Source organism: Sporosarcina sp. Y1004 (assembly GCF_057669665.1).
This window is the reverse complement of record NZ_JBYHFQ010000013.1, coordinates 43,286-100,412: the sequence shown is the minus strand read 5'-3', so window position 1 is coordinate 100,412 and position 57,127 is coordinate 43,286. Positions and strand designations below refer to the sequence as shown.

Sequence of the window (57,127 nt, the reverse complement as noted above, 5' to 3'; positions counted from 1 at the left end):
TGTGAGAGGTCGGCTAATCAACTAATGATTAGCCTCCTACTCGATCGGTAATCGTATGGTGGGTGTTCATCCGTCGCTCTCCAAAAACACAAGTACAAGAAGTGCTGAAGCTTTTCGGGACGAAAGAATTGCCTGCTTCTCACCTGGAGAGAAGCGGTCAAAGATACAATTTTGACCGCTGAATCCTTCTTCTATAGTATCTCTATTTATATTATAAAGAAGTGTCAATATCTTATAAAGCATCACATAATATTTTCTGAAGGTTAGCAACGAATACAATGTACAACGTGCAAGAGTGCCCGAAATTGTATCTTCGGGCACTTATAATCTTTATAGAAGCTTATCTATTCTTTTCTTTCAAAGCCACAGTATTTCTCACTTGAATATTGTAGGAGCGCGGTAGGCTAATATTCACAATAGGATTAGCGAAAAGAGGATGTCTAGAAGTGACGGAGTCACTTCTGGACATCCTTGCCCCTCGGTAAAAGTATCGTGATTAATTCGCCGAAAGCGGACCGGAAATAGTCCAGTAAAAATAGCGGTTTTAAAGCACTTCTCTCCAACACTTTATAAAAAATGGTTAATCACAGACGTTACTTTACATAACAAAAAATCTGTCTGATCGATTTAACGATCAGACAGATTGGGCATTGCAGGGTAATAAAATTAATCTTCGTCACAGTCGATAAATACGTCCTTAACACACTGAATACCACAGAAACATTTTAAGTCCACAGTTATACATGAACCTGTTGCTTCAAAACGATCCACGTCACACAACGCATCCAAATCGATTTTTCCGTTCTTGATAAGGTTTACACCATGTCTACCTTTACGAGGTTCTAGTACTTCTAATGTAGCACAGCAATTGTCAAATACGTTTTGCACTCTGAAAAAGACCGACCAACAGCCATCGTGATCCTTATCTTTATCTGATGAATTTGCACCTACTGAATCTCTCCGTCTTCTGTTTTCCTTATTAAACATTGCTTTGAATGGATCGCCATCTTTAGTTAATAGCATAAATACACGTGTATTTGCACGTTGACGTGATGGGCTGACAAGAGCTCCAAGTGGAGTCAAGAAACAGTCGGTACTGCAATCGTCACAGTCCCGATCATCCCTAAGGTCTTGCACCCGCTTAATTGCACGGACGACTTCACAAATACAATTATCGTCGCGACGTTTATCATTACAATCATCATTTCTTCCACATCCCATTACTTACACCTCCTTTTTTCAATTCTTTATACTTTATGCGACAAAGTTCAGAGTGTAAGGGCGCACCAGTATTATGAATAAAGATTAGAGCGAAAAGGCATACTGTAAGGAAATGGAGGGGACGCATATCCGTAGATTTGGTCAATTGCTACTCGCAGCAGTTTTACTATCAGGTTGTTCAGAAAACGGGTTTCGTATTGACAATCATTCTGACGAAGATGCTGCAAAAGCAGAAGAGGTCTTTAAAAGTGACGAACGACTCACTTCAGCGGTTACTGTTTTTCATGAAAATGATGTCATTGCCGGAGTTACACTTAAAACATTTTCGAGATTCAAAAAAGAAAAAATTGAAAAGGAACTTAAAGGGAAGCTGGAAAAGTTATACCCTGATTTGGATGTAACAGTATCTGCAGACAGCAAAATATGGATGGAAACAAAAAAACTCATGAAATTGGAAAGTGAAAAGAAAAAAGCTGGAAAAATCAAAGAGTTAAAATCACTCATAAAGGAAGAGACATGATGGATGAAAAAAAGTATGCGAAATTAGAAAAAGAAATTTCACCTAAAACCCCTTTTTTGCGAAATATGATTTTTGCGTTCTTGACTGGAGGAACTATTTGTTTGGTGGGTCAATTTGTTTCATTATTTTATATGACGTATTTTGATTTTACGGAACGAACGTCCAGTAATCCAACTGTGGCTACAATGATATTCTTTGCGATGCTCCTAACGGGTTTTGGATTATATAAAAAAATTGCACAGTTCGGAGGGGCTGGAAGTGCAGTTCCGATAACTGGTTTCGGTAATGCAGTCATTTCCGCTTCTATCGAGCATAAGTCCGAAGGTTATGTCCTTGGGGTGGGCGGAAATATGTTTAAACTTGCGGGGTCCGTCATATTATTCGGTGTTTTTTCGGCGTTTGTGGTTGCTCTTATTAAAACGATTCTGGTTAAGTTTGGTGTCGTGTCATGGTAGGGCGCGGTCTGTTGACTTTCAAAACGACACCTTCCATTGCTGCGACAGGTGTAACAGTGGGACCTTTGGAAAGAAAAAGCCCTTTTGCGGATAAGTTCGATAAAATGTACGACGATGAACGTTGCGGTTTGAAGACGAATGAACATGCAAATGCAAAAATGATAGAAGACGCATGCATGATTGCTTTAAGTAAAGTTGAATCCATTCCTAGTGATGCTGACTTTCTGTTAATTGGTGATCTGGTCAATCAACTGACGCCTTCAAATTTTGCAGCTGGTACATTAGGAATTCCATACATCGGTTTATTTTCAGCTTGTTCGACATCTGTATCCTCACTTTTACTCGCAGCATTGTTGACTGAGTCGGGGATGTCTACAATGGCCATTGCGGGAGCGTCTAGTCAACATAATGCGGTTGAACGCCAATTTCGCTACCCAGTTGAATACGGTGCGCAAAAACCCGAGACTGCTCAGTGGACTGTCACTGCCGCGGGGGTAGCGACTATCACGCCATATAAAAAAGGAGTACCTTCTATAGAGTGCGGGACAATGGGATGTGTAATAGACCTCGGAATGACTGATCCATTGAATATGGGTGCTGCGATGGCACCCGCGGCGGCGGATACGCTATCACGCCATTTAAAAGGCCATGGGAAAGATGTAAGTGACTACGATGTCATAATGACTGGGGATCTTGGGAAAGTCGGATTTGAGTTATACAAAACGCTCGCAGGTAATCAGGGGATTGATGTATTTGAAAACTTTCGGGACGCAGGTAAAGAATTCTACGGTGATGACACATCCTTTTTAGCAGGGGCAAGTGGAGCCGGTTGTTCGGCAGCTATTTTTTTTACGGAAATAATCGATAAAATGGTGGCAGGTAAATATAAGCGTGTCCTTCTCATTGCGACTGGTGCGCTCTTATCTCCGTTATCATTCCAACAAGGAGATACGATTCCGTGTATCGCGCACGCAATCGAATTAACGATGAAATGAGTGTGGCTAATGGTTTCGATTTTTATTACCGCCTTTATTGTAGGGGGTCTTATCTGCGTTGTTGGACAGCTTTTATTCGACGTCGCAAAACTGACGCCCGCGCATACATTATGTATTTTGGTTGTGGCAGGTTCAGTATTAGACGGTTTTGGATTGTATGAGCCTTTTATCGATTTTGCCGGGGCAGGTGCAACTATACCGATTACATCGTTTGGCAACTCGTTGACACATGGAGCGATGGCGGAGGCTGAAAAACATGGTCTCATTGGTGTAATGACAGGAATGTTTGAAGTGACAAGTTCAGGAATTAGTTCTGCTATTCTGTTCGGTTTCATTGCTGCTATCATTTTTAAAGCAAAAGGAAAGGTTTAATAGTCATTTAGCCCTCTACCTTCTAGTTGTGTCCGCATAGGATATATAGAAAGGAAGGGGGTATATTTATGTTCGGATGCAATTCGCATGTAGGTGGTTATGGCGGCGGTGGTTGCGGCGGTTATGAAAGCGATAAAGGCGATAATTATGGTGGTTCGACATTTGTCCTCATCGTAGTTCTCTTCATCTTGCTCATTATTGTGGGCCGCAGTTTTTATGTTTAAGAAAGGGGATATTAGATGAATGATTCATTTTTCCGGAAAATCGAATCAAAGACAGGCGTCCCGATGGAAGAAGTGTTTGCACTTGCAAATGCAATCCAGTATGCGGATTTCAGCGATGAACGGCAAGTAAGGAAGATCATACGAAAAGTGGGTAAACTCGCTAAAAAAGATGTTCCTCAAGCTACTGAAGATGAGCTTGTCAACTCTATCTTAAAGAATGGTAAAGCCGTAAATATTAAAGATATTCAAGATATGCTTGGGCGGCAATAAAATAAAAATACAGAAAAGCAGAATAATAGGTTTAACGGTAGCACTCTAAGGATATACTAATAGAAAATGTGGAAATGGGGTGTTAACAATGGGGTATATATTACCGATTCAGCCAATACAATCTCAAATTTACGCAAACCGATTGAATATGGATCTCCACGATTTTGCATTTATCGAAAAGGTCGGCAGGGTTAAGCTTGATTCGGATTTTTCGGATGAATTGAATGGATCCTTTTCTCAGGAACAAGAAAAGGATAAGGGAGATGTAGAAGGTAAGCCTATTGTTAAAATACCTCCATCCTATCAAGGATTTGTCTATCCAAATCCTGTTAATCTGTCACCAATCATTGCTCAAGTTGTAGGAAAAGGTATATCAGTAAATGCATATATCTAATGAATGATTAGAAAAAGGTTCGCATTGCTATCTAGCAATGCGAACCTTTTATGATTCAATAATAATTTTCTCCATTGCACGGTGCGGAATGTCGGCATCCATAAACTCTGGTGAAGTAATAATATATCCTAATTTCTCATAGAAAGGAACAGCGTATGCTTGAGCATTCAAAGTTACTTTCTTCATATCTACGTTTATTGCATGCTCTTCAAGTGCATTCATTACGAGATTACCCAGATGTTTACCGCGGTAGTCTTTTAAAACACAAACCCTTTCGACCTTCCCGATTCCGTCACTGATTTCTCTGATTCGACCTGCTCCGATTGGTGTTTCGGCCGAATAGACGACGAAATGCACTGCAGTCTTGTCAAGAGGATCTAGTTCAAGATTGAGGGGTACTCCTTGTTCTTCCACGAATACTTTTCTTCTGACAAAAAATGCGTCTTCTCTTTCAAGGTCAGAAGTTGCGATTTTTACTTCGAACAACGTTCAGTTATCCTCATCGAGGCGGAATGTTTCGTAGACCGTCCAAGAGCCGTCTTCAAGCTGGTAAGTTAGGTGAAGTCGATCAATCGTTTCAGTATGATCGACACCAATCATTTTCAATTGACCTATGATATCATCGTGCTCGCCGGAAGATAACTTTTGTGCAATCGTCACGTGGGGAACGAATGCATATTCAGGATCTTTACCGAAAAAGTTGAAATTCAAATCTTTATGCAATGCAGCCAATTCATCGTTTAGAGTGGCCTTGAAGTAAATCGTATTCGTAATAGGGGCAAAAGTACCCACTTTCGAAACATTTAATTCGAACGGACCGTGTTTTTTAGTTATTTCTTTGATGGCTTTAGAAACTTCATCAATTTCCTGGTCGTTCGCTTCGAAAACACCTTTAACCGTCAAATGTGGAGTAATTAGTGCGTAATGCGGGTCGTATCTTTTCCGATAGCCGTTCGCTAAATCTTGAAGTTTCTTAGATGGAAATGCAACAACGCCATAATTCAATATGAAAACCTCCTAGGTAAAGTTATTGTTAAATGCTTCATACAATCAATTATAACAGAATATCCTGCAAATTGTCCGTTTAGACTGACTTAATGGCCAAATACCATTTTTATAGCGCGGGGGATATCGGGTTGCCAATACTTCCAAGTATGATTTCCGTCGAATTCTTCATAATAGTATGGAAACCCTTTTCGTACAATCAACTCGTTTAATGTCCGGTTGGGTGTAAGAAAGTCCTGGACACCGTCAACCTGTGTGGACACTTCATTCTCTCCAGTTCCGATCACATGATAAATCGAGAAACAAGAAGAATCTTTTGCAGCTTCCACTTTTTCCAGTACCAAATCATCGACATAAGGGGAATGGAGAAGTACTCTTCCGAATATATTAGGGTATTTCAAAGCAGTTAATAGTGAGATCGTAGCCGCAAGTGAATCTCCTATGAGTGCTCTGCCTGTGCCTATTTGATAAGTCGGGTAATTATCATCGATAAAAGGGACAAGCTCGTGGGCCAAAAATCGGATGTATGCTTCTCGTCGATCACCTTCAGGATGATACATGCGCCTTCGTTCCTGGACGCTCTTGTAAGGGACGCCAACGACAATCACGTTCTCTATTTCTTCTTTTTCAAGCAACCCATCGATGACTCGTCCAATTCGTCCATACTGAAAATAGTCTTTTCCATCGGATGCGATTAGAACTGAGTACTTATATAGTGGGGAATAATTGTGTGGTAAATGAATAAGTAACTGCATTTCCTCATCAAGTTCTTTACTATAGATTGTTATGTCCTCTATTTTACCGTTCTTCAAGATGAAACCTCCTAAAAATGCGTATATAGTGAAATTGTATCATATCGGCAAGGTCAGGTATAATGGTTGTGTTAAGTTTATATATTACTTACAAAAGGGGTTGAACAGTAATGCATGACGACAAAAAGGTAGTTCATTCAAAAGTTGTAACTGATGCAACGAAAGCAGCTTTGAACCGACGCGGTGTAACGCTTGAATCGGTTGCAGAAATTGTCTACGAAATGCAATATCCTTACAATAAAGGCCTCACAATGGATCACTGTATTGAATCTGTTGAAGGTGTACTCCGAAAACGTGAACTCCAACATGCAATCTTAGTGGGAATCGAGCTGGATGAACTTGCTGAACAAGGTAAGTTGTCCGCACCCTTACAACAAATTGTTGAATCGGATGAAGGACTCTTCGGAGTCGATGAAACAATCGCACTTGGTGCCGTATTTACATATGGATCCATTGCAGTAACGACATTCGGTCATCTTGACAAAAATAAAATAGGAATTATTAATGAACTGGATACAGTAAAAGGAAAAGCAATCCATACGTTCCTTGACGATCTCGTTGCCAGTATTGCTGCTTGTGCATCGTCAAGAATTGCACACAGAACGCGTGATTTACAAGAAGCCGGCGAAACCTTCGAAGATATCAGACCTGATGAAACAATGCCTGAAACGAAAGTGAAAGGTGCACAAACATAACGAAACGTATATGAAAGCCTGAAAGGTTTAAACCAACCTTTCGGGCTTTTTTGTATTAAGGAGGTTCATTCAATAGAATAAGATATAACTTTGAAAGTGTACTAATCGTGATGTAATTATATCAAATGTAACCGTTTTCAAAAAATCAAGTTGACAACTAAATTGTGAATAGATAGAATGGCATACATGCATGACAATTTAGAAATTGGAAATGATTCGATGAACTCAGTTCTTTTTGAGTTCGAAGTTGTTAGAAAGGGGTAAGGCATGATTTCATTTGAACAAGTCAATAAATATTATGGAGATTTTCAAGTTCTTAAAGATATTAATCTCACTATGAAAGATGGAGAAGTAGTTGTCATCATCGGTCCATCGGGCTCTGGGAAAAGTACGTTACTTAGATGCATAAATAGGCTTGAGACAATTACCGAAGGAACGCTTACCGTGAATGATACCGTAGTCAATGACAAGAAAACGGATATTAACAAATTGAGACGAAACATTGGAATGGTTTTCCAACACTTTAATTTGTATCCACACAAAACTGTTCTTCAAAATATTACACTAGCTCCAATGAATGTCTTGAAGCAATCAGCAGAAGAGGCAAAAAAGACTGCGATGTATTACTTAGAAAAGGTAGGAATTCCTGACAAAGCATCTTCCTATCCATCGCAATTATCTGGGGGACAACAACAACGCGTCGCAATTGCGAGAGAACTTGCTATGAAACCGGACATCATGCTTTTTGATGAACCTACATCTGCTCTTGACCCGGAAATGGTCGGTGAAGTATTGGATGTCATGAAAACGCTTGCAAAAGAAGGTATGACGATGGTGGTTGTCACACATGAAATGGGATTTGCCAAAGAAGTTGGAGATCGAATTGTCTTCATAGACCAAGGCAGAATTTTAGAAGAGGCACTTCCGGTTGAGTTTTTCGAAAACCCGCAAGAAGAAAGGGCTCAAGTCTTTCTCAGCCGTATATTAAATCATTAAAAACAAAAGGGGAGATGTTGATATGTTTAAAACAAAAAAGATTCTTTTATTAACGATTACTGCAATTATGTCAGTTATGCTTTTGGCAGCTTGTAATTCGGAGGACGACAATGCAGCGAGTGATGCAACAGAAGGGAAAAATGTACTAGATACAATTAAAGAACGCGATAAAATTGTGTTCGGTGTAAAATACGACACGAAATTATTTGGTTTAAAAGATCCAGCTACAGGAGAAGTTGAAGGTTTTGATATCGATGTTGCTAAGCAATTAGCAAAAGAAATCCTAGGCGATGAAACGAAAGTTGAATTTGTAGAAGTAACATCTAAAACAAGAATTCCATTATTGAATAAAGGCGATATCGATGCAATTATCGCGACAATGACAATTTCAGAAGAACGTGCAAAAGAAGTTGATTTCTCAGACGTATATTTCAATGCAGGTCAATCTCTTCTTGTGAAAAAAGGAAGTCCTATTCAAAGTACTGACGACCTTACAAAAGATACAACTGTAATTGCTGTAAAAGGGTCTACTTCTACTGATAATATACGTGAAGCAGCTCCAGATGCACCCGTCTTAGAATTTGAAAACTATGCAGAAGCTTTCACTGCACTTAAAGCTGGAAAAGGTGAAGTATTAACAACAGATGACTCAATCCTTGCAGGAATGGCTTCTGAAGATGATTCATTTGAATTAGTTGGTGAACAATTTACAGAAGAGCCTTATGGGATTGCTGTGAAAAAAGGTGAAAAAGAACTTTTAGATGCGCTTAACACTTCGCTTGAATCACTAAAATCGAACGGTGAATTCGATACTGTTTATAACAGTTGGTTTGAAGGTTTGTTGAAGTAAAAGGGTGTTTCTATATTGGCAATGTATAGTTTCACAAAATAGTTTGATCAATCAGGATGGGCATCTATTGCCCATCCTGATTGAATTAAGTGAGGTGGAAAGATTGTGGATTTCTCAATTCTAATAAATTATTTCGATATGTATTGGGATGGGTTTAAAGTTACGTTATTAATTAGTCTTATCGCATTAATTGGAAGCTTTTTGATTGGTGCTATCGTCGCGGTAATGAGAATTATTCCGTTTGCACCGCTTCGTTGGATAGCCACAGCTTATGTAGAGTTTTTCCGGAATATTCCACTACTCGTTATTGTGTTTTTCTTTTATTTTGGGACTCCGTCCTTGGGACTACAGCTCTCAGGATTTACTGCAGGAACAATTGGATTGACTATTTATACGTCTGCTTTTATCGCAGAAGCGATTCGCTCAGGTATTTTGTCTGTTCCCAAAGGGCAAATGGAAGCTGCAAGGTCGTCAGGTTTAGGCTATGCTCAAACAATGAGAATAATCATCCTACCTCAAGCTATTAAAATTGTAGTACCTCCTATTGGTAACCAATTTATTAATTTAGTGAAAAACTCATCTATTTTGGCGCTCATAGCCGGTACGGAACTGATGTATCAAGCAGACCTAATTTCGGCCAAAACTTATGTAGTCTTTGATGTGTACATATTTGTCGCTTTATTTTATTTAATCATAACCATTCCATTAAGCTTAGGCGTATCTTATCTTGAAAAACGTCTTGCTAATAGCCATTAAGGAGGTGTCATAATGGATTTTTCAGGTGCATTTAGTCCAGATAATCTTAAATTTTTAATGGAAGGTTTTTATGTTACGTTAAAAGTTGCTTTTATTTCAATTTTTTTCAGTTTTATAATAGGTGGAGCAATCGGAACTTTACGATTTGCTAAAATACCTATCCTTTCAAAATTACTAGCGGTTGTTGTGGAAACAATCCGGAACTTGCCACTACTTCTGATCATATTATTTACTTATTTTGCACTGCCAGAGATGGGTATTAATCTCAGCATAACTGTTTCCGCTATTGTGGCATTGACTGTTTTTGAATCAGCGATGTTAGCTGAAATTGTTCGTGGTGGATTGAATTCTATTGAAAAAGGGCAAATGGAAGCAGCACGTTCATCAGGACTTACATATGTTCAAGCGTTGAGAACTGTTATTTTGCCGCAAGCACTTCGAAGAATGGTACCAAACCTTGTTAGTCAGTTTATATCACTTCTAAAGGATACATCGCTTGCAGTTGTTATAGCGCTTCCGGAGTTGCTTCATAATGCAAAAATCATTCAAGCACACTTTCCAAACGAAGTAATTCCAATCTTTATATTAATATCCCTTATGTACTTCGTTGTGAATTACGCTTTGTCTCTACTTGCACAAAGACTAGAATTGAAAACCACATAAATGTTTTTTTATTGGAAATCCCTTCGCTAATAGTCGAAGGGATTTTTTGCGTTCGGAATCCATTTTTTCATTGGGGGAAAGTTCCTTGTATTTTTTGAAGATATTACCCTCTGCATTCAATCGATCTAATGCAGTGTTGTAGATATATTTCGGAATAGGAAAAGAATCGGGGGTGGAGCGGAAATGAATGAAATTATAGTGAATACGATAGTAATACAGGCCATATCTAACTTTCGTGTTTGTGGGTCTTAGAATTATAGGATAAAGGAGGTATTATAATGAATGCAGAAAAACTAAAGCAGCTTGTCGCGTTATTCGGGGGATGGCTGTCAGCGTTACTCTTATATTTGGGTACTCTAAACGTCAAATTCGAATGGTTTGACCAGGAATCGATAACAGCACTTGAAACATTTCTAATGGCATCAATTCCATTTGCCATCGCATTATACGGTGTATACAAAAATAGCTACCGTTTAAGTAAAAAAGCGAAGATGCAAGAGGAGACCTTAAAGAAAAATGGATTGAAGTGATATAGTATAGAACTTTTTCAGTTCCCCAGAGGCATCCCTAAAGCGCTAAGCGATCTAAAATGTACACTCTGAATTAACAGCTCTATCATTAATGGAAACTCTAGCGAAGGCGCGGCAAAGGGGTAGCTGAAGCCCTGAGACTGGATGCGAAGCGCATATCCAGGATCATGGCGAGAGGCATCCCCAAAGCGCCAAGCGATCTGCGAATTCACACTTCGAATTTTTCAATTCTCTCGATATCGAACTCCCCAGCGCGGGAAGCGGTCTACACTCCATACTCCGAACCCGCCCCTATACATAAGGAAGAATTTAAATATTATTATCAAACAAAAAAACACCATCCAATGAAGGATGATGCTTTTAGAAAAACCTTTGTTCCTAAAGGCTTTTTTCGGGTTTAACACCCAATGGTCCCGACTGGGCTCGAACCAGCGACCCCTACCTTGTCGAGGTAGTGCTCTCCCAGCTGAGCTACGGAACCGGGAATTTAAGTAGTGCTTCTGCTTACTGCACAAGTTCTATTATAACCAATCTGTAGAGGAAGTCAATACTTTTTGGGAAACTATTTTACTAGCGTATAATAAACGATAGAATCATGAAGAAAGAGGTGTTTTTAATCGACGTTCAATTCTCATTGCCGTTCGTTTACGATTTTGATCGAGCAATTGCGCGACTTGCAAGAGACCCTGTAAATACGGTGGATTTGCATAGTTGTTCAGTTCGCATTCCCATGAAGGAAGGGAATATTGTCCACTTACAAAGTACAGGCACAAAACAATTCCCTTCATTTAACATAGAAGAAGCGATTGATGAAAATCAAGTTAAAACGGTTAAGTCAATTTTTCACTTTGATAAACCGCTGGATGCCATCGGGAATCATTTTGCAAATACGGACCTTGGAGCACTTTTCCTCGAATATGAAGGAACGCCGCTTATAAAAAGTTTTTCTTTGTACGAAACTTTAATGAAAAGTATTATTCATCAGCAACTAAACCTTTCCTTTGCGCATACATTGACCAAGCGTTTCGTGGAAACGTTTGGTAGTGAGTTGGATGGTGTCTGGCGCTATCCCACCCCTGAACGTATTGCGTCCCTAGATGTCTCCACTCTGCGTGAATTGCAGTTTAGTTCACGTAAGGCTGAATATGTCATCGGACTGTCGCAAGCGATTGCAGAGGGGAAGCTGGACCTTGAGCGATTTACGCTAATGGATGATGAAGAAGTGACATCGGAATTGGTTGCATATCGTGGAGTGGGTCCATGGACGGCGCAAAGTTTTCTCATGTCAGGTCTTGGACGTCCGAATTTATTCCCATTGGCGGATATTGGTCTACAAAATGCATTGAAAAAGTTATGGGGAATGGACCGCAAGCCTACGATCGATGAAATGCTTGTTCATTTTCCTGATTGGACACCCTATTTAAGTTATGCTGCACTTTATCTATGGCACAGTATCGAGTAAACCATATTTAAAAACAGCTTTCCCGGTAAATTACTGGAAAAGCTGTCGTATGGTCCATGTTAAATTAGTGTCATGAATTAGTATGTGGAATTCGTTATCAGTGTATGGGTTCTTCGATTTGTTGCACCTCATCAAAATAAAGGAAATTTTCTTCTTCAAGTTCAACCAGACGTTCTTTATTTATTCCCGATGAAAGATTACCTTCAAAGATTGTTTCCCACCAAGTATCAGTTGTTGTCATGTCCATTTCCTCCTTTAGATTCTTTGCTGTTTAAATTTTCTATTCCCTTCATTGCTGTCATTCAAAACGTGAAGGCGTGTAAAGGAATCCTAAGACCTATCTATATTTATTCAGCATTCATCTCTCACCTCCATAGGTTGGAGGTGAATGGGGTTTAATTCCTGTTCAGCGGGTGTCCAAACGCCCGCTGAATAAAGATTAAGCCTCCGGCGGATGTCACAGATTTTGAAAGGAGTCAATGAAGGCAACCTAAGATCGCCGCGTCCTGCGGCAACGGTTGCATGACCTACATCCTGTAGGCCTCAAGCTCGATTCAAAATCTGGACGCAATTACGCCGAGGCGTAATTGATATTAGCTTTGTAAAAACGAACTTTCAAAAAGGGGTTGTCTAGATGAATAAGACTACATTTGCAATCGTCGGCACAGGAATTGTCGGTGAACGGATTATTAATCAATTGCGTAACAATGATGCTGCACTCATTTTGGCGCTGTTTGATGAAAATGACAAACGTCTTCAAGAAATGGCGAATACATATGGGCTTTATGCGGCATCCTCATATGAAGAGGTGCTCGCATTGAAACCGAACTGGGTCTATATTGGAGCTCCGCCTGTATCGCATGCTGTTCTTAGTACGGAAGCGCTTGCACAAGGTTTGAATGTACTTTGTGAAAAACCGCTTGCACATAATGTTGCAGATGGATTGGTTATGTCTTCAGCCGCGGCGGACAAGTCGATTCAAACAGCAATGCATTTTCCATTGATCTACAGTCCATCAGTCAGGCATATGATGAAACTTGTTAATGAAGGTGAAATCGGTGAAGTTGTTCGAATTGAGTTGCAAACCTATTTTCCACATTGGCCACGCGTTTGGCAGCAAAATCCATGGATTGCTTCACGTGAACAAGGTGGCTTTACACGAGAAGTATTCCCGCATTATCTTCAGCTTATGTACAGGATGTTTGGTGAACTGGAAATCATCTCCCACCAGACCACTTATCCTATAGATGAAACGCTTGCGGAAACGAGCGTCATTGCATTTGGCGATACGGTAGGCGACATACCATTCCTCCTGAACGGCATTTCAGGAATCGGCCAACAAGAAGAACTGTCTTATACAGTATATGGAGATAAAGGTGTTCTGAAACTGCGCAATTGGTCGGAACTTAGCATGGCATTAAAAGACAGTCCTTTTGAGATATTGACTTCTTCTGATTCAGTGAAAACGCTTGTGGATGAATGTATTGCAGCCGTAAATGGGGAAGATGCGTTGCTTGTTTCATTCGAAGAAGGTCTTGAGATACAAAAAGTGATTGATATTCTTTTAGCATAATGATTGCAACCTCTACCTATTATATTTAAGATTATAAGAAATAGAATATGGAGGGATAACATGAATTTTACTGCACAAGACGTAGAATCGATGATATCTTCCCAGCGCTCATTTTATTTTACTGGGAAGACACGGAGCGCTGCATTCCGAAAAGAAATGCTCGGTAAGCTGAAGGAAGCGATTACCGCCAATGAAGTAGAAATCACGGAAGCCTTGCATAGAGATTTGCGTAAAAGCTCTTTTGAGTCCTATGTGACGGAAATTGGATTTGTCCTATCGAGTATTACTTATATGATTAAACATTTAGAAGACTGGATGGAAGAGGAATCAGTCAGAACGCCTGTCCACCTTCAACCTGCGAAAAGCTTCATCGTTCATGAACCTTATGGATCCGTCCTTATTATTGGACCTTTCAACTATCCATTTCAGCTCGTTATGGAGCCACTTATCGGAGCGATTGCAGGTGGGAATTGCGCCATCGTTAAACCTTCTGAGACATCTGTTCATACTGCGCATGTCGTTAATAAAATACTGACGGAAACTTTTGCGCCGGATTATATTCGAGTCGTAGAAGGAGAACAGGAAGAAACGTCAGCACTCATCCACGCTTCATTCGATTATATTTTCTTTACCGGAAGTGTGGCCGTTGGGAAAGTTATTATGAAAGCTGCGGCGGAAAGGTTAACGCCGATTACGCTTGAACTCGGCGGGAAAAGTCCGGCGCTTGTTGATCAGACAGCTGATTTACAAAAAGCGGCTGAGCGAATTGTTTGGGGTAAATTTTTGAATACTGGACAGACATGTGTTGCACCGGATTATCTTCTCGTCCATCATACTGTCAAAGAACAACTAATTAAAAATATTCAATCATCTATTCGTAAATTTTACGGAAAAGATATTTCGCAAAGTCCAGATTACGGAAGAATCGTCAGTGAAAAACACTTCAACCGACTCGCCGGAATTATTGATACGGACCGAACTCATGTAATAAGCGGAGGGAATTCTGACCGTTCTGACTTATTCATTGAACCGACACTTCTTGATAATATATCTTGGAATAGTGCTTCAATGGAGGATGAAATTTTTGGGCCGATTTTACCGATTTTGACATATGATAACCTTGACGATGCGCTTCAACGGATCCGTCAATTGCCGAAACCACTGGCCGCATATTTCTTTACTGAGAATAGTCGAGCTGCTGACTACTTCATTGAAAACCTTCCGTTCGGCGGTGGATGCATAAATGACACAATTGCGCATGTTGGAAACGTCAACTTACCATTTGGCGGAGTCGGTACTTCCGGAGTGAGTTCGTATCATGGAAAAGCTAGTTTTGATACATTTACGCATGCCAAGTCTATGATGAAAAAAAGTACAACCATTCCAATGTCACTTGCATTTCCACCATACGGCAATAAGCTGAAAATAGTAAAACCGCTCATCCGATAATGGATAGCGGTTTTCTATTCTTTAAGGTGTGAGAAACGGCAACAATCAAACGTTAGCTATTGACTATGAATGGTACTATGAATTGAAAAAAGTTAGAACAAAAGTATTCCATTAGGCACCTCGGTAAATCTACATTATACTTAAAATATATGATGTAAAACTTCGTAAAGCCGGCTACTTTTGAAGGGGAAGAAAGGGGACTTGAAAATGCAAACTGTATTTGATGAAAAACAGATTGTTACGCTACTTAAAAGACTTGTTGAAACACCTAGTCCATCGGGATATACACAAAAAGTGATGGAGCTAATTGAGCAAGAACTGAGCGATATCGGGGTATCCTTCAAGAAGACAAATAAAGGAGCTATCATCGCTACGATTGAAGGTTCTAATACTTCACGTCATCGCCTGCTCACAGCACATACGGACACACTTGGCGCAATGGTTAAAGAAATTAAAAGCGATGGTCGTTTGAAGCTGGATATGATTGGCGGTTTCAGATGGAATGCAGTGGAAGGGGAATATTGCCTCATCCATACAGCTTCAGGGAAAGAAGTACGGGGAACAATTCTTATGCACCAGACGTCTGTCCATGTTTATAAAAATGCCGGAACAGCTGAACGAAGCGCAGATAATATCGAAGTACGTATAGATGAAAAAGTGACGAAAGCAGATGGAACTCGTGGACTGGGTATCGAAGTTGGCGATTTTGTCTCATTTGATCCGCGTTTTGAAACGACAGAAAGTGGATTCATTAAATCACGTCATCTTGACGACAAAGCGAGTACAGCTCTCTTGCTTGGATTGATTCGTTCATTAAAAGAAGAAAAAGTACAACTTCCGCATACGACGCATTTTTATATTTCCAATAATGAAGAAATCGGCTATGGCGGAAACTCTAATATTCCAGATGAAACGGTTGAGTACATAGCGGTCGATATGGGCGCAATTGGAGACGGTCAAACTTCAGATGAATATACGGTTTCAATTTGTGCGAAAGATTCAAGCGGACCGTATCATTATGCATTGACGCAACACTTATCGAATTTGTGTAAAGTAGGGGATATTCCGTTCAAACTCGATATTTACCCGTATTACGGATCAGACGCGTCTGCTGCAATTCGTGCGGGATTCGACGTTAAGCATGCGTTATTCGGTCCAGGAATCGAATCATCTCATGCTTTAGAACGAACACATACCGATTCACTGAAAGCGTCTGCGCAGTTGCTACGAGCATACGTGACTTCAGCAATGATAGATTAAATGGAGGGTTTTTATGAATACAAAAAATTTACTATCAATCTTACCTATTAAACAAATAACAGGGACACTCCCACCAACTGTGACGGATATTGCGGTAGATTCACGTTCGGTAAGTGCGGGAGGGGTTTTCGTCTGTATCGAAGGGTTCACGGTGGATGGTCATAAGTTTGTGGATAAGGCCATTGAAAATGGAGCACGCGTTATCGTTGCTTCGAAACCCGTCAACGTCGATTTGACTAAAGTTGCTTGCGTCATGGTTGAAAATACATCCCGGGCTATCAGTTTGTTGGCACCACGGTTTTACGGCTATCCTTCAAAACGGCTGACGATGATTGGTGTAACAGGGACGAACGGAAAGACTAGCGTGAGCGGCATCATACAAGCAATACTCCAGCAAGCAGGTGAAGTATCAGCAGTTTCTGGAACAATCGGCTTTGAGTTGAATGGAACACTATATGAAACTGAAAATACAACAGCAGACGTACTGACGACACAAGGAATGATTGCCCGTGCAGTGGAAGAAGGCTGTACAACAATGACGATGGAAGTTTCCTCACACGGACTCGTAGAAGGTCGTTTAGCAGGAACGGAATTCGATATTGCTGTTTTCACAAACCTAACGCATGACCATCTCGATTTCCATGGCACGATGGATCACTACGGTTATGCAAAAGGTTTATTGTTTTCACAACTAGGACAAGACATGGAAAAACGAAAATTTGCAGTCATTAACGCGGATGACGAATGGTCCAATAAGCTACTGGAAATGACTTCTTACCCAGCCTTTACATATGGCATTCAAAATGAAGCAGTATTTCGTGGATCGGATATCGAGCTTGCAGCAAACGGAACGGTATTTAAGCTAACTTCACCTGATGGGGAGTTCCGGGTTGCTATGAATTTGATAGGCGAATTCAGCGTCTACAATGCATTGGCTGTAATTGCTGCTTTATACGCTAAAGGAATGGTTATAGAGGATATCCTAAATTACCTAGGGAAGATTTCAGCCGTCAAAGGTAGGATGGAACAAGTACCGACACAATTGCCGCTAACGATGTATGTTGACTACGCACATTCACCGGATGCGATTGAAAAAGCGATTGCTGCAGTCCTGCCATATAAAAAAGAAGGAAGCCGTCTTATCTTCGTCATAGGGACAGGTGGCAACCGCGATCGGATAAAACGTCCAATCATGGCGGAAAAAGCATCTGTTGCTGATTATGTTGTCTTAACGACAGACGATCCGAGAGACGAGCCGTACGAGTCAATCCTGTCTGAATTGGAAGCTGGCATGCTGCATAAGCGGTATGCGTGTATCGGTGATCGACCAAGTGCTGTGCGCCACGCAGTTTCAGTCGCAAATTCTGAAGACATCATCATATTTGCAGGAAAAGGGCATGAGGACTTTCAAATTATCGGCTCTATAAAACATCCGCATTCAGATGCAGAAATCGCGCTAGAAGAAGCGGAAAAGAAGTTTGGTACAGGATTATTTATTAATTAATTGAAAGTTAGCTTGGTCCTGACTATAGGAACTTTTTTTGCACTACCAACTCTTTGGAACGTCCATCCGGGCGTTTTTTTTGTTTATGCAATAAAAAAGTGATAGGCGGCTTTGAGAATATTTACAAAACATTTACGCTCCATTCAAAATGGCTTAATAAAGGCGTGTTAATCTTTAAATGTACCAATACTCTAGAAATAGGATGTGGTGATATGAAAATAATTAAAGATATGAAATTTAAAGTTGTCATCTCTTTTCTTGTGATTATGTTTCATACCCATTTGGCGTAGCGTATTGAACTATAAATAGTTATATCATTAAACGCTTCGGCGTTATTTTTTTCTAAAATTGAACGTTTCTTAATGGGCGTACACAGTGCATAAAGGTCGTTCATCTAAATAGTGATCGTAACTAAAAACATCTCTCACAAGATGCTTTTTATTTGCTTGTAAAACGAACATACATTCTGTATAATGGATGAAAAGGGGGAACGAATGTGCGTGGTCAATTATTGAAGTCACTGGAGTACAACGAGTCACTGGATATGATGTATATGGCTAAAGATGGTTCAATCAGTAAGCGAAGAATCAAAGTCCTACAGGTTGGTGAGGTATCCTTCCGAGCCTATTGTCATCTTCGAGGATCCAAACGTACTTTTATTATTGATAATGTACTGGCACTTGTTCCCATCATTCGTAAAGAGAGTAGGGTAATCTAATGGCGTTTATTCCATCAGATGCATTACCGCATTTTGAAAATATGATTTACTTACCAATGGTTATAACAATTTTAGAGAGAGACCAGGCTCATTTAAATTGAAAAAGCCTTATGTAGAAATTATTGAAAGTGCACTAAAAATAGTCCGAGCCGAATTAAAAGAAACGAATCTCTATGCCCGAAGTGAACATTTAAAGTTAATTAAACAAGGGAAAGACGGCACGTTTACTGAGTATGCCTTTTTCCATGGTGGCTATGAAGACAAAAGACGCTACATGAACATGCGGCTGCGCAACAGGACGGAAGAGCTAATATCTATTTACTTTGCGATGGTAGGAAATCAGAGCAGTAAAGGAGTGGCTGTAACGTGATAGATCAGAGCGCTGAGAAGCATGCTATGTCGCTGCTATTTCGAGAACATTTAGCAGAATTAAGCTGGTATAAAAAAGTCGATGAAAGTGACGGTAATACGGAAACGACCAAATTGAAACATAACAGACGCACTAGGCCCGATGCTAACCAAAACTGTTTATCTTGAAATTCGGCGAGAGGTTTTGTCAACGAAAATAAGTAACGAATATATAAAAGTCAATATTAACAATAGCATGAGTGTTAAATAGATTATCAAAGTGTTTTTAGGTTTGTTTGTTATTTAATCAAAAGGAAAATGACGAAGGAAGAAGCGCGGATAGTCAAACAAGACATTTATCTGTTTACCGAAAGAAGACTCTCACTTCACTCACGACAAGGGCGTAGCCCAGTGATAAGTGGGAGATGAATTTCGGTTGGAAAAAAGTCCAAAATATTCGCTTTAACGGAACGGTTATTCTGTTCTTGTCACATAACCCTTTTGAAGCGAGGTGAAAATACATGATAATCAACAAAGCCTATAAATTCCGTATCTATCCAGACATAGAACAACAAATCCTCATTGCTAAGACAATCGGGTGCAGTCGCTTTGTCTTTAATCACTTTTTGGCTAAGTGGGATAGTATCTACAAAGAGACGGGCAAAGGATTGTCTTATATCGCTTGTTCCGCCGAGTTAACGCAATTAAAAAAACAGGAAGATACAATTTGGTTAAAAGAAGTGGATAGCACTTCTCTTCAGTCGTCCTTAAAGAATTTGGCTGATTCATATGAACGATTTTTCAAGAAACAAAACAAAGCTCCGCGTTTTAAATCAAAGAGCAATAACGTGCAATCCTACACGTCAAAGCATACCAACGGAAATATAGCAGTAGTTGATAACATGGTTAAGCTACCTAAGTTGGGCTTGGTGAAGTTTTCTAAAAGTCGTGAAATTGATGGTAGAATTCTTAGCGCAACGATTCGACGTAACCCTTCGGGTAAATACTTTGTATCTATTCTTGTTGAAACAGAAGTTAAAGGGTTACCAAAAACTGGTTTATCTGCAGGTGTTGATGTTGGCCTGAAGGATTTTGCGATCTTATCTGACGGAACGATCTATAGAAATCATAAGTTCTTTTGTGCACTAGAGAAGAGGCTGATACAAGCACAGCGTATTCTTTCAAGACGACAAGAGGCCGCCTTAAAGCGGAAATGTAAATTAAGCGAAGCGAGAAACTATCAAAAACAAAAGATAAAGGTTGCTCGTATTCACGAGCAAATTAGCAACGCAAGAACGGATTACTTGCATAAAATCTCCTCCGAAATCATCAAAAACCACGATGTTATCGGAATAGAGGATTTGCAAGTATCCAATATGCTCAAAAACCAAATGTTTGCTAAATTAATTAGCGAAGTAAGTTGGTCGCAATTCAGAACGATGCTTGAATATAAGGCGAAATGGTATGGGAAACAAGTTATTGCTGTAGGTAAAACATTCCCATCAAGCCAACTTTGTTCATCTTGTGGATATAGAAACAAAGACGTTAAGAATCTTGCCTTGCGTGAATGGGATTGTCAAGGGTGTGGAGACCATCACGATAGAGATATTAACGCAAGTATAAATATAAAAAATGAAGCCGAAAGGCTTTTAACCGCAGGGATTGCGGGGTTAGCCTAATCAATAACTGACGGTTACGTCAGTGGTCTTAGGAATCTCCCACTTCTAAACGAAGTGAAAGTGGGGGTAATTCAAGATTGCGTGCTCATCGCGATGATGTTAAAATCAGAAGTAATAGTATTGTGGTGATGGAGGAATAAAACGACCAATCCAATTACGGAAAGGTCGTTTTATTTTGTGTATTTTCGGGATGCGGGCCTGATTAAACCTTTTATTCAGGAAACGGTATAATAAACTTTAATACACTGGTTTTTGTTGAATGCTTGTAGACCTGGATGCAACGGTATTTATTCAAATGATCTACTGCGGTTTACACTATGATAAACTTATGCTAAGAAAAGCAGAACAGAAGGAGATAATATATAATGGACAAACCTATAAATGAAGAAATTGCGTCTCGTCGTACCTTTGCAATCATTTCTCACCCGGATGCCGGGAAAACGACAATTACAGAAAAACTTCTCTATTTTGGCGGCGCAATTCGTGATGCTGGAACAGTAAAAGGGAAAAAGTCTGGTAAATTTGCAACGTCTGACTGGATGGAAATTGAAAAACAGCGTGGGATTTCGGTCACTTCATCAGTTATGCAATTCGATTATGATGGAAAACGCGTTAATATTTTGGATACACCCGGGCACGAGGATTTCAGTGAAGATACTTACCGTACGCTTATGGCAGTTGATGCAGCGGTTATGATGGTCGACTCGGCGAAAGGAATTGAGCCGCAGACGATTAAACTATTCAAAGTATGTCGTATGCGTGGAATTCCGATTTTTACATTTATCAACAAAATGGACCGCTTAGGGAAAGAACCGCTTGAATTAATGGAAGAGTTGGAAGAAGTTCTTGGCATACAGTCTTACGCCATGAACTGGCCAATTGGGATGGGCAAAGAGTTCCTAGGTATCTATGATCGTTTTAATCAGCGTATTGAACAGGTTCGTGTCAACGATGAAAACCGTTTCCTTGCTATAAATGACGAGGGTGGCCTCGTAGAACCGCATCCGATGATGGAAACTTCGTATTACAAGCAGGCAATCGAAGATGTCCTTCTTTTAAATGAAGCAGGAAATGATTTCGATGAAGAGAAAATTGCAATTGGCGAATTAACGCCAGTATTTTTTGGCAGCGCACTTACAAATTTCGGTGTACAAACATTTTTAGAAACATTTTTACAATTTTCACCGCCTCCACAACCGCGAATAACAAAAGATAAAACAGAAATCGATCCGTATTCGGAAGAGTTTTCAGGGTTTATCTTTAAGATTCAAGCGAATATGAACCCAATGCACCGAGACCGTATAGCATTCGTCCGTATTGTTTCAGGTAAATTCGAACGTGGAATGAACGTAACAGTTCCACGAATTTCAAGGACATTCAAACTGACACAGACAACACAGTTTCTTGCAGATGATCGTGAAACTGTGGATGAAGCAGTTGCCGGAGATATTATTGGGCTCCATGATACAGGTAACTACCAAATCGGTGATACAGTAATTGGCGGTAAATCTAACTTCATTTTTGATGCGCTTCCACAATTTACACCGGAACTTTTCGTACGGGTAACCGCGAAAAACGTCATGAAGTCCAAACATTTCCATAAAGGGATTCTCCAGCTTGTACAAGAAGGCGCAATTCAATATTACCGGACGCTCCACACCGAGGATGTACTTTTAGGGGCAGTTGGTCAGCTTCAATTCGAAGTATTCGAGCATCGGATGAAGAATGAGTATAATGTCGAGGTACGTATGGAGCACGTCGGTTCAAAAGTGGCACGTTGGATTGTTAATGAAAGTGATGTCAAAGAATCAATGGCGGGTCAACGTGCAATGCTCGTAAAAGACCGCCACGATAAATTAGTATTCCTGTTTGAAAACGACTTTGCGATGCGGTGGTTCCACGATAAGTATCCAGATATTGAGTTATATAGTCTATTATAATCCGCTAATCCGGCAGGACGGTCTTTCCGTTTTGTCGGTTTTTTTATGGATAGGAAACGATAAGTTTAAATTGATCGTTTCTAGTTTCAGACCTCAGGTTCTTTGAGGTTCGACCTTTTGATAAAAGAGCAGATGATAGTGGCTCATGTTTGAAGAAGTGTCAATCTTTAACTATGATTGAAATAAAGAATTATTTGGGGAGAGGGAAATGTAAATGAAAATCAGTGACTTTTCTATTAAAAGACCTGTATTTACAATTGTGACAATGTTTCTAATCATCATTCTCGGAGCTGTGTCATTTTTTCGCATTCCAGTAACATTAATTCCGGAATTGAACCCGCCAATTGCAGTCGTAGTTTCTAGTTATCCAGGCGTATCTCCGGCTGAAGTGAGCGAGAAATTAACTAAACCGCTTGAAGCAAGTCTTTCAACTTCACCTGGTTTGAAATCAATGCAGTCTACCTCCCAGGAAGGGGCAAATTTCATCCTACTCATGTTTGACTGGTCGACGAACATTGATGAAGTCCAACTCGATATCATGCAGCGGGTCGATCAAGTTCCGGTTCCTGACGGGGCAAATAAACCCAGATTCATGAAGTTTGACCCGGCCCAGTTTCCGGTAATTCAATTGTCGTTGCATTCTACTACGGAAGACATTGATGTCCGAAAGATTGCCGAACAGTTGGAAACAGAATTACGGAGAACAAAAGGAGTAGCGAGTGTTTCTGTTTCAGGTCAACTTATGGAAGAAGTCCAAATTATTCTAGATCAGAACAAAATTGTGGCAAATGGACTTGACCAAGCAGGTATCGTGCAAATGATCCAGGCGAATAATGTATCGATGCCGGGTGAACCAATCGAGACTAGAGACGGAATGTTATTGACAACACGTATTGTCAGCACGCTCACGTCCATTTCGGATATCCGTGGCGTCACAGTAGGAACAAATCCACTCAGTGGCAAAAAGATAAAAATAGCCGATGTAGCGGACGTTGCGCTTGTAGAGTCTGAGACCGGAACAGAAACCCGTGCAAATGATCAGCAGGCAGTTTTAATGTCCGTATTGCAAGAATCGGGTGCAAATACTGCGGAAGTATCTACAGCATTCAAAACAGCGCTTGACAAGCTTTTAGAGAAAGAAGAATTCAATGGAGTCGAGTCAAATATTTTGTTTGACCAAGGAGATTATGTGAAACTTGCCATCGGAAATATTGGCCAATCTCTAATACTAGGCGGTATTTTTGCGATGCTCGTTTTATTCTTTTTCCTTCGAGGCATCAAGAGCCCAATTATTATTGGAATTGCAATTCCATACTCGGTTATTGTCACTTTCGTCCTCATGTATTTTGCGAACTTCTCGCTAAATATTATGACATTGGGTGCACTTGCATTAGGTATCGGAATGCTCGTCGATAATGCGATTATCGTTATTGAAAACATTGAACGGCATCTCACTATGGGGAAAAAGCCAAAGCAAGCTGCATCTGAAGGGACGAAGGAAATTGGCGGTGCGATTATAGCGTCAACATTAACGACGCTAGCTGTATTTGTACCGGTTGTTTTCATCAGCGGTTTGATAGGACAGATATTTACTGAATTCGCTTTAACAATTTCCTTCAGCTTATTTGCATCGCTTATTGTTGCTTTAACAGTTGTACCAATGATGGCAAGTCGTTTACTCAATAAACCGAAGGCCGACATGGAAGCGAGAAGACGTCGATCTAAAAAATTGAACAACTTTGAACGCTCGGTAAAATGGTCGTTGAAATATCGTTCTGTTGTTCTGGTATTTACAGTAGTCGTTCTACTACTTAGCGTTTTAGCCTTGACCAAAGTCGGAACAGAATTCCTGCCTTCAACAGATGAAGGATTTGTAAGTGTTTCGGTGAAGCTGCCGAATGGTTCATCTGCAACTGCGACGGATGAAGTTGTGAAGCGAATCGAAACACAATTGAAAAAGGAAAGTGACGTAGAGGTATATGTCAGTCTGGTTGGCGGAACGCAACGGGATATAGCTCAAGGCACATCAAAAGCAGATCGTGCAGAAATATCTGTAAAACTGTTACCTCTCGCAGATCGTGAACGTTCTGTTTTCGAATTCGTCGATGATGTACAGCCTAAGGTATTGAAGGAAATCGGTGATGATGCGAAAGTTAGCTTTAACTTGCAGACCGCCGCGGGCTCAAGTCCGAATACATTGACGTTTTCATTGAAAGACACAAATGAAGAACGACTCAATGATGCAGTATTGAAGTTGAATCGGAAATTGGCCGACCTCGACTCGATAACTGAAGTAACAAATAATCTTCAAGATACCGTAGAAGAGATACAAATCGAAGTGAATCCAGATAAAGCATCTGAAAAAGGATTAGCACCTTATCAAATTGCACAAACGGTCAACGACGTTACGCGTGGTTCATTTGCGACCCAAATTATTGGGGAAAATGAAGAAGTTTACGGTGTCTATGTTAGATACGACAAGAAATTCCGTAATAGCATAGAACGGTTGAAAAATATAAAAATGCGAACGCCTGCTGGAACTTTTGTGTCGCTAGGTGAAGTTGCTAAAATTAATATTGCAGAAGGACCTGTTTCCATACAGCGAGTCGACCAGGCGCACTCTGTTACATTCAATGTGAAATATATATCGTCCCAGTCGCTTGGGGATATGACTGAAAAAGTAAATAATACGATTGATACCCTAAAGTTACCTGAAGAGATAGATGTTTCATTCGGCGGTGACAGGGAGTTATTTGAAGGTGCCATTGATGATATGATTATGGCAATCCTGCTAGCTGTTGTCCTCGTTTATATTGTAATGGCGGCACAATTTGAATCATTTAAGTATCCATTTGTGATTATGTTCTCCGTACCACTTATGATTATTGGCGTAGGACTTGGATTGTTTTTGACGAATACGCCAATTAGTGTAACAGCGGTTATTGGTATACTCGTTCTTGTCGGGATTGTCGTTAATAATGGGATTGTCCTTGTTGAGTATATTAATCAGCGAAAAGAAGCGGGGCTAAGCTCATATGATGCTATCGTTGTTTCTGTCAGGGATCGGGTTAGACCAATCCTGATGACTGCACTAACGACTATTCTTGGCCTGCTGCCACTGGCACTAGGTATAGGCGAAGGGACAGAAATGAACCAACCGATGGGAATTGTAGTGATTGGTGGTTTACTGAGCTCGACATTGCTAACGCTATATGTTGTACCCATCATCTACAGCCTGTTTGATCGACAAACGAGAAAACGAGCGGTTGAGAAGAAATAATGGAAATGCCTCCTTTTCAAAGGGGGTATTTTTTTGCGCACGAATGAAAAATAGAGTTGTAAGACATAAACTCAATTACAACTGTCAAATTATAATTACCTTAATGATGATATATGTTGAAATGGTGAATCCCATTGAATTTGTTGAGGTGTTCAATAAAGAGGGAGTTATTATTCGGAGTGTGGGTTGTAGATCGCTTGGCGCTATGGGGATGCCTCTGGCCCTAAGCCTGGATTAACGCTTGGCATCCAGTCTCAGGGCTTCGGCTACCCCTTTGCCGCACCTGCGCTGGGGTGTACATTATTGAAAGTGATTTTGAGATGTATGGACTGAGACTATAATGTGATTACTATTTGATATTAATTTCATTGAAGAAAGACGCACTCCATGCTAAATGCTTTTTCCCCGATAATGAAATGCGCTTTCCTACATAGAGACTATCCAGCGAAGGCGCGTCTTCGTGGTAGCCGGAGCGATAAGACTGAAAGTGGTTTCCTTTCTGGCTTATCGCGGGAGGCATCCACAAAGCGTCGAAGCGGTAATAGCAGGACTTCCTGGAGTCCATTCCATCTATCGAGAGCTCTATATAAGAAAAATAGCGAATATCAAATAAAAGTAGGAAGCCTTATCATTTACTTTTGGTCGAACTATGCTATAATAAATCAAAAGCACCCGAACTTAATAAACTTTTGACTTTATGTCAAAGGGGAGTAGCTATAGGGAAACCTATTTCATAGTCGTCAATACGTGGCTTGCGCCATCGGTTATGATAGCTGGATTTTTACAAGACTAAAATTCCGACTTAGCGAGACCTTTGCCTTTTATTAGGTGAGGGTCTTTTTTATTCGTGAAAAATTAGGAGGAATCGATTTGGACGCAATATTATTGGAATACGCATGGGTACTCGTTGTACTTATCGTATTAGAAGGATTACTAGCAGCAGATAACGCGGTTGTTATGGCAGTTATGGTTAAGCACTTACCGCGCGAACAACAAAAGAAAGCACTCTTCTACGGGTTATTTGGTGCATTTGTCTTCCGTTTTGCAGCATTGTTCATGATTACAATCCTTGTGAACTATTGGCAAATTCAAGCACTTGGAGCAGCATATCTTTTATTCATCTCGATTAAAAGCCTTATTGATCAGCGAAAAGATGAAGATCCACATCCCGATGCGAAAGTACGCAAAAAATCCGGTTTCTGGATGACGGTTGTGAAGGTAGAACTTGCCGATATCGCATTTGCACTGGATTCAATGCTCGCGGCTGTTGCACTTGCTGTAACGTTGCCTGAGCTTGGTAACTTCCATATTGGTGGTATTAATGGTGGACAGTTCACTGTCATGCTATTAGGTGGAATTATCGGTCTAGTCATCATGCGATTTGCAGCACGTCAATTCGTTACTCTGTTAGAAAAATTCCCTTCTTTAGAAACAGCAGCATTTCTTATCGTTGGATGGGTCGGTGTCAAATTACTTGTTCTTACACTGGCGCATCCAGGCGTGGGTATCCTTGCCGAAAGCTTCCCACATTCAACATTGTGGAAAACAACGTTCTGGATTGTCCTCGTTGGAATTGCAGTTTTTGGTTACTTAGCAGGAGTTCGACAAAATAAGAATAAAGCTTGATTTTAAGGACAGTCGTGCATTTGCACGGCTGTTTTTTTGTTTATATAAAGTTCGTTCTTTCTTTTTTCGTGCAACTTCTCTAAAATAGGTACGACACCTCTACAGTGGTGAAAGGAGCGGGGATAAGAGTGAAATTCAATCGCGAGAATTTACGCAGGTTCACACCTGCCCAAGTAATTGTGTTTTATTATTTTCTGGCCATTGCATTCTCATTATTACTTCTGAATCTTCCTGGTGTTTACTTGCCTGGTGTAAAGGTGAGTTTTATTGATAGTTTGTTTACCGCCGTCAGTGCAGTAAGCGTTACGGGTCTGACAACTATCAGTATTGCAGATACATACTCAGTTTTCGGGATTTGTATGTTGATGTTGGTTTTGCAAATTGGCGGAATAGGAATTATGTCGATAGGTACATTTTTTTGGCTGCTCGTCAAAAAAAAGATAGGTTTGCGTGAAAGACAGCTAATTATGGTCGAACATAATCAATACAACCTCGCCGGACTCGTTCATCTCATAAGAGAAATTGTGAAAATAATAATCTTAATTGAAATTATTGGCGGACTCATTTTTACAGTGTATATCATGCGTTATTATGATTCGTTCAGCGAAGCGTTTCTAAACGGTATGTTTATGTCTGTTTCAGCAACCACAAATGCTGGATTTGATCTAACAGGCACTTCGTTAACAGGGTATTTTAATGATTACTTCATTCAATCATTGACGATGATTTTGATAATACTAGGTGCAATCGGATTCCCTGTTCTCATCGAAGTCAAAAGCTTCTTCTCTAAAAAAGTTCCTCATTTCCGTTTTTCATTGTTTACCAAAATAACGACAATCACATTTGGTATTTTACTCGTTTTTGGTGCATTAATGATTTTCATATTGGAATCTGTAAACTCATTTAAAGGGATGGCGTGGCATGAGAAGATATTTACCGCGTTATTTCATTCAGTGTCATCGAGATCTGGGGGACTGACAACGTATGATATAACGAAATTCAGTGAAGCGACCGATATTTTCATAAGTTCGTTGATGTTCATCGGCGCATCGCCGAGTTCCGTAGGTGGTGGAATCCGTACAACGACATTTGCAGTTGCACTCCTATTCCTCATCAACTTTGCACGTGGAAATCAGGTTATTAATGTCTTTCATCGGCAAATTAAATTAATAGATATTTTCCGTTCATTTGCTGTAATTATTCTAGCATTGGCAATGGTTATGACAGCACTTCTAGTGTTGCTTATTACAGAACCAGGCGTCCCAGTTGTTGCTTTGTTGTTTGAAATAACCTCTGCATTTGGAACGTGTGGAATGTCGCTAGGGATTACGTCGGATCTCTCTGTAGTTGGGAAAGGGATTATTATGATTCTTATGTTCATCGGACGAGTAGGGCTTATATCGTTCCTCTACACATTAGGAGGAAAAACGAAAAGTTTGCATTATCAGTACCCGAAAGAACGGGTCATTATTGGATGAAAATAAAAGCGTTAAAAGCAAAAAAACATCAAATTAGCTTCCCACAGTGTAAGAAAAAAAGGCTGTCCCATATCAAGATGGGGCAGCCTTTATTCAATGGACCAGTGACTTTTCTAAAAACCTGAGTTGCGGTGTATCATCATGTCTGAAGACAGTTATGAGATATCCAGTAGCATTCTGGACAACACCAATTTCAACGTCTTCAGGTTGGACTGCTATAGGTGTGATGAAAGTTTGTTTTCGTATATTTCTTGCATTCAAGCCTAAAGAACTAAACGAATCTCCTAGTAAAGCAGGATTTTCTAGAAGGAGTTGTTCAATGGAAGACCGTTCCTCAATCGGCATATCATCTTGCCACCATATTTTTCGCGGTTGGAACTTATGATGAGCAAGGTAGTCCATTTTTAGAAGACTTCGTGCGATATCCATGTCTGCACTGCCATCTTCCATAAGGAAATCATGCAATCGAATGAATAAATCCTCCAATTGATGTCCAATTCTTGACCAGCCCCGATTTTCCCAATAGGATCCAAACTGTTGGAAGAAGTCGAATGGTGTTTCGAAGACTTCAGAGACAACATACTCGACTGTTCTTGGTAAACGATTGTCGTTCCAATACTTCTCAAGGACGTCTTCGGTTTGTTTAATACGTAAGATATCATCGAACGTCAATACGTTATTTGAAAAGATCTCATAGGGTGCTTCATCGATAAAGTCATATCCGAACTGTTCGGCTTGGATGCGCAATCCCGTTCCACGTAGCAGTTTTAGGAAGCCGAGTTGCAATTCCTCCGGGCGCATGGCGAAAACTTCATTGAAGGTATTGCGGAAAGATTGATAATCTTCCTCAGGCAGCCCAGCGATTAAGTCCAGATGCTGCTCGATTTTTCCACCCGCTTTCACCATATTGACTGTTCGTGAAAGTTTTTCGAAGTTTTGTCGCCGTTGTACTAACTCGTTTGTTAAATCATTAGTGGATTGAACGCCAATTTCGAATCTGAATAGTCCTGCGGGCGCGTTTTCATTGAGAAAATCAATAACTTCGGGACGCATGATGTCGCCCGTAATTTCAAACTGAAAGACGGTACCCGGTTTATGTTCATCAATCAAAAATTGAAATATATCCATTGCATAGCTTCTACTAATATTGAACGTGCGGTCGACAAACTTTATTGTTTTAGCGCCATGTTCCATCAAATAGCGTATGTCATCCTTAATCGACTCGCGGTTGAAATAGCGGACACCTACTTCAATGGATGATAGACAAAATTGACAAGAAAAAGGACATCCCCGGCTCGTTTCTATATAGGTCACTCTTTTACCAAGGTCAGATATGTCCTCGTTGAACTTGAAAGGTGAAGGGAGTTCGCGCAAGTCTAGTTTTGGACCGGGTGCTGTGATTTTTAGCTGCTCATTTTGTCTATAAGCAATACCCTGGACTGCGGTTATTTCGTCTTTTCCAGCAAAGACATCCAGTAGATGTTTAAACGTTCTTTCTCCTTCACCAATGGCGATGACATCAATTTCGGGAACACGCTCCAGCCAATAATCATAATCGTAGGTCACCTCAGGTCCGCCTGCGATAATTTTCACATCAGGTTTGACCTTTTTTAACATGCGTATCACTTTAATGGTTTCTTCCATGTTCCATATATAAAGGCTAAATCCAACAATGTCCGGATTTTTTTGATATAAATCTGATACAATATTCATTGTAGGATCTTTAATGGTATATTCTGCAATAATCGAATTGTACTCAGGCATTGCAAATGCCTTCAAGCAACGTATGGCCAGATTAGTATGGATATATTTTGCGTTTAACGTTGACAATATAATATTCATAATCAAACTCCTTCTTTCTATCTACTATAATATTTAGTTTTAAAAAATACAAATATAGGTATAAAGTTCTATTTCCATTGCACCCTGAATATGGAATAATCCAAGTAAGGTGATTATTGTAAAAATTTGATATTTCGGCATGAACCAATGCTATATTTCATATTGTTTTGAAACGGGAACAGGGGGCGTACGCTTGAGCTGTAAAAAGGGGAAAGTCAAGGAACACATAACATTCATGTTGGATAATGCCAACAGACCGGGTACAGTTTTTGATAATAAGGGTTTGCTTTTATATGCAAATTCATCATTCAGGGAAAACTTTGGCACTAGTAAAAAGAATAATATTCGTGATTATCTTGATGGTATGACTAATGAATTGTGGGACAATACAACAAATCTTATTACTGAGTTTAAGGATAAGACACTAAACGTAAACATTCAATTATTAGGAAGAATATGCGCTGTTAAAATAGATCTGATGTATCTTGAAGATGTCCAACAAACGATTGCACTATTCGATATCCCGCAGAGTTTTCCAGATATTGCAGAAAAAACATATATCAATGCTTTCCGCAGTTCTGACAATTTTTTGATTTTCACGGATATTCATGGAGCAATCTGTGACGTAAATGAGATGCACACTGAATTTTTTAATTTACCAAGAGACTACTTTGCAGGAAAGTCGGCTAAAGTGGTCTTAGAATTATTGAATATAGATAATGATATACTGATTGATTACGTTAAAACGTTAAAACTTTATAGCTACGCGGAAATGACAGTTGAGTATGAACGTTCACTTCGTGATCGTAGATACTATAATATTATTACTTCATTCGACAGTGAGACTCAAACGTATCTGATACGGATGAGAGATCATACAGAAAAGGTTGCTATGGAAAAACATTTGGTGCATTCAGAATCATTATCGACTATAGGTGGGCTAGCGGCTAGCATCGCTCACGAAATTAGGAACCCAATGACGACCATGAAGGGTTTTGTCCAATTACTTAAGATTTCAGCAACATCTGACACGATGAAATACTTAAATGTCATTGATGAAGAAGTTCTTAGGATGGAATCGATATTGACAGAAATGCTTATCCTTTCAAAGCCCAGCACGAACAAGAAGATGACCTTTTGCTTGGAACTCCTCGTTGCGGATATGATTGAGGTCATCCAACCGAAAGCTTTAATGGATGGAATCACTATTACGCAACAAATAGAGTCTATTACAGAGTCATTAATTTATGGTGAACCCGATAAAATTAAGCAAGTTCTCCTGAATCTGTTTAAAAATGCACTTGAAGCAATGACTCCTGGAGGCATACTTACAACTTCCTTGAATTTGGATAGCTCAGGGAAATTAATCTTAAAGGTTACCGACACCGGAAAAGGAATGGATACGATGCAATTGAAGCAGGTTTTCTTGTCGTTTTTCACTTCCAAATCGAATGGAACAGGACTTGGGCTGCCATTTGTTCTGAAAATAATCGAAGAACATGGTGGAGCGATTGCTGTCGAAAGTGAAGTTGGTAAGGGTACGACCTTTATACTAACATTTCCTCCAGCAATTGCACATGGAACTGATAAGGTTTTAAATGATAAGAGTGTATTGTTGACGCAATAAGCAAACGACTTTCATGCCTTTTGACATCAATGCGTTCTAACCGCTATAATGAAGGCAACAATGGAACGGGATATAGAAGGTGGCACTGAATAATGACAAAAGATACAGAACGGGCATTAAAACTATTTATCGTTTTATCTAGAGCAAGCAAAGTAATATTGGAAGAGGCACATAGGACAAGCGAAAAACATGGGCTTAACCCTACTGAATTTGCTGTTCTTGAACTACTGCATCATACTGGGAGACAGCCGATTCAAAAGATTGGACAAAAAATTTTACTGCGTAGTGGTTCAATGACATACGTGGTTGATAAACTTGAAAAAAGAGGTTTATTGGAACGCGTTAATTGTGAGGCGGATAAGCGTGTGACGTATATGGCCATTACAAATGCGGGTGAGGAACTCATGATATCCATATTTCCGGAACACGCAGCTAATATTAAATCGATTATGACATCACTTACAATCGAAGAACAAAATCAGGCAATTGAATTGTTACGGAAGCTAGGTCTATCCGTAAAAAATCTATCGTAAAATCCGCTTGTATGCTGATAGAATCAGTGCAGTCGAAGGAAGAAATAGAAAAACGCCAAATGGATATGTTCCATTTGGCGCTTTTGTTGTACTGCTATTTAGCAACAATTGTTTCGCTCATACGTAGAAAACTTTCAAAATGGTCTTCGTTTAGGGAATCATAAATTGTTAGGCGAACAATCATATCCCCGCGTTCGAAGAGAATACCTGTAACGGACGTGGTTTCAGCTTTGACAGAAAGAACTTTTGCGTTCTCGATGTTTTCCCCAACTGGAATTGACGTTTCGTCTGTAACTTCAACAGGTGTGCCGCCATCACTGGATGCTTCTAGCACAGCGCCCATATTTTCAAGTAAGTAATCATAAGTACCTTCTTCTATTGGCATGGTTTCAATACGCATGAACACAGATTCGTCTTCTGTTGCCATAAGAACGTCCTTGCCGGGCTCTTCGCTTGTTAATGTATACTTCGGAAGAACAGAAATAGAGTAATTTTGTTCATCGCTATCTGTCAATTCGCTATCTTTCATGAAATCTTCTTTGGCATCATTGCTTATCGTCTCGTCTGCTACTTCTGTTTCTTCTTGTACAACATCTTTTGATTCTTCATCGACAACTTCATCTGAACTTTCATCTTCAACGACTTTATCTGTCTCTACGACTACATCCGTTGAACCATTTGTTGTATCCTCGCCAGCATCGGGATTTGTACCGCATGCTGTCAGAAGTAAAGTGGTCGCGACTGCTACTAGCAGTAAATTCCATTTTAATTTCATCGTAAATCCCTCCTTATTTAATTTAGACGCATGAAACTCATAAATGTTGCATAACTCTTTATACTTTACTAGTTTGCCTTATTAAGAGTAGAACGTAAAGTGATATCTATCAGTTGCGTTTTTCCTTGTCGCTTTTCAAAGTTGATGGAATTTGATGGTAACTTATTTTCATTTTAGAAGAGTATTGCTGTATAATAATATTTTAACTATCTTTTATATTTGGAGGGATCATCTTGGAATGGAGTCTTGAAGAAAAAATTGAATTGATGCGTGAAGAGATGATTGAACGAGCGCTGAAAAAAGGACTGAATGCTGACGAAACGATAGTACTTAGCAATGAACTTGATTATCTCATGAATCAGTATGAAGAAGAAAAAAATAACTTTTGAGCAATGAAAAGATTTAGCATATATAACTTTATCTGTTACGGAAGAAGAAGGAATCACATTTTTAGATGACCTAGAAAAAATATTTTACAAACAATGTTTAATAACCTTGGAAAAGGGGGAAATTAAGGTAGAACACAGCAACATTCTCATTTCCCCCTTTTGAGGACGGAACCCTATTCACAGGGTCCGTCCTCCTTTTTTTGAAAATTTAAATGAATGATGGAAAAAATGATTTTCTTTGATACGATAAATAGTGCTACTACTAATTAGGGGGAATCGTATTGAAAATAGAAAAGGTGGCATTTATCGGGACAGGTGTAATGGGGGCCTGTGTTATTAAACACTTACTGAAGAACAATTATCGAGTGAACATGTACACACGTACAAAAGAAAAGGCGGAGCCACTCATTGAGGCAGGTGCAACCTGGTCGGATACGATCGGGGAAGCTGTGAAGGGTGTAGACCTGGTCTTCACGATGGTCGGCTATCCGACAGATGTAGAAGAAATCTATTTTGGTGAGAACGGGATTTTTAAAAATGGCAGGGCGGGACAGATCCTTATAGATATGACGACATCTAGTCCTGCGCTGGCGAAACGAATTGCAGAACAAGGGGGCAACCTGCAGATGTCGGTGATAGACGCACCTGTTTCAGGTGGGGACATCGGTGCAAGGAATGGAACGTTGTCGATTATGTGTGGTGGTGACGAAAAAACGTTTAAAGCAGTCCTTCCGATTCTATCAAACTTCGGAGAACAAATTGTTTATCAAGGAACGGCCGGTGCTGGACAGCACGCTAAAATGTGCAATCAGATTGCAATTGCTTCAAATATGATCGGTGTTTGTGAAGCACTAGCGTATGCTGAAAAAGCAGGGTTAAATACTGAAACAGTCCTGAAATCCATTTCAACTGGGGCAGCGGGTTCATGGTCACTGTCGAACTTGGCACCGCGTATGCTGAAAGGAGACTTTGAACCAGGTTTTTATGTTAAACATTTTTTGAAAGACATGAATATCGCTTTGACAGAAGCGGAAGAAATGAATTTAACGCTTCCGGGTTTACAGCTTGCGCGTGAAATGTACGAGCAGCTTGAACAGAAAGGCTTCGCGGAAAAAGGGACACAAGTTCTTTATAAAAGATATGAATAAACCTCAATAATAGCTAAAATAGACCGAAAATAGACCTAAGGGATGAATCTAATCAATAACGATCATCAATAGGTGGGAGATGGACATATGAACACGATAAAATCCGATGAAGTCACATATGAAGTTTTTGAATTTGTAGAGTTTCAAGTCGGACAAAGTAATTTTGGACTGAGTATTCAACATGTTCGTGAAATTATTCAACCTGTTCCAGTAACTGTCTTGCCACATTCCCATCCATTTATCGAAGGAATTATACAATTACGGGGCGAAGTGCTTCCGGTCATTGATTTAAGGAAGGTAACAGGAAATACAGATTTTAATGACACGGAGGAATCGAAGTACATCGTAGCGGAATTCGATGGCACAACAGTTGTTCTGGATGTGACGAGTGTCACACAGATTCAACGCATTAATTTCACTGATATTGAACCTGCTTCAGACATGTATATGGGTGATAAAGTACCCGTTTCAGGCGTTATCAAACGAGACAATGGCATGACGCTCCTCGTCGATTTTGAAAAAGTGATTGCGGAACAATTTAAATAAATAAACATGGAATAGTTCAGGTGAATTTGAATAAACTGACTGAATCCTAATGATCAAGATAGGATTCAGTCAGTTTCATTTTCCGTCTAAATAAGAGGAGCGAAAACTTTGACTGTTTTGCATCGTATGGATTGATTTTTTTGGTGGAACCTTTTTCTTCTCGCGTGTTTTCTGCTGAAGTGGTTCTACATAATTGGAAAGAATTTCACGAGCTGTTTTAAGGCTCATTCGTTCTTGTGGGTTACGAGATGTCGGATCTTGTTGTCCGAGGTGTGGAAGTGTGTTGAAGTCTTCTTTTTCCGGGAGTGTGTGAAAGAGGAATTCGTCACAACGAACGAGGACCGTGGAATGCTGCTTGCTAAATTTCGGATTATCGACAAAGTGCAATCCGATTTTTTCTGCGTTGCCTGAACGAATCAGTTTATCAATCGCCATTTTTTTAAATGCATAAAGTTGTTTATTATCAGGAGCAGTTTTAGCGTGTCGATTTACTGTATAGATGGCAATTGCCAATTGACGGATTGAATGTTTATGTTTCAAAATAGGCCTCCTTTATAAATGATTGTGTGATTGCATATGTTTCGATAATACCAAGAATGATAAGAGTTGTATACCTCCTTACACAAATAGTTGTGAAATCACGGAAAATTTAATTAGTACCCTTATGAATACATGGTCTTCTGTAAATGGTACAAACTATTCTTGAAGTACAAACAAAAGAATTGAATAGATTGTTGTTCGGTGAAACTTTAAGCATACACACTATAAATGGAGGTACTCATGAGAAAAACTGAAGCAGAAGACCAGATAGATAAAATAGTAGAATCCTCTATTTTTAATCATTCTTTCAAGATGTCCGTACTAATTAGGAAAAATGAAAAAGAGGGGTTTGATGTACTTTATGCGAATGCATTAGCTTTGCAATACTTTGCTAGAGAAGCCCCGTCATCAGCACAAGAATTTTTTGGTGATATGTGGGAATCGTTTATACAGATTATACATAAATATCATAATCATTTCGATTTTGCAACTGAAATTCAAATAATGCAAAACGGACTGAAGGTATTACTCGAATTGGATTTCCAATTCCACGCAAAAGAGTATGAAAGTGAGTATATCTATGTTGAATTACGTGAACGAATGGATATAGCCGCGGAAAGGGAATTACAAACAGAATTGCAAAACAAATATAATTCTGTTATTGACCACAATATAGATCCGATTATAACCATTAATCAAAGCATGAAAATTATCGATGCCAACCGTGCAGTTCATTTAGCATTCGGTTATCGTTTTAAAGAACTTTCCGGCCGTACATTCATTGATTTGCTAGGTGAGGATAAAATAGCTGAGTTTCAACAAATCCTGCACCGCGCACTATCTGGCGAATCAATGGAGATGGAAAGTTCGACCTTCTTCCACAAACGAGGCCACTTATTACCTACTTATATGAAGCTGATTCCTGTCCTCGTGGTTGAAGAAGTAAAAGAAATTCACCTGATATTAAGGGATACTTCTGTCAATCAAAGAAATAATGAAAAACTTCTTTATTTATCTTATCATGACCATATGACAGGACTATGGAATCGCCGTGCGATGAAGGAGCATTTCACTGAAGACGCCACCTATGCTTTGAAAAGTGATGAACGACTATCATTCATACACCTTGGCCTAGATCGTTTTAAGATGATTAATGAATCGCTTGGACATAATGGTGCAGATAAAATTTTGAAAATCGTTGCAGAACGCTTAAAAGTAATTTGTCCCCCATCGGGAAGAGTGTACCGTAATGGAGGAGATGAATTTATCGTCTCCTTGCAAAATCATTCTGTTTCAAAAACGGAGAAATTTGCGCAAAAATTATTAAATGATTTTGGAAAACCTTTTTACTTCAACCATCAAGAATATTTCATATCTGCGTCCATAGGTATTGCTGTGTATCCAGAGGATGGAAAAACGCTGGAAGCTTTGTTGCGGAAGTCAGAACATGCTCTTACCTTTGTGAAAGATCGAGGTCGTTCTCATTATCGTTTCTATCGTGAAGAGATGAATTCAACTTTCCCTGATGAAGCATTGATGGAATCGCATTTACGTAGGTCGATTGAACTGGAAGAATTGGCAATCCATTATCAGCCCCAAATCGATTTGAAAACGGGCCACATTAGCAGTTTCGAGGCACTTCTTAGGTGGAATAACCGTAAATTTGGATTTGTTTCACCCGCACTATTTATCCCGATTGCAGAAGAATCGGGTCTCATACATGGGATAGGCGATTGGGTATTGAATCAGGTATGCAGTCAGTTGAAAGAATGGCAGGAAAAAAGGTTCAAGGCGGCACGGATTGCTGTAAATATTTCACCAAAGCAGTTTAGAATGGAAGATTTTTCAGAGAAATTAAAAAGTAAAATTTTAAGTTACGGCATTGTACCTTCTTCCTTGGAAGTGGAAATTACAGAAAGTGCATTGACAGAAATGAATGAAACGCTTAAAACACTCAATGACCTAAAGGAGATTGGTGTAATAATTTCTGTCGATGATTTCGGCACAGGATATTCGTCACTTAGTTATTTGAATCAGTATCCAATCGACATCATTAAAATCGATCGTTCTTTTATCAAAGATATTGAAACAGATGTGAAAAATGAAGCAATTGCGAAGACAATTATTAATCTGGCTCATAACTTGGGAATGGAAGTTGTTGCTGAAGGGGTTGAAAGGGATTTGCAGGCTCAGATTCTCCTGGAGGCCAAGTGTCAGAAAGCACAAGGATTTTTATACAGCAAAGCGATACCTATAAAGGAAATAGTTGAAAAATATTTTGTATAGAAAAACATGCATGACAACTGGAAAAGTCCTAAAAGATGAGTGTGAATCAGAAATTCTGCTAATACCGCTTCTAAGCTTTGTGGATGCCTCCCGCGATAAGCCGGAAAGGAAACCGCTTTCAGTCTTATCGCTCCGGCTACCACGTAGACGCGCCTGCGCTGGATATTCTATGTATGAAGGTACATTTACTTGTCAGGATTAGATTTGCAATCCGTAGTCTGTCTTTCTTCAATGTAATTTGAATCAATTAGTACTCATATAATAATTTCATTCCATACATCTCAAATAAACTTTCAATAATGGAACAACCTCAGCGCAGGCGCGGCAAAGGGGTCGCCGAAGCCGTGAGACTGGATGCGAAGCGTTAATCCAGGCTCATGGCCAGAGGCATCCCCAGAGCGCCAAGCGTTCTTCAATCCACTCTCTGAATTACAACTTTCCCGATAATGTACACACCAGCGCAGGCGCGGCAAAGGGGTCGCCGAAGCCATGAGACTGGATGCGAAGCGCCAATCCAGGCTCATGGCGAGAGGCAGTCCCAAAGCGCCAAGCGTTCTTCAATTCACTTTCTGAATTACAACTCTCCCGATAATGTGCACACCAGCGCAGGCGCGGCAAAGGGGTCGCCGAAGCCATGAGACTGGATGCGAAGCGTTAATCCAGGCTCATGGCCAGAGGCATCCCCAAAGCGCCAAGCGTTCTTCAATCCACTTTCTGAATTGACAACTCTCCCGATAATGTACACACCAGCGCAAGCGGATTCAATGGGATTCTTTAATTTAACTTATATAGACACATTAATTACTTTCTAACGATAAACAGGACAATCCATTCTATTAATCTCGTCATGTAGCAAATAAAATGATACAATAATGAGTGAATATTCATTCATTACGAGGGGGAATTGAAATGTTTGAAGAAAAGGTATTTATTGTCACTGGTGGATCGAATGGAATGGGGAAATATATGGCGAAGAAATTTGCAGCTGAAGGTGCCCAAGTTGTTATAACAGGCAGGGATATGGATAGATTGAAATTAGCGCAAGAAGAAATTGGCGATCATGCCCACGTATTCCAGATGGATGTACGAAAAGTAGAAAATGTGGATGCATTAGTTGCTTTCACTGATGAAAAGTTTGGTAGAATCGATGGTCTCGTTAATAATGCAGCGGGGAATTTTATTGTTAAAGCAGAAGATTTATCGCCAAATGGCTGGAATACTGTAATTGATATCGTCTTAAATGGAACATTTTACTGTTCGAGTGCTGTCGGGAAATATTGGATTGAAAAAGGTCAAAAAGGATCGATTTTAAATATGCTTGCAACATATGCGTGGGATGCAGGAGCAGGTGTTGTTCATTCCGCAGCAGCCAAAGCAGGCGTAATGTCGTTAACAAGGACACTAGCGGTTGAATGGGGTACACAATACGGAATTAGGGTGAATGGGATAGCTCCGGGTCCAATCGAGCGCACAGGAGGCGCAGGAAAACTCTGGGAATCAGAAAAAGCTGCGAAACGTACATTGGCTTCAATTCCTTTAGGTCGTCTCGGACAGCCGGAAGAAGTCGCAGAACTGGCTGCATTCATCATGTCCGATAAAGCATCTTATATGAATGGAGAAATTGTTACGCTTGATGGTGGCCAATGGTTAAAAAGTTATCCGTTTTGATGATTAACTATTTATAAATAGTGCATCCTACCTTCGAAAGGAGAGATGTACGCTTGGATATTTGGACAGTACCATTTGTCATCGTTGTTTTGATCATCATCTCGATTAGTGTTGTTTCCGTATGGAAATGGAACAAGGCATTTGCAGTTATAAGTGGACAAGATATCCAGACTGCTGCAGAGAACGAAGATCATCCGTTTACTTTAAATCCAATTATTTGGATTTCTCTCACCGCTGCATTCTTCATTTTAATTGTCATTTTCTATTATGCAACCTCTTCTTAATCGGAGAGGTTTTCTTTGTCAAATTGAGGAAAGAAAGCCCTTCTTATGATATGATAGATATGTAGTTTTTAGGTGAATAGCAAAGCTACAGAAGGAGCAGATTTACATGATATCTATTAATAATAGGGATTTTCTTTTTACACCAATCGCGGAATTTATCATATCGTCTGAAAAAGTTGCCCACGTGCAGGTTGGTAATAATGCGGAGCACGCTCTCCTTGTTCTGACAAAAACAGGTTATTCAGCTATACCGGTCCTTGATGCGAAATATCATCTCAAAGGGTTACTTAGTATGGGAATGATAACAGATTCGATTTTGGGTCTTGAACGTATCGAATATGAACTTCTAGCAAACTTAAAAGTAGATGCAATTATGCAGACTGATTTACCAACCATAAAAACGAGTGATCGGTTCCAAAAAGGACTTGATCTTTTAATTGACCATACTTTCCTATGTGTTACTGAAGAGGACGGTACATTTGCCGGTATTTTAACGCGAAGAGTGATAATGAAACAATTTAAAAAATACATTTATTCAGCTCAATAAGAATTTGTGGTTTAACGACTGGCTCCTTGGCGGGGCCTTTTTCTGTTTGAAAGGAGACTGTATGGCAGTGAAAACCATTAAAAAAACAAATCGTCCATTAGTACTAATTTCGGTTATGCTGGCTATGTTTGTCGGGGCGGTAGAAGCAACTATTGTATCAACAGCAATGCCCGCAATAGCTTCAGATCTCGGAGGGTTTTCAAGATATAGTTGGGTTTTTTCTTCTTATTTACTGATGAGTACGGTAACTGTTCTTGTCTATGGTAAACTTGCGGACATATTTGGTCGTAAGCCAATATTGTTTATTGGGTTGTCCATTTTCATTATCGGTTCCATTTTATGCGGTTTTGCTGTTTCAATGGAGCAGTTAATTGTTTTCAGGTTATTACAAGGTCTTGGCGCAGGAGCTGTTATGCCGATTGCAACGACTATCGTTGGTGATATTTATACAACTGAAGAACGCGCAAAAGTCCAAGGGTATTTATCGAGTGTCTGGGGGATTTCTGCGGTATCCGGTCCTGTCATCGGCGGGCTGATTGTCCAATATATGGATTGGAAGTTTATCTTTTGGGTAAACGTGCCACTAGGCATTCTTGCAATGGTCGGTATCTATTTGTTTTTACACGAACCTCAGCGTTCGAAAAAAGTGTCAATTGATTATAAAGGGGCCATACTTCTTACATTATCATTATCCACAATCCTCTTTTGGCTTGTTGAAGGCGGTCAGTCATTTGGTCGACTGTCATTTTACAGCATTACGCTTATTGTGGTGGGGTTCGGAGCGCTGGCATTATTCGTCAGAGTTGAGAGAAAAGCAGTGAATCCCGTCATGCCATTCGTAATGTGGAAGAATCCTGTTATTTTGTATGCGAATCTCGTGTCACTTACGACAGGTATCATATTAATTGGTATTTCATCCTATTTACCAACATATGTGACGGGTGTCATGGAGCAACCTGCGATTATCGCTGGATTTACCTTGACGGCAATGTCCATAGGCTGGCCGATTGCGTCGTCTGTCGCGGGGCATTTATTGATCCGCTTTGGTCCGTTTGTGGTCTCATTTGTAGGGGGCATATCGCTTGTTCTAGGGACATCTTTGTTTGTTATGATGAATGCAGCGTCTGGACCGTGGTGGGCTGCCATGTCCAGCTTCTTTGTAGGTATCGGTATGGGATTGACGAGTACAGCTTTCACTGTAACAATCCAAGGGGCGGTTTCAAGAGAGATGCGAGGTTCTGCGACTGCAGCTAATATGTTCATGAGAAACTTTGGAAATACAGTTGGAGCCGCACTCTTTGGGGCTATTTTAAACGGTATGATAATGGCGGGTTTCAAAAAAGAAAACCTAGATTACAGTTTAGATGATATTAATCTTCTTTTAACTGAAAAGCTGAGGCAAACAATACCAAACTCAAATCTGAATTTATTACAAAATATCCTCGATGGATCTTTAGAATGGGTGTATATTGCTGTAGCTGCTTTTGCTGTAATCAGTTTGCTTTTGATATTGAAAATCCCACGTGGAAAGGGGTTTCTTCATGACGACGACAGAACTTGAAATCATCAAAGCACTTGCTGAAGAAGGGAATATGAGAAAAGCGGCGGAGCGTCTTTTTTTATCGCAACCTGCGCTTTCCCAGCGTTTGCAGTCAATTGAAAAAGAATGGGGAACAATATTGTTTCTGCGCTCTCAGAAAGGACTTGAGCCAACACCTGCAGGAGAACTTGTCATCGCTTATGCGCGTGAAGCAATCGTTAAGAGGGAAGAAACGTTTGAAATGATTGCTTCGATGGCTGACAGGGTGCACGGTACTTTGAAGATAGCATGTGCCTCTATTGTAGGTCAGACTTGGTTGCCACAAATATTACAAGAGTATGTGGAAAGGTATCCCGATGCAAAAATCTCGCTGATAACGGGTTGGAGTTCAGAAATTGTTAAAGCGTTATATGAGGGTGAGGCACATGTGGGTATCGTGCGTGGTCAGGTTGATTGGAAGAGCAGAAAAACCTATTTATTTCGGGATCGTCTCTATTTAGTAGATCGTGAAATTAAATCAATTGATGAATTAAAAGACACGAAAAGACCGTTCATCCAATTTAAAAGTGATTCAAACTACCATATGGAAATCCAGCGGTGGTGGCAGCGTCATTTTCATCAAAATCCTGGACGTCAGATTACAGTAGATCAGATTGAGACGTGCAAGCAACTCGCGATAAACGGTATCGGTTATGCGATTTTGCCTTCGATTACGCTTACTGGGGATGAGAATGTCAATAAAATACCTCTTTTAAATAGCGAAGAAGAGTTCGAATTGACGCGGGATACATGGCTGATAGGATACGAATCGTCGTTCGCATTGAAACAAGTTGATGCGTTCACACAAATTGTACAGGAACACGCAAATAAATTACAAAATGATTATAACTTTTAAGGGGTTCTAACGACTCTAGTGGAGTCCGGATCGAGCAGTGCGTAATTTAATGAGAAAATCCCTATCACGCCGGAATAATAGCCGGTATGATAGGGATTTTTACTTGAATGAATAGGTGACTGTGGATTTGATTCGTCTAGCTCCATACGGCCTAGAGGCTCGGTCATAAGTCAGTTTGGCTGTGCAGCAAAGAACGCTGCTTCGCCAACCTGTCTTATGCCTGCCGCCTCTGGACAGGCGTCCTGCGCTTTTGAGTTATAGCTTTGCTAATAATTCTCCGTTTCGTTTTGACCAATAGTTGGCGAGGGCAAAACAGATGAGCAGGATGATTGTTCCGATGATGTATGGGTAGATAATATTAATATCGAACAATACGCCCGCAAGTGCCGGTCCAATCATGTTTCCTAAGCTCATGTAAGCAGACATCATCCCTGCTGCATAGCCTTGTTCACTGCCAGCAAGTTTGGAAACGAGGGTGTTGACGGCCGGTCTGAGAAGAGATGTGGCTGTAAAGAAAATAGTAGCAACGAAAAGAATAGTGAAAAATGAATCGACGAACAAAATGCCAATCATCCCTAGTGCCGCGATGATAAGATTAACTAGAATGACACGCATTTCACCAAATCTTTTAAACAGTTTATTGATAACGAATGTCTGAGCGATAACTCCTACAAAACCTCCAATTGTAATAATGACGGCGATTTGAGAAGGCGTATAGCCATATTTGTGATCAACGTAAAGAGAAATGGTTGATTGGAAATTAGCCAGTCCAAAAGAAAAGACGAACATTACAATTAACATGACAAAGTAAGGCGTTGTGGTAGATCGTTTCATCTGTTTGAATAGATTTTCACTCTTTTTTTCACTTCCAGGTTCAACAGCACTGCTAGTGGCTGGATTCGGCAAAGCAAAAACTGAGATAACCGCTGCAATTAAAGCTGCTGCTGTGGAGAAGTAAAAAGGGAATTCTAAACTTACTTTTGATAGGGCGCCGCCGATTGCAGGACCAATCATGAAGCCAAAAGACATTGAGGCACCTAGCAGACCCATCCCTCGACCTCTTTCTTTGTACGTAGTGATATCGGCAACAAACGCCATCATTGGAGGGATCATGAAGGCAGCACCGAGTCCAGAGAAGAATCGTGCGACGTAAAGCATCCATAATTCTGTGGCTAAACCGAATGCGAGTTGGGATAGACCCATAATAATCAAACCAATAATGATCAATTTTTTTCGACCATGTTTATCGGATAGATCACCGGCAAGCGGAGAAAAGATAAATTGTGAGAATGAAAATATTGCAATTAAAAAACCGAGTGCTTGACCAGCAACCCCGAACGTTCCCAGATATTCCGGCATGATAGGAATAATAAGACCGAATCCTGCCATGGCTATAAACATATTGAACATTAAAACATATAAAGCGAAATTATTGGACTTGTTTGTCAGAAATACCACCGCTTTCTAAACTACCTCTGTAACTAAACTATAATACCATAAGCTTCATTTGAATACATATTAATACAATATTTAATTAATGAAGACGACCTAAGTAGAAAACTAAGGTCGTCAATCATACATTCATTTCATATCCATTTTGAATTCCAGGAATAACTCATTGTAATGTCCTAGCATTTCAAGTCCAAGATTGCGATAGACTTCAAGATGTCCTCGTGTTTCTTTGTCTGGGTAGAAGCGCTCGTCTTCTGTCACTTCAGGATCCAAAATATCCATAGCAGCTATATTCGGGGTAGAGTAACCAACATAATCAGCATTTTGTGCCGCAACTTCGGCATCGAGCATAAAGTTGATAAACGCATGTGCACCTTCGATGTTGGTAGACGTACGTGGAATTACCATATTATCAAACCAAAGATTTGAACCTTCTTCGGGAACAATATAATTGATATCCTCGTTTTCATACATCATGTCTGCTGCTTGACCAGACCATGTTAGTGAAATCGCCGCTTCTCCGTTAATCATCAGTTGCGTTACTTCATCTCCGATAACCGCCTTAACATTAGAGCTTAAGGTTTTCAACTTATCAGTCGCTTCTCTCAATTCGTTTAAATCAGTGGAGTTCAATGAATAGCCTAATGAATTCAGACTCATCCCAATGGTTTCTCTTGCGCTGTCGACTAGTATAACTTGCTGTTTTAGAGATGGATCCCATAATTTATCCCAGCTATCAAATGTTTGACCATCCAACAGCTCGGGATTATAAGCGATTCCAAGTGTCCCCCAAAAATAAGGAAGTGAATATTTATTGTCAGGATCAAAAGGCAAGTCTAGGAAATAGGGGTCAATGTTTTTTATGTTGGGAATTTGACTGTAATCGAGCGGGAGTAATAAATCTGCATCGCGCATCATTTCAATCATATATTCCGAAGGCATTGAAATATCGTATGCTGTCCCGCCTTGTTCAATTTTCCCCATCATCCCTTCATTCGAATCAAATGTTTCGTAGGATACTTTAATTCCTGTTTCTTTTTCAAATTGTTTCAGCAAATCAGGATCAATGTATTCACCCCAGTTATAAACGGTGATGGAATCCTTACTTGAACGTGCACCTCCGTCATTCAACTTCGAATTGACGAAAAGCAGGACTGCGGAAACAATAAGAATTATTACTGCACCACGTATAATGTCTTTCATTTCCTCACCCCCGAAAGTGGAGTTCTAGTTTTGCGGCTAATCGCATAGTAACCAAGTACAAGTCCTACTGTCACTATGAAGATAAGTCCGGACAATGCATTGATTGTCAGTGTTATTCCTGAGCGTGCCATTGAATATATTTCAACGGAAAGTGTAGAGAATCCGTTACCTGTAACGAAAAATGTTACCGCAAAATCATCAAGGGAATACGTCAGCGCAAGGAAAAATCCTGCTAATATGCCTGGTTTAATGAACGGAATGATGACGCGTGTCAAAACATCTCGTTTGGTAGCACCTAAATCGAGTGCGGCATCGATAAGTGTGGGACTCATTTCTTGCAGTTTCGGCAGCACCATAATAACGACAATAGGGATGCTGAAAGCAATATGTGAAATAAGTACAGAAGCGAAACCAAGTTTCACCCCAATTATTGTGAATAGGATGAGAAATGAAGCACCAATGATGACATCCGGGCTGACAATTAATATATTATTGAGTGACAGTACGGCCTTTCGCATTGCTTTGTTGCGCATGAAAACAATTGACAGTGCACCCAGTACACCGATTGCTGTAGAAACAAGCGCTGATAAAAGTGCGACAATAATCGTGTTAAGTAGAATGACAATTAACCTCGTATCCTCAAAGACAGCCGAATAATGTTCAAGGGTGAACGATTCGAAATTCGACATTCCGCCACCCGAATTGAACGAGTAAAAGATTAAATAAAATATAGGGGCATATAAAATGATGAAAACGGCAATCAAATAAATTTTAGGGAGTTTATTTAATTTTCCCATTGATTGTCGACCCCCTATCATTGCTGCTAGTAATCAACATAATGAGAAACATGAATAAAATCAGGAATACGGCGATGGTGGAACCCATACCCCAGTTTTGTGTAACAAGGAATTGTTGTTCAATTGCAGTTCCTAGTGTAATAACTTTATTTCCAGCAATCAGTCGAGTAATCATGAATAACGACAGGGCAGGGATGAAGACGACCTGAATTCCCGACTTAACCCCATTTAAAGTAAGTGGCCAAATTACTCGTCTGAAAGTTGTCCATGAATTTGCTCCAAGGTCGCGGGATGCTTCGATGAGCACAGGATTCAATTTATCGAGTGAATTGAAAATCGGTAAAATCATGAATGGGATAAAAATATAAACGGAAACAAAAACAAAACTAAAATCGGTGAAAAGAATTTGTTGTTTGCCAATCCCAACCGTTTCCATTAATGCATTTATGGGGCCATAGAGACCGAGAAGACCAATGAATGCATACGTTTTTAAGAGGAGATTAATCCAAGATGGAATAATGATTAACAAAAGCCAAAGTTGCTTATGCTTCGTCTTTGTCAGGAAATATGCGGTCGGGTATGAAAAGAGCAATGTGAACAAAGTGATTAGAAACGCATACCAGAACGAATTGATGGTCAGTTTTAAATAAACCGATGAGAAAAAGTTGATATAGTTGTCAAATGTAAAATTGCCACTTAAATCAAAAAAAGAATAGTAAATAATAAGTGCAATCGGTGCAATGACGAACAGTAAAATCCAAGCGGCATAAGGGATTGTATAAAATGGACGCAATGGTTTATTGTTCATCGACCAATACCCCATATGCCTCAAGTCTGGCATCAAATTCTTCTTCAGTTTCATTCAATCGCATAACATGAATGTCTTCTGGGTCAAAATCAAGTCCAACGACTACGCCAACTTCCGCTTTTTTAGTGGAATGAACAAGCCATTCGTTTCCGTCTTTATCGTAAGTGGATAGTTCATAGTGAACACCACGGAATAATTGGGTATCTACTGTAACGTTTAGTTTCCCCTTATCGACTGTTGTCAGTTCTAAATCTTCCGGACGGATGACAATATCCACTTTTTCATTGGGATTTAGTCCTTTATCAACACATTCGAATGTTTGTCCTGTAAATTGGACTACAAAGTCTTCAATCATCTTCCCTGGTACGATATTAGATTCGCCAATGAAGTCAGCAACAAATCGGTTAATGGGTTCATCATAAATATCTAAAGGTGTTCCTGATTGCTGTATTTCGCCAGTGTTCAGAACAAAGATTTCATCGGACATCGCCAAAGCTTCTTCCTGGTCATGGGTAACGAATACGAATGTTTTCCCCAGTCTCTGTTGCAATTCTCGAAGTTCATATTGCATTTCAGAACGCAATTTTAAATCGAGGGCCGATAGCGGTTCATCGAGTAAAATAACTTCCGGATCATTGATGATTGCGCGTGCTATAGCTACGCGTTGACGCTGTCCGCCTGACATCTCCGCAATTTCTCGATTTTCATAACCTTCTAGATTAACAAATTTCAGTGCTTCAATGACGCGACGTTTGACTTCAGCTTGTTTTACCTTTTTAATGCGCAGACCAAATGCGACATTTTCGAAAACGTTTAAATGGGGAAACAAAGCGTAATCCTGAAAAACAGTGTTAACTTGACGTTCATTGGCAGGTACATTGTTGATCTTTTTGCCGTTGAAGTAAATTGTACCTTCCGTTGGTTCGATGAAACCTGCAATGAGTCTTAGAATCGTCGTTTTACCACAACCGGAAGGACCTAGAAGTGTATAAAACTTTCCACGTTCCATTTCGAATGATACACCGTCCAATACGGTTGTATCATTACTGTATTTTTTTGTAACATTTTCAAAACGAATAATCGGTTGAGTCGTCATGTAGACACCCCTTTTTCTAATAGTGAAAGTTCTGTATGGTCCAGTCTTGCCGCATTTCGTTTTATAAATAAGATTCCGTCACAACAAGTAGTATCTCACTCGATCCATTGTATGCGTTTAATAAGCGGTGATGCTCCGATGCGTCATAATAAACAGCATCTCCCTTAGTGGCAAAATGGTGTGAATCTCCAATTTCAATACGTATTTTTCCTTTTAAAACATAGATAAACGTTTCAGATGGTGAAGGATCGAATTTCTTGAACTCTCCCATTTCATGAAATGTTAGATGAACCGGTTCTAATTCATTTTCATTGGAACGTGGCACCAACCAACGAATATCATATTTCAGTTCGTCATCGACGAAGATTGTCTGATCCTCAGCAGAAAATACGACTTTCACATTTTTTGTGGGTTCATCGAAAAACTCTTTTGGTGTCGTACCGAGCACCTCCAACAAAGCGAAAAGTGTTTCAATGGAAGGGGAGTTTAGATTCCGTTCTACTTGTGAGATATGTCCTTTTGTTAAATTTGTACGTTCTGCAAGTTCTTCCTGTGTCAGTCCTTTTTTTAGACGTAGGCTTTTTATTTTACTTCCAATCTCCACGGACATTCCTCCCCAAATATTATGGAGTTTAGTGATAGTATACTCGAAGTTTACTAAAAACCCTTTTAATTATACAAAATCTAGGTCGGAAATCAAGAACTATTATTTATCTTTATTCAGCATTCATCTTTCACCTCCATAGATGGGAAATGAATGCTGTTTTGTTATCCTGTTCAGGGGTGTCCAAACGCCCGCTGAACATAGAGCAATGAAGTTCAATACCTCCCTGATAAAGCCTTCGGCGGATGTCGCAGATTTTGAAACAAGGTAATGAAGGCAACCTGAGATCGCCGCGTCCTGCGGCAACAAGGAAGGATACAGTTCAATCCTTCGCCCCTGTAGGCATCAGGATCGATTCAAAATCTGGATGCAATTACGCCGAGACGTAATTGATGAAATATAACCGGAAAACCCTTTTTGTGAACGAAGGGTTCCGGTCATAGTCATTGATGCGTATTTGATTTCTTCTGTCGCAGTTTTCCTAACGCCATCTTTCCGATAGTCGTGAAAGTTAAGTACACAGATAGAGCAATCCCGCTTAACGCAGTGACAAGGGATATCCATTCAAAAATAGTATACGTAGAAAGTGCTTTCCAGCCTGAAGGAGACGCCCAATCATCTATGACTAAGTTCATTCCGTAAATTCCTGAAACGACGGTAAAAATAGTAAGGATGAGTAGGAGCATGTTCATCCTGTCAGAAGCAATGTTCTCCTGGCTTTTATAAAGTTCCTGCAAAGTCTTATTTACTTCTTTAAATAAGCTGTCTATAGCGAAGGATTGCCGGAATCTCAATGAAAGTTCTTTACCTTCCGAGCGCGTACTGATTTCTTGGAAATAATACCAGGAGGTAAAAAGAGTAATGAGTTTGATGAGTAATTTGACATATTCCTCGTCTTTTTTCCAATTGATTTCACTATAATTGAACGATACTTGTAAAAGCATGACTTTATAAAAGTAGTGTAGAAGAAAATTATAGTAATGGGTCCCCATGTATTGTGAAAGCTCCCTGGACATATCTTCAGGAAGGTGATTCGTTACGGTGATAAACGCATGTTCAGTTGCAATGGTATAGGTGTCCGGAGCCCATCTATCGTGTAGCGTTTCGCCTAAAGAACGGCGGATGTATTCAGAGTTATTTGCAGATATGAATGGCTTTCCATCTGGTGTACGTCCATCCAAGGCGCCCATCCGATACAATTGATCTTCAGTTATTTGTGAATCTTCACGACTGAAAAGAAATGCTGAAGCGTACATTCTCTCATCCTCATAGTAAGGCAGAGAACCGAAATAGCCGTTCAGATTTTTATCATGGAGAAGGAAATCTGTCAAAAATGGACAGAGGTGAACAAAAAGCAATTCGTGTATGGATAAGCCATCTCCATAGGTAGGAGAACTAATTGTCATTCCCCGCTCCTCTTCCAACTTTTGATCGATTGTCCTGAAATGATGCATAAAATCAAGAACGTCTGACAGATCCAATTCTTCATTGTCTAATTGGACTCTAATTGATAGAAAGGCAAGGCCAAATGGTGCTACGACGATATCTATACTGTGGATGATGAAGGGTAGACTTGTATCTCTGACTCTATATATGAAGCGTTCTTGTATAGATTTAGTAAACCTATGGAAACCGTTCTCCTTCAGCGATGTAGGGAAAATTTTACGTTCGATATAGGGTAAAAAGTATTGTTCAAGTTCCTTTCCGTCTACCGTAATTCCTTCTCCGTAATAGTTCGCCTTCTCAGCGTTGTCGTTCAACTGGAAATAGGAGAAGGCGTTTTTATTCAGAGCTAAGAATAGCTCATCTTTTTTTCTACTGTCATAACCTAAAGGTAGAATGAATGACATATGTGATCGAAGAATATCAAGTTTAGTAATAGTTACTGATGTCTTCATCTGAATTCACCCTCGGCAATTGAAATTTTGTCTTTTCATGGTACAATATAGCGAATAAAGGGGGGACTTTGATTGGGAAAAAAGAAAGTTTTCTATTTGGACCCTAATGATCGAAATTGGACGATGAAAGATCTAGGATTCGGCTGGGATTCACTAGAAACTCTATTGACGAATAAAAAAGGATTCGAGGGTATTTACTATACGAAAAATCGGAAAATCCTCCGTATACATGAGCTAGCCAATCATTGTAAAGTTTGTCTTGATGCATTGGATTATAATGACGAACACGATTCCATCTTCTGCCCGGCGTGCGATGAATGGCGGGAAGACTCTTGTAGCGATCCAGGTTGTGAGTATTGTTTAGCACGCCCACCAAAACCATCTAATTGTAAATGACACATACACACCTCTTCCCTAAAGAGGGAAGAGGTTAAACATACTAATTGTATATTCGTCATGGAATTGCCACATATTGAGTAGAGTGTAGCTTGGACAAGCCACTCTATTTGAATTAGGGCATTTTTTTTGTTATTCTTGAAAAGGATTGTGCGGGTGAGATGACCTAGCACAAAAGAATTAGTGGAGGGGTTATTTAATGATTAATCGTATGGTAGGTAAGCAAGCTCCAAGATTTACTTTGGATGCAGTACTTGCAGATAAGTCTTTTGGTAAAGTAAGCCTTGAGGAAAACATGAAAAATGATAAATGGACAGTATTGTTCTTCTATCCAATGGACTTCACATTTGTGTGCCCAACGGAAATAACAGCGATGTCTGACCGTTATGATGAGTTTGAAGATTTGGATACAGAAATTATTGGACTTTCAACAGATACAATCCATACTCACCTAGCGTGGATTAACACAGACCGTAAAGATAATGGTCTTGAGCAATTGAAATACCCACTTGCTGCAGATACAAACCACAAAACGTCAAGCGATTATGGTGTTTTGATTGAAGAAGAAGGCGTAGCGTTACGCGGTCTATTCATCATTAACCCTGAAGGTGAACTGCAGTATCAAACTGTATTCCACAACAATATCGGCCGTGATGTAGATGAAACACTACGAGTTCTACAAGCTCTTCAAACGGGTGGACTTTGCCCGGCTAACTGGAGACCTGGTCAGAAGACACTTTAAGATAAAGTTCAAATCTTACTAAATGAAATCCCCGTGCATATATTACGCAGTGGGGATTTTTTTGAAAAATGAAGGAGGATATAGATATGAAATTACGTGATCAATTACCTGAACTTGAAGGTGCGACAGCATGGTTGAATGGAGAATTAGTGAAGACGGATTTGGTCGGTGAAAAGCCGACGCTAATTCACTTTTGGTCAGTCAGCTGCCACCTTTGTAAAGAAGCAATGCCTGAAGTTAACCAATTCAGAGACAAATATAGCGAGGACTTAAATGTCGTCGCAGTTCATATGCCACGCTCAGAAGATGATCTGGACTTAGATCAAATTAAATCAGTTGCAGCTGAACATGATATTACTCAACCAATATTCGTTGACAGTGAAGCGAAACTTACCGACAAATTTGATAACCAATATGTTCCGGCATATTATGTGTTTGATAAAGACGGTCAGCTGCGTCATTTCCAGGCTGGCGGCGGAGGCATGAAGATGCTTGAGAAACGTGTTAACCGTGTACTAGATGAAATGAAAAAAGAGTAGGATTTGGCCCGATTTCGCATTTGCGGCATCGGGTTTTTTAAAACAGAAGAACGTTTAGGATTACCGAAGTCGATAGGCGATTTGTTTTTGTTGTTTGGCTCCGGGCGCCTTCTGCTTTACTTAAATATGATAAACTATTCGCATCCGGTTAGTGGATAGGGAGGGGTGCTATATGAAAAAGGAATTTGCAGTGATTGGATTGGGCCGATTTGGAGGCAGTATCGTCAGAGAACTGATCGAACTCGATGCTGATGTCATGGCGATTGATATATCACCTGAAAGAGTGGATCAGTATGCCCAATTGGCAACGCAAGCAGTAGCTGCTGATACTACTGATGAATCGGTCCTTCGATCACTTGGCATCCGAAACTTTGAACACGTTGTTGTTGCGATTGGTGAAAATATACAAGCTAGCATTTTGACAACGCTGATGTTGAAAGAAATTGGTGTAAAAAAGATAACGGTGAAAGCACAAAATGATTCGCATGAGAAAGTTTTGCGGAAAATTGGTGCCGACCAGGTTGTCCATCCCGAACGTGATATGGGTATCAGAATTGCGAATAATATGGTATCAAACAATATACTCGATTATCTCGAATTATCGGACGAGTTTTCAATTGCAGAAATAAAGGCAAATGATAAACTTGTTGGATTTACACTAATTGATCTTGATATTAGAGCAAGATATGGTGTAAATATCGTCGCTATTAAACGAGGTAAGCAAATTCTTGTATCCCCTCAGGCAATTGAAAAAATCAGGCTTGAAGACATCTTAATCGTAATTGGATCGGATGAAGAAATACACAAGTTTGAAAAGAAAGCACTTCATTAAACGACCTTAAAAATCCTTTAATGCACTCAGCTATGAAATAATAAGCCAACTAACATCGAATTAGAACGATAGTCAGCACTGCCATTGGCGGTGCTATTTGTATTTCTACTAACAAGACAATTTGACGGTTTTTGCGGCATATTCAAAATGAATATATCCTTTGTCAGGCCATCCCTAGTGTGTTCATTATTGACAGAGTATGTGATTGAGAGTTTGGATTGTAGACCGCTTGGCGCTCTGGGGTAGCTGCACCTGCGCTGGAAAGTTTCATTATTGAAAGTGATTTTGAGATGTATGAACTGAGATTATAATGTGATTAGTATTTGATAGTGATTTCATTGTAGAAAGAAGTACTACAGGCGGCAGGTCTTATCCCCGGGAACGAAATGTGCTCCCCTACATAATTATAATAAGAACTAGTAGATTGTAGTTGAGAGCGGCGACTCCGGCGGGAACAGCGCGAGCGGAAGACCCCGCAGGAACGCAGTGACGAGGAGGCTGAAGCCCGTGCCCGCGGAAAGCGTCCGCTCGGAACGGAAATCAACGGGATTTGTAGGGAATCGGACTTTTTCAGTGTCCACGGAGGCATCCAAAAAGCGGCGAAGCGTTATTAGTAGAATTCTACATCACTCGATGTGTTGCGACTGTTATTAAACGCACTCACTTAATTGAAGCAAACCGTATTACTAGTTGTACATTAGCCACAAGTCCTGACATATAGGGAAAAGTAAAGAGCCCAATTCATATGTGAATTGGACTCTTTTTGTGTGTTTAATTTAGTTTTGTACAAGTCAATGAACAAGTAAGCATTCAGTGTTATAACATTCCTTTGGAAATGCAATAATCACTCAATTGTGATTTTAAATCAATTAAACTTCCATAATGACAGGAAGAACCATTGGCTTACGTTTTGTCTTATCGTATAGATAAGGTCCGAGGACATCGATGACTTCACTTTTTAGTGCGTCGAAATCTGATGGTGAATTGGCGAGCTTCCGCTGCATTTGCTTCGAAAGCATCTGTTGTGCTTCATGAATCATTGCACCAGATTCGCGCATATAAACGAATCCACGGGAAATGATATCTGGACCTGAAACTATGCGATTGCGTTTCAAGTCTACTGTTGCAACAACAATGACGAGTCCGTCTTCAGATAGAATTCTGCGATCACGCAATACGACGCTTCCAATATCACCTATCCCGCTTCCGTCGATATATACATCGCCAGAGGGGATACGGCCTGCAAGGTGTGCTTCGTCTTGTGTAAGAGCCAGTACGTCACCGTTACCCATAATGAACGTATTCTCTCGTGGGATATCGCAAGAGACGGCAAGGTCGGTATGCATTTTTAACATTCGGTATTCACCGTGTATCGGCATGAAGAATTTTGGTTTAATCAGTCGAAGCATTAATTTCTGTTCTTCTTGAGAACCGTGTCCGGAAGTATGAATGTTGTTTAGAGTACCATGCAGTACATCCGCACCAGCGCGGAACAATGCATTAATCGTTTTATTGACGCTAAGCGTATTACCCGGAATTGGAGATGAAGAGAAGATAACCGTATCACCGGGATGGATTTGAACTTGACGATGTGTACCATTAGCAATACGTGAAAGTGCTGCCATTGGCTCACCCTGACTACCAGTACAAAGAATCATTACTTTATTTGCAGGCAATTTATTAAGTGATTGCGTATCTACAAATAATTCTTTAGGCGCATCAATGTAACCGAGTTCGCGTCCAATTGTGATGGCGTTATCCATGCTGCGTCCAAATACCGCAATTTTACGTCCAAATACTTGAGCTGATTCAATGACTTGCTGCAATCTATGGATATTAGAAGCAAATGTCGCAAAGATAATTCGACCTTCAACTTTTCTGAATATCTCATTCAAGCTGTCGCCAACTTTTCGTTCAGACATTGTGAAATTAGGGATTTCCGCATTCGTACTATCAGATAGCAGGCATAGAACACCTTCGCTTCCGATTTTCGCCATTTTAGTCAAGTTTGCGGGTTCACCAACTGGAGTGAAGTCAAACTTGAAGTCGCCTGTATGAACAATGTTACCTGACGGTGTCTTAACAACAACACCGAAAGCATCTGGAATACTGTGTGTTGTCCGGAAAAATGATACTGCCGTTTTCCGAAACTTGAATACATCATCCTCGCCGAATGGAATCAGCTTTGTAGTTCGTAACAGACCGTGCTCTTCAAGTTTGTTTCTCAATAGTCCAAGTGCAAGCTTACCGCCATAAACAGGGACATTAATTTTACGAAGTAGATAAGGAATACCGCCAATATGGTCTTCATGGCCATGAGTAATAAATAGGCCTTTAATCTTGTCCACATTTTTTTCGAGATACGTGTAATCAGGAATGACATAGTCGATTCCTAGTAACTCGTCGTCAGGGAATTTTATCCCTGCGTCAATTAAGATAATCTCGTCTTGAAATTGCACACCATATGTGTTTTTACCGATTTCCCCTAGTCCGCCTAAAGCGAAAACGGCAGTTTCATTGTTTTTAATAGATTTCATCCTTAAACCTCTTCGAGCTCGAAATAGGGTGCAGCCTGCTCATGTTCTAGATGAACACCTTCAAGCAATTGGATGAATTCGATATTATAGCCACGATCTTTTAACTTTAGGCGGACTGACCTCTCCGAGTCCGCTTCGATGTACATGCTTTTAGTGTTTTCACGGACTGGTACTTGAAGTGTAGTTTCTTGGTAATATACTTTATAAATCATCGTTTGCTCTCCTTTTTACGTTCGATTGAACTGATTCTCTTTATAGTAGCATGACACTTCTTTAAAATAAAGAAAAGCCCACCAATTTCATGGCAGGCTAATATGTTTAAGCGATAGTTTTCTTTCCGAGTATGCCATTTAGCCGTTTCAACAATTTGCGTTTTAGGCGTTTATACATGGCTATATCACTCCTCGAAATCATTATACCAAATTCAGAACCTTCTGTCAAGTAGGATTTTCAGCAAAGCTGAAAGATCCTTCATTTATCTCGGTCTTCTTGATTTTCAGCAAAGCTGAAAGATCCTTCATTTATCTC

58 protein-coding genes and 1 tRNA gene are annotated in these 57,127 nt (G+C 40.0%); 40 read left to right on the top strand and 19 right to left on the bottom strand.

Going from position 1 to position 57,127, the window contains the following annotated elements:
- Positions 1 to 66: 66 nt before the first annotated feature.
- Both AC25Y6_RS10880 and AC25Y6_RS10875 read right to left on the bottom strand, forming a co-directional pair.
- Positions 67 to 243 carry a hypothetical protein gene (locus tag AC25Y6_RS10880; protein ID WP_488143023.1) on the bottom strand — a complete coding sequence of 59 codons (177 nt, stop codon included), beginning with the start codon at positions 241 to 243 and terminating at the stop codon, positions 67 to 69.
- 423 nt (positions 244 to 666) lie between these two features.
- Positions 667 to 1,221 (bottom strand): CotY/CotZ family spore coat protein, encoded by a 555-nt coding sequence (locus AC25Y6_RS10875; RefSeq protein WP_488143022.1) that lies wholly within the window; start codon positions 1,219 to 1,221, stop codon positions 667 to 669.
- A 112-nt stretch (positions 1,222 to 1,333) separates the two neighbouring features.
- Here AC25Y6_RS10875 and AC25Y6_RS10870 point away from each other — a divergent pair, with 112 nt between their 5' ends.
- From AC25Y6_RS10870 to AC25Y6_RS10840, 7 genes are all read left to right on the top strand, one after another.
- Positions 1,334 to 1,741, top strand: a complete 408-nt coding sequence (locus tag AC25Y6_RS10870) for a hypothetical protein (RefSeq protein ID WP_488143021.1) — start codon at positions 1,334 to 1,336, stop codon at positions 1,739 to 1,741.
- The gene (gene spoVAC / locus AC25Y6_RS10865; protein ID WP_488143020.1) at positions 1,741 to 2,196 is read left to right on the top strand and encodes a stage V sporulation protein AC; all 456 of its coding nucleotides are present in this window, start codon (positions 1,741 to 1,743) and stop codon (positions 2,194 to 2,196) included. Before AC25Y6_RS10870 ends, spoVAC begins: the two co-directional genes overlap by 1 nt.
- Positions 2,190 to 3,191 carry a stage V sporulation protein AD gene (locus AC25Y6_RS10860; RefSeq protein ID WP_488143019.1) on the top strand — a complete coding sequence of 334 codons (1,002 nt, stop codon included), beginning with the start codon at positions 2,190 to 2,192 and terminating at the stop codon, positions 3,189 to 3,191. The genes spoVAC and AC25Y6_RS10860 overlap by 7 nt, the downstream gene beginning before the upstream one ends.
- Positions 3,192 to 3,200: 9 nt before the next feature.
- Positions 3,201 to 3,563: a stage V sporulation protein AE gene (spoVAE, locus tag AC25Y6_RS10855; RefSeq protein ID WP_482100251.1), complete on the top strand. Its 363-nt coding sequence runs from the start codon at positions 3,201 to 3,203 to the stop codon at positions 3,561 to 3,563.
- A 68-nt stretch (positions 3,564 to 3,631) separates the two neighbouring features.
- Positions 3,632 to 3,787: a YjcZ family sporulation protein gene (locus tag AC25Y6_RS10850; RefSeq protein ID WP_488143018.1), complete on the top strand. Its 156-nt coding sequence runs from the start codon at positions 3,632 to 3,634 to the stop codon at positions 3,785 to 3,787.
- Positions 3,788 to 3,802: 15 nt separating this feature from the next.
- On the top strand, positions 3,803 to 4,057 hold the full coding sequence (locus AC25Y6_RS10845) for a stage VI sporulation protein F (protein ID WP_482100253.1): 255 nt from the start codon (positions 3,803 to 3,805) through the stop codon (positions 4,055 to 4,057).
- A gap of 88 nt (positions 4,058 to 4,145) precedes the next feature.
- Complete coding sequence (locus AC25Y6_RS10840; RefSeq protein WP_488143017.1) at positions 4,146 to 4,451, top strand: hypothetical protein; 306 nt, start codon at positions 4,146 to 4,148, stop codon at positions 4,449 to 4,451.
- Between the two features lie 48 nt (positions 4,452 to 4,499).
- Here AC25Y6_RS10840 and AC25Y6_RS10835 read toward each other — a convergent pair whose 3' ends face one another.
- The 3 genes from AC25Y6_RS10835 to AC25Y6_RS10825 form a co-directional block, all read right to left on the bottom strand.
- Positions 4,500 to 4,937: a GNAT family N-acetyltransferase gene (locus AC25Y6_RS10835; RefSeq protein WP_482103827.1), complete on the bottom strand. Its 438-nt coding sequence runs from the start codon at positions 4,935 to 4,937 to the stop codon at positions 4,500 to 4,502.
- A gap of 3 nt (positions 4,938 to 4,940) precedes the next feature.
- Positions 4,941 to 5,456: a YjcG family protein gene (locus tag AC25Y6_RS10830; RefSeq protein ID WP_482100256.1), complete on the bottom strand. Its 516-nt coding sequence runs from the start codon at positions 5,454 to 5,456 to the stop codon at positions 4,941 to 4,943.
- Positions 5,457 to 5,545: 89 nt separating this feature from the next.
- A complete protein-coding gene (locus tag AC25Y6_RS10825) occupies positions 5,546 to 6,268 on the bottom strand; it encodes an esterase family protein (RefSeq protein ID WP_482100257.1) in 723 nt (240 codons plus the stop codon).
- Positions 6,269 to 6,378: 110 nt separating this feature from the next.
- Between AC25Y6_RS10825 and AC25Y6_RS10820 the strand changes: the two genes are divergently transcribed.
- The 6 genes from AC25Y6_RS10820 to AC25Y6_RS10795 all read left to right on the top strand — a co-directional run bounded on the left by AC25Y6_RS10820 (position 6,379) and on the right by AC25Y6_RS10795 (position 10,758).
- The gene (locus AC25Y6_RS10820; RefSeq protein ID WP_482100258.1) at positions 6,379 to 6,963 is read left to right on the top strand and encodes a phosphatidylglycerophosphatase A family protein; all 585 of its coding nucleotides are present in this window, start codon (positions 6,379 to 6,381) and stop codon (positions 6,961 to 6,963) included.
- 267 nt (positions 6,964 to 7,230) lie between these two features.
- On the top strand, positions 7,231 to 7,959 hold the full coding sequence (locus AC25Y6_RS10815) for an amino acid ABC transporter ATP-binding protein (protein WP_482100259.1): 729 nt from the start codon (positions 7,231 to 7,233) through the stop codon (positions 7,957 to 7,959).
- A 22-nt stretch (positions 7,960 to 7,981) separates the two neighbouring features.
- The gene (locus AC25Y6_RS10810; protein WP_482103829.1) at positions 7,982 to 8,809 is read left to right on the top strand and encodes a transporter substrate-binding domain-containing protein; all 828 of its coding nucleotides are present in this window, start codon (positions 7,982 to 7,984) and stop codon (positions 8,807 to 8,809) included.
- 105 nt (positions 8,810 to 8,914) lie between these two features.
- Positions 8,915 to 9,565, top strand: a complete 651-nt coding sequence (locus AC25Y6_RS10805) for an amino acid ABC transporter permease (RefSeq protein ID WP_482103830.1) — start codon at positions 8,915 to 8,917, stop codon at positions 9,563 to 9,565.
- A 12-nt stretch (positions 9,566 to 9,577) separates the two neighbouring features.
- Positions 9,578 to 10,228: an amino acid ABC transporter permease gene (locus tag AC25Y6_RS10800; protein WP_482100262.1), complete on the top strand. Its 651-nt coding sequence runs from the start codon at positions 9,578 to 9,580 to the stop codon at positions 10,226 to 10,228.
- A 278-nt stretch (positions 10,229 to 10,506) separates the two neighbouring features.
- A complete protein-coding gene (locus AC25Y6_RS10795; protein WP_482103831.1) occupies positions 10,507 to 10,758 on the top strand; it encodes a phage holin in 252 nt (83 codons plus the stop codon).
- Between the two features lie 408 nt (positions 10,759 to 11,166).
- Here the strand turns inward: AC25Y6_RS10795 and AC25Y6_RS10790 are convergent.
- A tRNA-Val gene (locus AC25Y6_RS10790) sits at positions 11,167 to 11,239 on the bottom strand.
- 114 nt (positions 11,240 to 11,353) lie between these two features.
- Between AC25Y6_RS10790 and AC25Y6_RS10785 the strand changes: the two genes are divergently transcribed.
- The gene (locus tag AC25Y6_RS10785; protein WP_488143016.1) at positions 11,354 to 12,220 is read left to right on the top strand and encodes a DNA-3-methyladenine glycosylase family protein; all 867 of its coding nucleotides are present in this window, start codon (positions 11,354 to 11,356) and stop codon (positions 12,218 to 12,220) included.
- A 97-nt stretch (positions 12,221 to 12,317) separates the two neighbouring features.
- Here AC25Y6_RS10785 and AC25Y6_RS10780 read toward each other — a convergent pair whose 3' ends face one another.
- Positions 12,318 to 12,461 (bottom strand): hypothetical protein, encoded by a 144-nt coding sequence (locus AC25Y6_RS10780; RefSeq protein WP_482100265.1) that lies wholly within the window; start codon positions 12,459 to 12,461, stop codon positions 12,318 to 12,320.
- Positions 12,462 to 12,854: 393 nt separating this feature from the next.
- Between AC25Y6_RS10780 and AC25Y6_RS10775 the strand changes: the two genes are divergently transcribed.
- From AC25Y6_RS10775 to AC25Y6_RS10725, 11 genes are all read left to right on the top strand, one after another.
- Positions 12,855 to 13,793, top strand: a complete 939-nt coding sequence (locus tag AC25Y6_RS10775) for a Gfo/Idh/MocA family protein (RefSeq protein ID WP_488143015.1) — start codon at positions 12,855 to 12,857, stop codon at positions 13,791 to 13,793.
- 60 nt (positions 13,794 to 13,853) lie between these two features.
- Positions 13,854 to 15,242 (top strand): aldehyde dehydrogenase, encoded by a 1,389-nt coding sequence (locus AC25Y6_RS10770; protein ID WP_488143014.1) that lies wholly within the window; start codon positions 13,854 to 13,856, stop codon positions 15,240 to 15,242.
- A 207-nt stretch (positions 15,243 to 15,449) separates the two neighbouring features.
- Entirely contained in the window at positions 15,450 to 16,502 is a 1,053-nt protein-coding gene (locus AC25Y6_RS10765; protein ID WP_488143013.1) for a M42 family metallopeptidase, read from the top strand.
- 13 nt (positions 16,503 to 16,515) lie between these two features.
- Positions 16,516 to 18,006, top strand: a complete 1,491-nt coding sequence (locus tag AC25Y6_RS10760) for a UDP-N-acetylmuramoyl-L-alanyl-D-glutamate--2,6-diaminopimelate ligase (RefSeq protein ID WP_488143012.1) — start codon at positions 16,516 to 16,518, stop codon at positions 18,004 to 18,006.
- 496 nt (positions 18,007 to 18,502) lie between these two features.
- Positions 18,503 to 18,724 (top strand): transcriptional regulator, encoded by a 222-nt coding sequence (locus AC25Y6_RS10755; RefSeq protein ID WP_488143011.1) that lies wholly within the window; start codon positions 18,503 to 18,505, stop codon positions 18,722 to 18,724.
- A gap of 97 nt (positions 18,725 to 18,821) precedes the next feature.
- Positions 18,822 to 19,094 (top strand): YhjD family protein, encoded by a 273-nt coding sequence (locus AC25Y6_RS10750; protein ID WP_482100271.1) that lies wholly within the window; start codon positions 18,822 to 18,824, stop codon positions 19,092 to 19,094.
- Between the two features lie 499 nt (positions 19,095 to 19,593).
- A complete protein-coding gene (gene tnpB / locus AC25Y6_RS10745; protein WP_482100272.1) occupies positions 19,594 to 20,751 on the top strand; it encodes an IS200/IS605 family element RNA-guided endonuclease TnpB in 1,158 nt (385 codons plus the stop codon).
- 365 nt (positions 20,752 to 21,116) lie between these two features.
- The gene (locus AC25Y6_RS10740; RefSeq protein WP_482103839.1) at positions 21,117 to 22,691 is read left to right on the top strand and encodes a peptide chain release factor 3; all 1,575 of its coding nucleotides are present in this window, start codon (positions 21,117 to 21,119) and stop codon (positions 22,689 to 22,691) included.
- Between the two features lie 214 nt (positions 22,692 to 22,905).
- Positions 22,906 to 25,971, top strand: coding sequence for an efflux RND transporter permease subunit (locus tag AC25Y6_RS10735; protein ID WP_488143010.1), 3,066 nt, complete (start codon positions 22,906 to 22,908; stop codon positions 25,969 to 25,971).
- An 870-nt stretch (positions 25,972 to 26,841) separates the two neighbouring features.
- Complete coding sequence (locus tag AC25Y6_RS10730) at positions 26,842 to 27,597, top strand: TerC family protein (protein ID WP_488143009.1); 756 nt, start codon at positions 26,842 to 26,844, stop codon at positions 27,595 to 27,597.
- Between the two features lie 128 nt (positions 27,598 to 27,725).
- Positions 27,726 to 29,075 carry a TrkH family potassium uptake protein gene (locus AC25Y6_RS10725; protein ID WP_488143008.1) on the top strand — a complete coding sequence of 450 codons (1,350 nt, stop codon included), beginning with the start codon at positions 27,726 to 27,728 and terminating at the stop codon, positions 29,073 to 29,075.
- Positions 29,076 to 29,168: 93 nt separating this feature from the next.
- On the opposite strand, the gene AC25Y6_RS10720 is transcribed toward AC25Y6_RS10725, so the two are convergent.
- Positions 29,169 to 30,917: a B12-binding domain-containing radical SAM protein gene (locus AC25Y6_RS10720; RefSeq protein ID WP_488143007.1), complete on the bottom strand. Its 1,749-nt coding sequence runs from the start codon at positions 30,915 to 30,917 to the stop codon at positions 29,169 to 29,171.
- 193 nt (positions 30,918 to 31,110) lie between these two features.
- On the opposite strand from AC25Y6_RS10720, the gene AC25Y6_RS10715 reads away from it, so the two are divergent.
- Complete coding sequence (locus AC25Y6_RS10715) at positions 31,111 to 32,544, top strand: ATP-binding protein (protein WP_488143006.1); 1,434 nt, start codon at positions 31,111 to 31,113, stop codon at positions 32,542 to 32,544.
- 89 nt (positions 32,545 to 32,633) lie between these two features.
- Complete coding sequence (locus AC25Y6_RS10710; protein WP_488143025.1) at positions 32,634 to 33,077, top strand: MarR family winged helix-turn-helix transcriptional regulator; 444 nt, start codon at positions 32,634 to 32,636, stop codon at positions 33,075 to 33,077.
- A 94-nt stretch (positions 33,078 to 33,171) separates the two neighbouring features.
- Here AC25Y6_RS10710 and AC25Y6_RS10705 read toward each other — a convergent pair whose 3' ends face one another.
- On the bottom strand, positions 33,172 to 33,852 hold the full coding sequence (locus tag AC25Y6_RS10705; RefSeq protein ID WP_488143005.1) for a hypothetical protein: 681 nt from the start codon (positions 33,850 to 33,852) through the stop codon (positions 33,172 to 33,174).
- Between the two features lie 233 nt (positions 33,853 to 34,085).
- On the opposite strand from AC25Y6_RS10705, the gene AC25Y6_RS10700 reads away from it, so the two are divergent.
- The 3 genes from AC25Y6_RS10700 to AC25Y6_RS10690 all read left to right on the top strand — a co-directional run bounded on the left by AC25Y6_RS10700 (position 34,086) and on the right by AC25Y6_RS10690 (position 35,935).
- Positions 34,086 to 34,241 carry a Spo0E family sporulation regulatory protein-aspartic acid phosphatase gene (locus tag AC25Y6_RS10700; RefSeq protein WP_488143004.1) on the top strand — a complete coding sequence of 52 codons (156 nt, stop codon included), beginning with the start codon at positions 34,086 to 34,088 and terminating at the stop codon, positions 34,239 to 34,241.
- Between the two features lie 281 nt (positions 34,242 to 34,522).
- Complete coding sequence (locus AC25Y6_RS10695) at positions 34,523 to 35,389, top strand: NAD(P)-dependent oxidoreductase (RefSeq protein ID WP_488143003.1); 867 nt, start codon at positions 34,523 to 34,525, stop codon at positions 35,387 to 35,389.
- Positions 35,390 to 35,476: 87 nt separating this feature from the next.
- Positions 35,477 to 35,935, top strand: a complete 459-nt coding sequence (locus AC25Y6_RS10690; RefSeq protein ID WP_482100282.1) for a chemotaxis protein CheW — start codon at positions 35,477 to 35,479, stop codon at positions 35,933 to 35,935.
- A 75-nt stretch (positions 35,936 to 36,010) separates the two neighbouring features.
- On the opposite strand, the gene AC25Y6_RS10685 is transcribed toward AC25Y6_RS10690, so the two are convergent.
- Positions 36,011 to 36,475 carry a YkyB family protein gene (locus tag AC25Y6_RS10685; RefSeq protein ID WP_488143002.1) on the bottom strand — a complete coding sequence of 155 codons (465 nt, stop codon included), beginning with the start codon at positions 36,473 to 36,475 and terminating at the stop codon, positions 36,011 to 36,013.
- Positions 36,476 to 36,715: 240 nt separating this feature from the next.
- Between AC25Y6_RS10685 and AC25Y6_RS10680 the strand changes: the two genes are divergently transcribed.
- The 6 genes from AC25Y6_RS10680 (at position 36,716) to ccpC (ending at position 43,695) form a co-directional block, all read left to right on the top strand.
- Positions 36,716 to 38,761, top strand: coding sequence for a putative bifunctional diguanylate cyclase/phosphodiesterase (locus AC25Y6_RS10680; protein WP_488143001.1), 2,046 nt, complete (start codon positions 36,716 to 36,718; stop codon positions 38,759 to 38,761).
- A 909-nt stretch (positions 38,762 to 39,670) separates the two neighbouring features.
- Entirely contained in the window at positions 39,671 to 40,429 is a 759-nt protein-coding gene (gene fadH, locus AC25Y6_RS10675) for a 2,4-dienoyl-CoA reductase (RefSeq protein WP_482100285.1), read from the top strand.
- Between the two features lie 53 nt (positions 40,430 to 40,482).
- Positions 40,483 to 40,713: a hypothetical protein gene (locus AC25Y6_RS10670; protein ID WP_482100286.1), complete on the top strand. Its 231-nt coding sequence runs from the start codon at positions 40,483 to 40,485 to the stop codon at positions 40,711 to 40,713.
- A gap of 106 nt (positions 40,714 to 40,819) precedes the next feature.
- On the top strand, positions 40,820 to 41,260 hold the full coding sequence (gene cbpB, locus AC25Y6_RS10665; RefSeq protein ID WP_482100287.1) for a cyclic-di-AMP-binding protein CbpB: 441 nt from the start codon (positions 40,820 to 40,822) through the stop codon (positions 41,258 to 41,260).
- A 115-nt stretch (positions 41,261 to 41,375) separates the two neighbouring features.
- A complete protein-coding gene (locus AC25Y6_RS10660; protein ID WP_488143024.1) occupies positions 41,376 to 42,821 on the top strand; it encodes an MDR family MFS transporter in 1,446 nt (481 codons plus the stop codon).
- Positions 42,802 to 43,695, top strand: coding sequence for a transcriptional regulator CcpC (gene ccpC / locus AC25Y6_RS10655; protein ID WP_488143000.1), 894 nt, complete (start codon positions 42,802 to 42,804; stop codon positions 43,693 to 43,695). The genes AC25Y6_RS10660 and ccpC overlap by 20 nt, the downstream gene beginning before the upstream one ends.
- Positions 43,696 to 43,950: 255 nt before the next feature.
- On the opposite strand, the gene AC25Y6_RS10650 is transcribed toward ccpC, so the two are convergent.
- The 7 genes from AC25Y6_RS10650 to AC25Y6_RS10620 form a co-directional block, all read right to left on the bottom strand.
- Positions 43,951 to 45,105, bottom strand: a complete 1,155-nt coding sequence (locus AC25Y6_RS10650) for an MFS transporter (RefSeq protein ID WP_488142999.1) — start codon at positions 45,103 to 45,105, stop codon at positions 43,951 to 43,953.
- Positions 45,106 to 45,276: 171 nt separating this feature from the next.
- The gene (locus tag AC25Y6_RS10645; RefSeq protein WP_482103851.1) at positions 45,277 to 46,350 is read right to left on the bottom strand and encodes an ABC transporter substrate-binding protein; all 1,074 of its coding nucleotides are present in this window, start codon (positions 46,348 to 46,350) and stop codon (positions 45,277 to 45,279) included.
- The gene (locus tag AC25Y6_RS10640; protein ID WP_488142998.1) at positions 46,347 to 47,147 is read right to left on the bottom strand and encodes an ABC transporter permease; all 801 of its coding nucleotides are present in this window, start codon (positions 47,145 to 47,147) and stop codon (positions 46,347 to 46,349) included. The genes AC25Y6_RS10645 and AC25Y6_RS10640 overlap by 4 nt, the downstream gene beginning before the upstream one ends.
- Positions 47,131 to 47,955, bottom strand: a complete 825-nt coding sequence (locus tag AC25Y6_RS10635; protein ID WP_488142997.1) for an ABC transporter permease — start codon at positions 47,953 to 47,955, stop codon at positions 47,131 to 47,133. Before AC25Y6_RS10635 ends, AC25Y6_RS10640 begins: the two co-directional genes overlap by 17 nt.
- Positions 47,945 to 49,051 carry an ABC transporter ATP-binding protein gene (locus tag AC25Y6_RS10630; protein WP_482103854.1) on the bottom strand — a complete coding sequence of 369 codons (1,107 nt, stop codon included), beginning with the start codon at positions 49,049 to 49,051 and terminating at the stop codon, positions 47,945 to 47,947. The genes AC25Y6_RS10635 and AC25Y6_RS10630 overlap by 11 nt, the downstream gene beginning before the upstream one ends.
- Positions 49,052 to 49,112: 61 nt before the next feature.
- The gene (locus AC25Y6_RS10625; protein ID WP_488142996.1) at positions 49,113 to 49,655 is read right to left on the bottom strand and encodes a helix-turn-helix domain-containing protein; all 543 of its coding nucleotides are present in this window, start codon (positions 49,653 to 49,655) and stop codon (positions 49,113 to 49,115) included.
- A 443-nt stretch (positions 49,656 to 50,098) separates the two neighbouring features.
- On the bottom strand, positions 50,099 to 51,553 hold the full coding sequence (locus AC25Y6_RS10620; protein WP_488142995.1) for a hypothetical protein: 1,455 nt from the start codon (positions 51,551 to 51,553) through the stop codon (positions 50,099 to 50,101).
- A gap of 72 nt (positions 51,554 to 51,625) precedes the next feature.
- On the opposite strand from AC25Y6_RS10620, the gene AC25Y6_RS10615 reads away from it, so the two are divergent.
- The 4 genes from AC25Y6_RS10615 (at position 51,626) to AC25Y6_RS10600 (ending at position 54,062) form a co-directional block, all read left to right on the top strand.
- A complete protein-coding gene (locus AC25Y6_RS10615) occupies positions 51,626 to 51,949 on the top strand; it encodes a hypothetical protein (RefSeq protein WP_482103857.1) in 324 nt (107 codons plus the stop codon).
- Positions 51,950 to 52,148: 199 nt separating this feature from the next.
- A complete protein-coding gene (locus AC25Y6_RS10610; protein ID WP_482100296.1) occupies positions 52,149 to 52,691 on the top strand; it encodes a peroxiredoxin in 543 nt (180 codons plus the stop codon).
- An 86-nt stretch (positions 52,692 to 52,777) separates the two neighbouring features.
- Positions 52,778 to 53,230, top strand: coding sequence for a TlpA family protein disulfide reductase (locus AC25Y6_RS10605; protein ID WP_482100297.1), 453 nt, complete (start codon positions 52,778 to 52,780; stop codon positions 53,228 to 53,230).
- 172 nt (positions 53,231 to 53,402) lie between these two features.
- Entirely contained in the window at positions 53,403 to 54,062 is a 660-nt protein-coding gene (locus AC25Y6_RS10600) for a potassium channel family protein (protein WP_488139476.1), read from the top strand.
- Between the two features lie 869 nt (positions 54,063 to 54,931).
- Here AC25Y6_RS10600 and rnjA read toward each other — a convergent pair.
- Positions 54,932 to 56,599, bottom strand: a complete 1,668-nt coding sequence (rnjA, locus tag AC25Y6_RS10595; RefSeq protein WP_482100299.1) for a ribonuclease J1 — start codon at positions 56,597 to 56,599, stop codon at positions 54,932 to 54,934.
- Between the two features lie 2 nt (positions 56,600 to 56,601).
- The gene (locus AC25Y6_RS10590) at positions 56,602 to 56,811 is read right to left on the bottom strand and encodes a DNA-dependent RNA polymerase subunit epsilon (protein ID WP_482100300.1); all 210 of its coding nucleotides are present in this window, start codon (positions 56,809 to 56,811) and stop codon (positions 56,602 to 56,604) included.
- Between the last annotated feature and the right edge of the window lie 316 nt (positions 56,812 to 57,127).

Coding starts and splice junctions, on each gene's coding strand:
- AC25Y6_RS10880 (WP_488143023.1), bottom strand. CDS start 243: ATGCTTTATAAGATATTGACACTTCTTTATAATATAAATAGAGATACT.
- AC25Y6_RS10875 (WP_488143022.1), bottom strand. CDS start 1,221: ATGGGATGTGGAAGAAATGATGATTGTAATGATAAACGTCGCGACGAT.
- AC25Y6_RS10870 (WP_488143021.1), top strand. CDS start 1,334: ATGGAGGGGACGCATATCCGTAGATTTGGTCAATTGCTACTCGCAGCA.
- spoVAC (WP_488143020.1), top strand. CDS start 1,741: ATGGATGAAAAAAAGTATGCGAAATTAGAAAAAGAAATTTCACCTAAA.
- AC25Y6_RS10860 (WP_488143019.1), top strand. CDS start 2,190: ATGGTAGGGCGCGGTCTGTTGACTTTCAAAACGACACCTTCCATTGCT.
- spoVAE (WP_482100251.1), top strand. CDS start 3,201: ATGGTTTCGATTTTTATTACCGCCTTTATTGTAGGGGGTCTTATCTGC.
- AC25Y6_RS10850 (WP_488143018.1), top strand. CDS start 3,632: ATGTTCGGATGCAATTCGCATGTAGGTGGTTATGGCGGCGGTGGTTGC.
- AC25Y6_RS10845 (WP_482100253.1), top strand. CDS start 3,803: ATGAATGATTCATTTTTCCGGAAAATCGAATCAAAGACAGGCGTCCCG.
- AC25Y6_RS10840 (WP_488143017.1), top strand. CDS start 4,146: ATGGGGTATATATTACCGATTCAGCCAATACAATCTCAAATTTACGCA.
- AC25Y6_RS10820 (WP_482100258.1), top strand. CDS start 6,379: ATGCATGACGACAAAAAGGTAGTTCATTCAAAAGTTGTAACTGATGCA.
- AC25Y6_RS10815 (WP_482100259.1), top strand. CDS start 7,231: ATGATTTCATTTGAACAAGTCAATAAATATTATGGAGATTTTCAAGTT.
- AC25Y6_RS10810 (WP_482103829.1), top strand. CDS start 7,982: ATGTTTAAAACAAAAAAGATTCTTTTATTAACGATTACTGCAATTATG.
- AC25Y6_RS10800 (WP_482100262.1), top strand. CDS start 9,578: ATGGATTTTTCAGGTGCATTTAGTCCAGATAATCTTAAATTTTTAATG.
- AC25Y6_RS10795 (WP_482103831.1), top strand. CDS start 10,507: ATGAATGCAGAAAAACTAAAGCAGCTTGTCGCGTTATTCGGGGGATGG.
- AC25Y6_RS10785 (WP_488143016.1), top strand. CDS start 11,354: ATGAAGAAAGAGGTGTTTTTAATCGACGTTCAATTCTCATTGCCGTTC.
- AC25Y6_RS10780 (WP_482100265.1), bottom strand. CDS start 12,461: ATGACAACAACTGATACTTGGTGGGAAACAATCTTTGAAGGTAATCTT.
- AC25Y6_RS10775 (WP_488143015.1), top strand. CDS start 12,855: ATGAATAAGACTACATTTGCAATCGTCGGCACAGGAATTGTCGGTGAA.
- AC25Y6_RS10770 (WP_488143014.1), top strand. CDS start 13,854: ATGAATTTTACTGCACAAGACGTAGAATCGATGATATCTTCCCAGCGC.
- AC25Y6_RS10765 (WP_488143013.1), top strand. CDS start 15,450: ATGCAAACTGTATTTGATGAAAAACAGATTGTTACGCTACTTAAAAGA.
- AC25Y6_RS10760 (WP_488143012.1), top strand. CDS start 16,516: ATGAATACAAAAAATTTACTATCAATCTTACCTATTAAACAAATAACA.
- tnpB (WP_482100272.1), top strand. CDS start 19,594: ATGATAATCAACAAAGCCTATAAATTCCGTATCTATCCAGACATAGAA.
- AC25Y6_RS10740 (WP_482103839.1), top strand. CDS start 21,117: ATGGACAAACCTATAAATGAAGAAATTGCGTCTCGTCGTACCTTTGCA.
- AC25Y6_RS10735 (WP_488143010.1), top strand. CDS start 22,906: ATGAAAATCAGTGACTTTTCTATTAAAAGACCTGTATTTACAATTGTG.
- AC25Y6_RS10720 (WP_488143007.1), bottom strand. CDS start 30,917: ATGAATATTATATTGTCAACGTTAAACGCAAAATATATCCATACTAAT.
- AC25Y6_RS10705 (WP_488143005.1), bottom strand. CDS start 33,852: ATGAAATTAAAATGGAATTTACTGCTAGTAGCAGTCGCGACCACTTTA.
- AC25Y6_RS10690 (WP_482100282.1), top strand. CDS start 35,477: ATGAACACGATAAAATCCGATGAAGTCACATATGAAGTTTTTGAATTT.
- AC25Y6_RS10680 (WP_488143001.1), top strand. CDS start 36,716: ATGAGAAAAACTGAAGCAGAAGACCAGATAGATAAAATAGTAGAATCC.
- fadH (WP_482100285.1), top strand. CDS start 39,671: ATGTTTGAAGAAAAGGTATTTATTGTCACTGGTGGATCGAATGGAATG.
- cbpB (WP_482100287.1), top strand. CDS start 40,820: ATGATATCTATTAATAATAGGGATTTTCTTTTTACACCAATCGCGGAA.
- AC25Y6_RS10660 (WP_488143024.1), top strand. CDS start 41,376: ATGCTGGCTATGTTTGTCGGGGCGGTAGAAGCAACTATTGTATCAACA.
- ccpC (WP_488143000.1), top strand. CDS start 42,802: ATGACGACGACAGAACTTGAAATCATCAAAGCACTTGCTGAAGAAGGG.
- AC25Y6_RS10650 (WP_488142999.1), bottom strand. CDS start 45,105: ATGTTCAATATGTTTATAGCCATGGCAGGATTCGGTCTTATTATTCCT.
- AC25Y6_RS10645 (WP_482103851.1), bottom strand. CDS start 46,350: ATGAAAGACATTATACGTGGTGCAGTAATAATTCTTATTGTTTCCGCA.
- AC25Y6_RS10640 (WP_488142998.1), bottom strand. CDS start 47,147: ATGGGAAAATTAAATAAACTCCCTAAAATTTATTTGATTGCCGTTTTC.
- AC25Y6_RS10635 (WP_488142997.1), bottom strand. CDS start 47,955: ATGAACAATAAACCATTGCGTCCATTTTATACAATCCCTTATGCCGCT.
- AC25Y6_RS10630 (WP_482103854.1), bottom strand. CDS start 49,051: ATGACGACTCAACCGATTATTCGTTTTGAAAATGTTACAAAAAAATAC.
- AC25Y6_RS10620 (WP_488142995.1), bottom strand. CDS start 51,553: ATGAAGACATCAGTAACTATTACTAAACTTGATATTCTTCGATCACAT.
- AC25Y6_RS10610 (WP_482100296.1), top strand. CDS start 52,149: ATGATTAATCGTATGGTAGGTAAGCAAGCTCCAAGATTTACTTTGGAT.
- AC25Y6_RS10605 (WP_482100297.1), top strand. CDS start 52,778: ATGAAATTACGTGATCAATTACCTGAACTTGAAGGTGCGACAGCATGG.
- AC25Y6_RS10600 (WP_488139476.1), top strand. CDS start 53,403: ATGAAAAAGGAATTTGCAGTGATTGGATTGGGCCGATTTGGAGGCAGT.
- rnjA (WP_482100299.1), bottom strand. CDS start 56,599: ATGAAATCTATTAAAAACAATGAAACTGCCGTTTTCGCTTTAGGCGGA.
- AC25Y6_RS10590 (WP_482100300.1), bottom strand. CDS start 56,811: ATGATTTATAAAGTATATTACCAAGAAACTACACTTCAAGTACCAGTC.